The 57671-nt window shown below is 45.1% G+C and carries 54 protein-coding genes and 1 pseudogene (2 of these 55 cut by a window edge); 22 read left to right on the top strand and 33 right to left on the bottom strand.

The annotated features are described in order from the left end of the window. Window positions 1-123, bottom strand: partial view of a GGDEF domain-containing protein gene (locus OH459_RS00495; protein ID WP_005447275.1) — the 5' end (the start) only. 969 nt of this gene lie to the left of the window's left edge; 123 of the gene's 1092 nt are visible here — the first part of the coding sequence; it begins with the start codon at window positions 121-123; the stop codon falls past the left edge of the window. Window positions 124-125: 2 nt separating this feature from the next. After that, window positions 126-587 (bottom strand): hypothetical protein, encoded by a 462-nt coding sequence (locus OH459_RS00490; RefSeq protein WP_005447276.1) that lies wholly within the window; start codon window positions 585-587, stop codon window positions 126-128. A 276-nt stretch (window positions 588-863) separates the two neighbouring features. On the opposite strand from OH459_RS00490, the gene OH459_RS00485 reads away from it, so the two are divergent. Continuing rightward, window positions 864-1232 carry a DUF805 domain-containing protein gene (locus tag OH459_RS00485; RefSeq protein ID WP_017189737.1) on the top strand — a complete coding sequence of 123 codons (369 nt, stop codon included), beginning with the start codon at window positions 864-866 and terminating at the stop codon, window positions 1230-1232. A gap of 49 nt (window positions 1233-1281) precedes the next feature. On the opposite strand, the gene OH459_RS00480 is transcribed toward OH459_RS00485, so the two are convergent. The 3 genes from OH459_RS00480 to OH459_RS00470 form a co-directional block, all read right to left on the bottom strand. Continuing rightward, window positions 1282-2472, bottom strand: a complete 1191-nt coding sequence (locus tag OH459_RS00480; protein ID WP_269984630.1) for a BamA/TamA family outer membrane protein — start codon at window positions 2470-2472, stop codon at window positions 1282-1284. 200 nt (window positions 2473-2672) lie between these two features. After that, window positions 2673-3512 carry an S-formylglutathione hydrolase gene (gene fghA / locus OH459_RS00475; RefSeq protein WP_009701302.1) on the bottom strand — a complete coding sequence of 280 codons (840 nt, stop codon included), beginning with the start codon at window positions 3510-3512 and terminating at the stop codon, window positions 2673-2675. Window positions 3513-3700: 188 nt separating this feature from the next. Then, entirely contained in the window at window positions 3701-4849 is a 1149-nt protein-coding gene (locus tag OH459_RS00470; RefSeq protein ID WP_005447284.1) for an S-(hydroxymethyl)glutathione dehydrogenase/class III alcohol dehydrogenase, read from the bottom strand. 291 nt (window positions 4850-5140) lie between these two features. Here OH459_RS00470 and OH459_RS00465 point away from each other — a divergent pair, with 291 nt between their 5' ends. The 3 genes from OH459_RS00465 to OH459_RS00455 all read left to right on the top strand — a co-directional run bounded on the left by OH459_RS00465 (window position 5141) and on the right by OH459_RS00455 (window position 7577). Continuing rightward, entirely contained in the window at window positions 5141-5938 is a 798-nt protein-coding gene (locus tag OH459_RS00465) for an arylamine N-acetyltransferase family protein (RefSeq protein ID WP_269984629.1), read from the top strand. Window positions 5939-6126: 188 nt separating this feature from the next. Beyond that, window positions 6127-6639, top strand: coding sequence for a GNAT family N-acetyltransferase (locus tag OH459_RS00460; RefSeq protein ID WP_005447287.1), 513 nt, complete (start codon window positions 6127-6129; stop codon window positions 6637-6639). A gap of 68 nt (window positions 6640-6707) precedes the next feature. After that, window positions 6708-7577, top strand: a complete 870-nt coding sequence (locus OH459_RS00455; protein WP_050925373.1) for a LysR family transcriptional regulator — start codon at window positions 6708-6710, stop codon at window positions 7575-7577. 69 nt (window positions 7578-7646) lie between these two features. Here the strand turns inward: OH459_RS00455 and OH459_RS00450 are convergent, their stop codons facing one another. From OH459_RS00450 to OH459_RS00440, 3 genes are all read right to left on the bottom strand, one after another. Beyond that, the gene (locus OH459_RS00450; RefSeq protein WP_269984628.1) at window positions 7647-8420 is read right to left on the bottom strand and encodes a siderophore-interacting protein; all 774 of its coding nucleotides are present in this window, start codon (window positions 8418-8420) and stop codon (window positions 7647-7649) included. A 234-nt stretch (window positions 8421-8654) separates the two neighbouring features. Beyond that, window positions 8655-10577 carry a S9 family peptidase gene (locus OH459_RS00445; protein WP_269984627.1) on the bottom strand — a complete coding sequence of 641 codons (1923 nt, stop codon included), beginning with the start codon at window positions 10575-10577 and terminating at the stop codon, window positions 8655-8657. A gap of 280 nt (window positions 10578-10857) precedes the next feature. Further along, window positions 10858-11442 carry a LysE family translocator gene (locus OH459_RS00440; RefSeq protein WP_009702356.1) on the bottom strand — a complete coding sequence of 195 codons (585 nt, stop codon included), beginning with the start codon at window positions 11440-11442 and terminating at the stop codon, window positions 10858-10860. A gap of 147 nt (window positions 11443-11589) precedes the next feature. On the opposite strand from OH459_RS00440, the gene OH459_RS00435 reads away from it, so the two are divergent. Next, window positions 11590-12030 carry an Lrp/AsnC family transcriptional regulator gene (locus OH459_RS00435; RefSeq protein ID WP_009695964.1) on the top strand — a complete coding sequence of 147 codons (441 nt, stop codon included), beginning with the start codon at window positions 11590-11592 and terminating at the stop codon, window positions 12028-12030. A 215-nt stretch (window positions 12031-12245) separates the two neighbouring features. After that, window positions 12246-13424, top strand: coding sequence for a lytic polysaccharide monooxygenase (locus OH459_RS00430; protein WP_269984948.1), 1179 nt, complete (start codon window positions 12246-12248; stop codon window positions 13422-13424). A 56-nt stretch (window positions 13425-13480) separates the two neighbouring features. On the opposite strand, the gene OH459_RS00425 is transcribed toward OH459_RS00430, so the two are convergent. After that, entirely contained in the window at window positions 13481-14110 is a 630-nt protein-coding gene (locus tag OH459_RS00425) for an HAD-IB family hydrolase (protein ID WP_050925370.1), read from the bottom strand. Window positions 14111-14126: 16 nt separating this feature from the next. Continuing rightward, complete coding sequence (locus OH459_RS00420) at window positions 14127-14456, bottom strand: DMT family transporter (protein ID WP_005428450.1); 330 nt, start codon at window positions 14454-14456, stop codon at window positions 14127-14129. A gap of 187 nt (window positions 14457-14643) precedes the next feature. Here OH459_RS00420 and OH459_RS00415 point away from each other — a divergent pair, with 187 nt between their 5' ends. Next, window positions 14644-15390, top strand: coding sequence for a hypothetical protein (locus tag OH459_RS00415; protein ID WP_269984626.1), 747 nt, complete (start codon window positions 14644-14646; stop codon window positions 15388-15390). Between the two features lie 240 nt (window positions 15391-15630). On the opposite strand, the gene OH459_RS00410 is transcribed toward OH459_RS00415, so the two are convergent. From OH459_RS00410 to OH459_RS00395, 4 genes are all read right to left on the bottom strand, one after another. Next, the gene (locus OH459_RS00410; protein ID WP_269984625.1) at window positions 15631-16323 is read right to left on the bottom strand and encodes a helix-turn-helix transcriptional regulator; all 693 of its coding nucleotides are present in this window, start codon (window positions 16321-16323) and stop codon (window positions 15631-15633) included. A gap of 142 nt (window positions 16324-16465) precedes the next feature. After that, window positions 16466-17251: an EAL domain-containing protein gene (locus OH459_RS00405; protein WP_009695967.1), complete on the bottom strand. Its 786-nt coding sequence runs from the start codon at window positions 17249-17251 to the stop codon at window positions 16466-16468. A 331-nt stretch (window positions 17252-17582) separates the two neighbouring features. Next, on the bottom strand, window positions 17583-17894 hold the full coding sequence (locus tag OH459_RS00400; RefSeq protein ID WP_005447308.1) for a cupin domain-containing protein: 312 nt from the start codon (window positions 17892-17894) through the stop codon (window positions 17583-17585). Between the two features lie 8 nt (window positions 17895-17902). Continuing rightward, the gene (locus tag OH459_RS00395; RefSeq protein ID WP_269984624.1) at window positions 17903-18553 is read right to left on the bottom strand and encodes a Qnr family pentapeptide repeat protein; all 651 of its coding nucleotides are present in this window, start codon (window positions 18551-18553) and stop codon (window positions 17903-17905) included. A 506-nt stretch (window positions 18554-19059) separates the two neighbouring features. On the opposite strand from OH459_RS00395, the gene ompW reads away from it, so the two are divergent. The 5 genes from ompW (at window position 19060) to OH459_RS00370 (ending at window position 26577) form a co-directional block, all read left to right on the top strand. Then, entirely contained in the window at window positions 19060-19704 is a 645-nt protein-coding gene (gene ompW, locus OH459_RS00390; RefSeq protein ID WP_005447312.1) for an outer membrane protein OmpW, read from the top strand. Window positions 19705-20159: 455 nt separating this feature from the next. Continuing rightward, window positions 20160-21131: a TAXI family TRAP transporter solute-binding subunit gene (locus OH459_RS00385; RefSeq protein ID WP_269984623.1), complete on the top strand. Its 972-nt coding sequence runs from the start codon at window positions 20160-20162 to the stop codon at window positions 21129-21131. A gap of 77 nt (window positions 21132-21208) precedes the next feature. Then, window positions 21209-23809 carry a TRAP transporter permease gene (locus tag OH459_RS00380; RefSeq protein WP_269984622.1) on the top strand — a complete coding sequence of 867 codons (2601 nt, stop codon included), beginning with the start codon at window positions 21209-21211 and terminating at the stop codon, window positions 23807-23809. Window positions 23810-24067: 258 nt separating this feature from the next. Beyond that, window positions 24068-25093, top strand: coding sequence for an HlyD family secretion protein (locus tag OH459_RS00375; RefSeq protein WP_005447317.1), 1026 nt, complete (start codon window positions 24068-24070; stop codon window positions 25091-25093). Then, the gene (locus OH459_RS00370; protein ID WP_017818366.1) at window positions 25090-26577 is read left to right on the top strand and encodes an MDR family MFS transporter; all 1488 of its coding nucleotides are present in this window, start codon (window positions 25090-25092) and stop codon (window positions 26575-26577) included. The genes OH459_RS00375 and OH459_RS00370 overlap by 4 nt, the downstream gene beginning before the upstream one ends. 95 nt (window positions 26578-26672) lie before the next feature. Here OH459_RS00370 and OH459_RS00365 read toward each other — a convergent pair whose 3' ends face one another. Then, on the bottom strand, window positions 26673-26918 hold the full coding sequence (locus OH459_RS00365; RefSeq protein WP_269984621.1) for a Rho-binding antiterminator: 246 nt from the start codon (window positions 26916-26918) through the stop codon (window positions 26673-26675). Window positions 26919-27075: 157 nt separating this feature from the next. Here OH459_RS00365 and OH459_RS00360 point away from each other — a divergent pair, with 157 nt between their 5' ends. From OH459_RS00360 to OH459_RS00345, 4 genes are all read left to right on the top strand, one after another. Continuing rightward, complete coding sequence (locus OH459_RS00360; RefSeq protein ID WP_017189726.1) at window positions 27076-28209, top strand: MBL fold metallo-hydrolase; 1134 nt, start codon at window positions 27076-27078, stop codon at window positions 28207-28209. A gap of 456 nt (window positions 28210-28665) precedes the next feature. Then, complete coding sequence (locus tag OH459_RS00355) at window positions 28666-29433, top strand: hypothetical protein (RefSeq protein ID WP_005447325.1); 768 nt, start codon at window positions 28666-28668, stop codon at window positions 29431-29433. A gap of 525 nt (window positions 29434-29958) precedes the next feature. After that, on the top strand, window positions 29959-32649 hold the full coding sequence (gene ygjK / locus OH459_RS00350; RefSeq protein WP_256901785.1) for an alpha-glucosidase: 2691 nt from the start codon (window positions 29959-29961) through the stop codon (window positions 32647-32649). Between the two features lie 516 nt (window positions 32650-33165). Next, window positions 33166-33891, top strand: coding sequence for a hypothetical protein (locus OH459_RS00345; protein WP_005447330.1), 726 nt, complete (start codon window positions 33166-33168; stop codon window positions 33889-33891). A gap of 29 nt (window positions 33892-33920) precedes the next feature. Here OH459_RS00345 and OH459_RS00340 read toward each other — a convergent pair whose 3' ends face one another. The 3 genes from OH459_RS00340 to OH459_RS00330 all read right to left on the bottom strand — a co-directional run bounded on the left by OH459_RS00340 (window position 33921) and on the right by OH459_RS00330 (window position 35331). Further along, window positions 33921-34172: a TIGR03643 family protein gene (locus OH459_RS00340; protein ID WP_005447331.1), complete on the bottom strand. Its 252-nt coding sequence runs from the start codon at window positions 34170-34172 to the stop codon at window positions 33921-33923. Between the two features lie 103 nt (window positions 34173-34275). Continuing rightward, on the bottom strand, window positions 34276-34695 hold the full coding sequence (locus OH459_RS00335; protein ID WP_188014483.1) for a VOC family protein: 420 nt from the start codon (window positions 34693-34695) through the stop codon (window positions 34276-34278). 39 nt (window positions 34696-34734) lie between these two features. Further along, window positions 34735-35331, bottom strand: a complete 597-nt coding sequence (locus OH459_RS00330; RefSeq protein WP_009701836.1) for a LysE/ArgO family amino acid transporter — start codon at window positions 35329-35331, stop codon at window positions 34735-34737. A gap of 210 nt (window positions 35332-35541) precedes the next feature. On the opposite strand from OH459_RS00330, the gene OH459_RS00325 reads away from it, so the two are divergent. After that, window positions 35542-36003, top strand: coding sequence for an ecotin family protein (locus OH459_RS00325; RefSeq protein WP_256901787.1), 462 nt, complete (start codon window positions 35542-35544; stop codon window positions 36001-36003). A 236-nt stretch (window positions 36004-36239) separates the two neighbouring features. Here the strand turns inward: OH459_RS00325 and OH459_RS00320 are convergent, their stop codons facing one another. From OH459_RS00320 to OH459_RS00295, 6 genes are all read right to left on the bottom strand, one after another. Further along, a complete protein-coding gene (locus OH459_RS00320; RefSeq protein WP_009695980.1) occupies window positions 36240-37106 on the bottom strand; it encodes a helix-turn-helix transcriptional regulator in 867 nt (288 codons plus the stop codon). A gap of 153 nt (window positions 37107-37259) precedes the next feature. Next, the gene (locus tag OH459_RS00315; RefSeq protein ID WP_050932809.1) at window positions 37260-38507 is read right to left on the bottom strand and encodes an MFS transporter; all 1248 of its coding nucleotides are present in this window, start codon (window positions 38505-38507) and stop codon (window positions 37260-37262) included. Next, on the bottom strand, window positions 38507-40480 hold the full coding sequence (locus OH459_RS00310; RefSeq protein WP_269984620.1) for a TonB-dependent receptor: 1974 nt from the start codon (window positions 40478-40480) through the stop codon (window positions 38507-38509). Before OH459_RS00310 ends, OH459_RS00315 begins: the two co-directional genes overlap by 1 nt. Window positions 40481-40531: 51 nt before the next feature. Continuing rightward, entirely contained in the window at window positions 40532-42220 is a 1689-nt protein-coding gene (locus tag OH459_RS00305) for an ABC transporter ATP-binding protein (RefSeq protein ID WP_269984619.1), read from the bottom strand. Beyond that, window positions 42213-43883 carry an ATP-binding cassette domain-containing protein gene (locus tag OH459_RS00300; protein ID WP_269984618.1) on the bottom strand — a complete coding sequence of 557 codons (1671 nt, stop codon included), beginning with the start codon at window positions 43881-43883 and terminating at the stop codon, window positions 42213-42215. The genes OH459_RS00305 and OH459_RS00300 overlap by 8 nt, the downstream gene beginning before the upstream one ends. 218 nt (window positions 43884-44101) lie before the next feature. Beyond that, on the bottom strand, window positions 44102-44593 hold the full coding sequence (locus tag OH459_RS00295; RefSeq protein WP_005428296.1) for a VOC family protein: 492 nt from the start codon (window positions 44591-44593) through the stop codon (window positions 44102-44104). A 363-nt stretch (window positions 44594-44956) separates the two neighbouring features. Here OH459_RS00295 and OH459_RS00290 point away from each other — a divergent pair, with 363 nt between their 5' ends. Next, window positions 44957-45403 carry a hypothetical protein gene (locus tag OH459_RS00290; protein ID WP_005447343.1) on the top strand — a complete coding sequence of 149 codons (447 nt, stop codon included), beginning with the start codon at window positions 44957-44959 and terminating at the stop codon, window positions 45401-45403. A gap of 35 nt (window positions 45404-45438) precedes the next feature. Here OH459_RS00290 and OH459_RS00285 read toward each other — a convergent pair whose 3' ends face one another. From OH459_RS00285 to OH459_RS00250, 8 genes are all read right to left on the bottom strand, one after another. Beyond that, window positions 45439-46377 (bottom strand): LysR family transcriptional regulator, encoded by a 939-nt coding sequence (locus OH459_RS00285; protein WP_269984617.1) that lies wholly within the window; start codon window positions 46375-46377, stop codon window positions 45439-45441. 94 nt (window positions 46378-46471) lie between these two features. After that, complete coding sequence (locus OH459_RS00280; protein WP_269984616.1) at window positions 46472-47722, bottom strand: hypothetical protein; 1251 nt, start codon at window positions 47720-47722, stop codon at window positions 46472-46474. A 62-nt stretch (window positions 47723-47784) separates the two neighbouring features. Further along, window positions 47785-48513: a class I SAM-dependent methyltransferase gene (locus OH459_RS00275; protein WP_152163924.1), complete on the bottom strand. Its 729-nt coding sequence runs from the start codon at window positions 48511-48513 to the stop codon at window positions 47785-47787. Between the two features lie 139 nt (window positions 48514-48652). Next, entirely contained in the window at window positions 48653-48970 is a 318-nt protein-coding gene (locus tag OH459_RS00270; RefSeq protein WP_110414962.1) for a DUF4144 family protein, read from the bottom strand. Between the two features lie 155 nt (window positions 48971-49125). After that, on the bottom strand, window positions 49126-49836 hold the full coding sequence (locus OH459_RS00265) for an HAD family hydrolase (RefSeq protein WP_269984615.1): 711 nt from the start codon (window positions 49834-49836) through the stop codon (window positions 49126-49128). A gap of 204 nt (window positions 49837-50040) precedes the next feature. Next, a complete protein-coding gene (locus tag OH459_RS00260) occupies window positions 50041-50331 on the bottom strand; it encodes a putative quinol monooxygenase (protein ID WP_009695991.1) in 291 nt (96 codons plus the stop codon). A gap of 143 nt (window positions 50332-50474) precedes the next feature. Beyond that, complete coding sequence (locus tag OH459_RS00255) at window positions 50475-51011, bottom strand: DUF924 family protein (RefSeq protein WP_009695992.1); 537 nt, start codon at window positions 51009-51011, stop codon at window positions 50475-50477. Window positions 51012-51066: 55 nt separating this feature from the next. Continuing rightward, a complete protein-coding gene (locus OH459_RS00250; protein ID WP_269984614.1) occupies window positions 51067-52914 on the bottom strand; it encodes a M3 family metallopeptidase in 1848 nt (615 codons plus the stop codon). A 242-nt stretch (window positions 52915-53156) separates the two neighbouring features. On the opposite strand from OH459_RS00250, the gene OH459_RS00245 reads away from it, so the two are divergent. Further along, window positions 53157-53528: a hypothetical protein gene (locus OH459_RS00245; RefSeq protein WP_269984613.1), complete on the top strand. Its 372-nt coding sequence runs from the start codon at window positions 53157-53159 to the stop codon at window positions 53526-53528. A 79-nt stretch (window positions 53529-53607) separates the two neighbouring features. Then, window positions 53608-55296: an amidohydrolase gene (locus OH459_RS00240; protein WP_269984612.1), complete on the top strand. Its 1689-nt coding sequence runs from the start codon at window positions 53608-53610 to the stop codon at window positions 55294-55296. A 38-nt stretch (window positions 55297-55334) separates the two neighbouring features. Here the strand turns inward: OH459_RS00240 and OH459_RS00235 are convergent, their stop codons facing one another. Next, a complete protein-coding gene (locus tag OH459_RS00235) occupies window positions 55335-55508 on the bottom strand; it encodes a hypothetical protein (RefSeq protein ID WP_005428284.1) in 174 nt (57 codons plus the stop codon). A 532-nt stretch (window positions 55509-56040) separates the two neighbouring features. Here OH459_RS00235 and OH459_RS00230 point away from each other — a divergent pair. Then, window positions 56041-57177, top strand: a complete 1137-nt coding sequence (locus tag OH459_RS00230; protein ID WP_005447364.1) for a sugar diacid recognition domain-containing protein — start codon at window positions 56041-56043, stop codon at window positions 57175-57177. Between the two features lie 149 nt (window positions 57178-57326). Beyond that, window positions 57327-57671: pseudogene (locus tag OH459_RS00225) on the top strand (glycerate kinase) (it continues 788 nt past the right edge of the window).

The following is a 57671-nucleotide window of genomic DNA, read 5'->3' as shown; positions in this document are numbered from 1 at the left end:
TGCTCGGGTTTCTTTCAATAATACGATGTTGGCGAGCAGCAATGTCGATGAAAAAATCAACAATAATAACTTACTCTTAGTCGAAAATGGACCTTGTTTTGTAGGATGGGGTTTCGCCTTCATTGTTATTCTTCTTTCACGCTGATCCTGTTGATTTGCCAGACCATTTGCGAATGGTATGGGGCAATGTCTAGTTCTGGGTATTTATTTATAGAATAGATCAACCAGTAGGGACCTTTGTTTCGGATCTTGATGTATTTATGATTTTGTTTGTACGCCACGATAGGCTGGTAACGAAGGATATCTTCACGAGATAAATCGGAGTGGTAGTCATTCAATGCACGTACTTCAACGCGCTGGGGTACTTGTCCAAATGCATTTTGTAATAGGATGCTTAACTTAACACCTTCAAACTCGGCTGGCGTTTCGAGCCAAGGTAGTTTGGTGGTGTAGGTAGTTTGAGGCAATGACTCTAGGTCTTTTAATGCCACAACAACATCGGATTTCTCAGGACTGCTAAACTGTATCGTGTTTGCAAAAAGTGTCGGTGCAAACAAAAGCAAAGCGAGTGCCACTGTTTTTCTCATCTTGTGCCCTTTGATTTATTGCCCTTGTTTCGGCGGGATAGCGTCACTACACCGATCCGCAGAAATTTCGGTTATTTATTAATAATAGAGCCAACTTGATGGATTTATATAATACGTTATGGGTGAAAAGTAACCGTTGGTGGAATATACGTCAAGGTTAATGACATAGTTAAAAATAGAACTATTGGATGAATACATTATTTAGTCTATTTTGTGTGCAGTTTGCCTCACGTTGTCTAACTTTCGCGACACTTTCATCTCATTAGGAGAAGCGATATGTTTGATTGGTACTACAGGGTCATCCTCAATTACTCCAACTTTAGTGGTAGGGCTAGACGCCAAGAGTATTGGTACTTTACGTTAGTGAATGTGTTGGTCAATTTAGTGATGGGCATCATCGATCGAGTGATCGGCAGTGTGATGCAAATGGACAATTTTGGCTTCTTTGGTGTGATTTATGCCCTGTTCATTATGATCCCATCGATTGCGGTTACCGTGCGGCGTTTACACGACTCAGGACGAACTGGGTGGTGGGCGTTGATCGCTTTTGTGCCCATCATTGGTGTCTTAGTGCTGCTGTACTTTCTCATCCAAGACAGTGAAGAAGGCTCGAACCAATATGGTGCGAACCCGAAGCATGAGTAGAGATTTGGCTCTGAATCCAGCATCTTGAAGTTACTGGGTATAAGTGGGTTTAGATGCCTGAGCCCACTTGGAAATACACTGCACTGTCTTCATCGCTAAAGGCGAAGTCCATGCCTGCTTGCAGACCATAACGACGAGCGATGAGGTAACGAAAGCCCATGCCGTAAGCGTATTCGGCGTTGTTTTCGAATAGTGATGCTTCGGTTGAAGCGTAGCCAAAGCCGCCGAAAACATTCGTCGACCAGCGCGTGTTCCACTGATAGGTCAGTTGTGATTCGACTGACAGTGTCTCGTCCCCTTGATAACGATTTCTCGCAACGCCACGCAGTTCAATGTCTGGATAGGACGCTGGTGGTAAAAAGCGTTCGTCAGTGTAAAGAGATTTGTATTGACCACGTAGCGCTAGCGACCATCGATCCGCTAACTCCCAATAGTTAATGCCTTCCACATCCAGTTGTTCGTATTCGTAATCACTGCCAATCGCGTCGTTGTACCAAAGGTATTCGGCTTTGTAGTTGTAGCCTTGCGTCGGACTAAAGAAGTTGTTTCTGCTGTCCCATTCCAGTGTCAGACCCAATCCAGAGGTAGTCGGAGAGGTATTGGTCAGGGTTTGCAATAACTTATCGGCAACAGGGGAGTTGGTGATTTTCTGATCGGTGACGAAATAGAGCTGTTTCACACCGATAAACAGCGGAGCATCAATAATGCGGTATTGAAGATGGTTGAGCATGCCACCGCCAGTTATTTCAAAATCCAACCCTTTGCCGTTAAAGACGCTATCTAAGCCTGGCAAGGTGGATTGCGGATAGAAGGTCATATTGAAGTCGCCATAACCCACTCCACCTAGGTAACGCACCGTGTCTTGCGCCCACGTCCGGCGGTGCCCTAAGAAGCCCATCCAAGTGCCGTTTTCGGTGGCAAAACCACCGATTGCAGTAATGGCTGGTGTTAGTAGCTGCGCACCACCATCGAGAGAGGTTTCTGCCAGTTTGCGCCTTTTCTCCCGTTGCTCATCGGATTCATGCAAAAACACGCCAGTGAAGCCCAAGCCATAGCCCACGGCGGGCTCGGTAATCACTATCGGGACGGGCAGAAATCCATAAGCGTTTTCAGCCAGATATTCTCCCATGTCCAATTGCCCATCAATGGGATCAAAAAAGTTGATTGCCTGAGCCATTGGAGAGGCGAGCAAAAAGCTGAAACAGGTGGTACTAATGATAACTGACGATGGTTTTTTCATAGGGTCCTATTCGGGTCTATGGACCCTAGTAAGCGAATAGCGTTCCCTTACAAGTTAGACACCAATCAGAGCAATTGCAATGGTGGTTTTGTAAAGAGAAGGTGAGTGTTTTTAAAACGCAAAAAGCCACCCAATAAGTGGGTGGCTTTGTATATTTAACCATTCAGTTTTTTATCGTTTTTCTAATGTCACAACCAAGGTTAAGCAAATAAGTACTTAGCGTGGAAGTTCAAGTGTTCAGCGATAAAGCTAGAGATAAAGAAGTAGCTGTGGTCGTAACCTGGCTGCATGCGCAGTTCAACTTCAGAATCATGAGCTTTTGCTGCCGCCAGTAACGCATCAGGCTTCAATTGCTCAGCAAGGAAGTTATCAGCATCACCTTGGTCTACCAAGATTGGCAATGGTGATTTCGCTTGTTTGAGTAATTCACTTGCGTCGTATTGTTTCCAGCTTTCAATATCGGTGCCTAGGTAAGCGGTAAACGCTTTCTGACCCCAAGGGCATTGCATTGGGTTACTGATTGGGCTGAAAGCAGAAATTGAGCGGTACTGATCTGAATTCTTCAAACCAATGGTAATTGCACCATGACCACCCATGCTATGACCCGAAATCGACTTCACGTCAGAGACAGGGAAGTTGCTTTCAATGATCGCAGGTAGCTCTTGGGTGATGTAATCGTACATGTGGTAGTGACGCGACCACGGCTCTTGAGTGGCGTTTAGGTAGAAACCCGCGCCTTTCCCCAAATCGTAGTTCTCGTCGTCTGCAACGTCGTCACCACGTGGGCTAGTATCCGGTGCCACAATGGCGATACCTAACTCAGCAGCCATGCGAAACGCACCGGCTTTCTGCATGAAGTTCTCATCAGTACACGTCAAACCAGACAACCAGTAAACCACAGGCACTGGGTTTGATTTGGTTGCATTTGGCGGCAAGAAGATCGCAAAGCGCATGTTGCAATTTAAAGCGCGAGATTCGTGTGTGTATTGTTTATGCCAACCACCGAATACTTTGGCTTGGCTTAGGCTTTCAATGGTCATGGATAATCTCTCGATAAAACAATGTTTGTTTGAAACTGTGAGTATTTAAAACAATGATTTTTAACGGTGGACAAGACCGTTAAAGACAGCGGATAGCTCTCTTCCCAAAAGAAAACGTGTCCAAGAGAGAAGAGAGCCTGTTTCAAATTTTCAAATATCAGTCACATTACGTGAACCGTTACCTTGGATTATTTATCCATGTGAAGAACGGTACGGATAGATTCACCTTTGTGCATCAGTTCGAACGCTTCGTTCACGTCTTGTAGACCCATAGTGTGCGTGATGAATTCTTGTAGACCGAACTCGCCAGCCATGTAACGGTTTACGATTTCTGGAAGCTCAGAGCGACCTTTAACGCCACCGAAAGCAGAACCGCGCCATACGCGACCAGTTACCAGTTGGAATGGACGAGTTGAGATCTCTTGACCTGCACCAGCAACACCAATGATTACTGACTCACCCCAACCTTTGTGACAACACTCAAGTGCTTGACGCATCACGTTTACGTTACCGATACATTCGAATGAGTAATCAACACCACCGTCTGTCATCTCAACGATAACGTCTTGGATTGGCTTGTCGAACTTCATTGGGTTGATGACGTCTGTAGCACCAAGTTGTTTCGCTAGGTCGAATTTACTTTCGTTGATGTCGACACCGATGATGCGGCTTGCTCCAGCCATACGAGCACCGATGATTGCAGAAAGACCGATACCGCCTAGACCGAATACAGCAACTGTGTCGCCTTTTTCAACTTTAGCTGTGTTTAGTACCGCACCCATACCAGTGGTTACGCCACAACCTAGAAGACAAACTTCTTCAAGTGGTGCTTCTTTGTTTACTTTCGCTAGTGAGATTTCTGGAAGAACCGTGTACTCAGAGAAAGTAGAACAACCCATGTAGTGGAAAATAGTCTCACCGTTGATAGAGAAACGGCTTGTGCCATCTGGCATTAGACCTTTACCTTGAGTTTCACGAACTGCCTGACATAGGTTAGTTTTGCCAGATTTACAGAACTTACACTCACCACATTCAGCGGTGTAAAGTGGGATAACGTGGTCGCCAACTTCAACGCTTGTTACGCCTTCGCCAACCATTTCAACGATACCGCCACCTTCGTGACCAAGGATTGAAGGGAAGATACCTTCTGGATCGTCACCTGATAGTGTGAATGCGTCAGTGTGACAAACACCAGTTGCTACGATGCGTACTAGCACTTCGCCCGCTTTTGGAAGTTGTACATCAACTTCTTCCATTTTAAGTGGCTCGCCAGCAGCCCATGCAACCATTGCTTTTGATTTAATGTGAGTTTGACCAGGTTTGATTTCAAGCGACATTGGATGTTTCCTTTATATTCTCAGTATATGGAGTGACGTCATAAGCGTAGTTGAGGTTTGTTCACTGCGCTGCGTCGTTTTGTTGGTGCCCATTTTAGGTGTTTCATGAAAAATGATAATCCGGCTAAATTGAAAATGATTTTTACGTATGTGTAATAATTAGTTCGATAACGTCATTGTTAGTGCGAGTGAGGTTAAGAAGAATGACAAAAATCGCATTGGTGTTTGACCTCAAGTGCAGTTGAGGGTTTAGTGTTGTTGCCACCGTAAAAACGTTGAATTGGAATGGGTATGAACCAAACAGATCTTCAAGCCTACTTAAAGAAAGTGGGTATCTCTCAATCGCTGAATATCAATACTGATACTTTGTTATTACTACACAATGCTCAGCATCGTCGTTTGCCTTTTGAGAACTTTGATATTGCGCTTGGGCGTGGCATTTCAGTTGCTGAACAAGACATTATTAACAAACTGATTTATCGCGAGCGTGGTGGCTATTGCTATGAATTGAATGCATTACTTTTGAATGTACTGAAAACCATCGGCTTTGATGCACGACCGTTGTTGGGGCGCGTTCATTTGTCTGGCACACCATCAGGTCGAACGCATCAATTCACTTTGGTGACCATGGGGGAAGATAAGTGGATCGTTGATGTGGGGTTCGGTTCTAACACGCCACGCGCACCACTACCCTTTGTACTCAACCAAGATATTCACACTGATCTTCAAACATTCAGATTTATCGAACATGAGTTAGTTGGCTATATGTTGCAAGTTCAATCCTATGATGACCCTGAGCAATGGATTGATTTGTATAGTTTAGACTTTGAACACGTATTTGACGGTGACATCGTATGCGGCAATCACTACACATCGACTTCACCAAATTCCCATTTCACTTCGAGTCGAGTTGCGGCGTTGGCGACAGATAGCGGCATCATTACTTTGTTCAATCGCAGTTTAAAGTACCGAGCAAATGGTGAGGTCGTTGAGATTGAGCTGGAAGCGGGAGAAACGTATCTATCTGCGCTTAAAACCCATTTTGGTATCGCTCTTGATGCTGATTACTCATCTTTAAAGCCAGTGTAAGAGTCGTAACTGAGGGGGAATCGTGCTCGAAATGAGACTTCAAGCATCGCGTTACGCTTAATTTCCTTACTTATCGGCTCAAAAATGGAAAGCGCAGCTCAACCTGCGCTTTTTTTATTTGCGCTATATCTCAGTAAGTGAGTTTTCAAAGGTTTACTTTTAACCTTGAAGAATAAATGAGGTAAATCATGCGCTTTGAATACTTGCTTGATGATGAGGTCACCCAAGAACTCGATGCTAAGTTAAGAGCTTTGCTGTCCACTTGCTTCACCAAGGAGCAAGACAAAATCTTTCAAACTCAACGTTATTTCAATGAAATACCTCGTCACCGCTATCTAATTTGGGATGGCGATAAACTCGCTGCCCATGTTGCCGTACACGAAAAACAAGTCATGATTGATGATCAATCTTTTCCCATTAGTGGTATTGCAGAAGTCTGTGTTGACCCCGGTTCTCGCGGGTTAGGGCTGGTGAAAATCTTGTTGGAAGCGGTTCATCAGGATGCATTGGAGCGAGGCGACGCATTTTCTGTTTTATTTGGTCGCACGCCAGTTTATCGATCCAGTGGTTATACGCCCATCAATAATTTGAAGATAAAAGTTGCCCCAAATCATTGGGTCAGTACTGATGACACCATGGTATGCTCTCTGAAAATTATTTGGCCGCAACAGACGGTTCATTTAGTCGGCTATCCTTTTTAAACGGGTTTTCTCCGCGATTAACTTTGTGTGAGAATACGTAATAAATTGAATTCCATAGGATCAAAATCATGGCGAATTGGGAAGGCGTCAGCGAATTTGTCGCCGTCGCAGAAACCAACAGCTTTACCGGCGCAGCCAATAAGCTCAAAACATCGGTCGCGCAAATCAGCCGTCGTGTATCAGCGTTAGAAGAACGCTTAGCAGTGAAATTGCTTCATCGTACTACGCGTAAAGTGTCGTTAACTGAAGCTGGTCAACTTTATTACCAACAGTGTAAGCACCTTGTGGAAGGGTTAGAGTTAGCTGAGTTGGCGGTAACTCAGATGCAAGCCGAACCGAAAGGTGTGCTCAAAGTGACTGCGCCCGTGACCTATGGGGAAATGAATCTTGCTCCGCTGCTGCACCAGTTTTTAGAAAAGTACCCGCAAGTAAATCTCGATCTGATTCTTACTAACCAAAAGCTCGATTTGATTGAGCAAGGTGTCGATGTGGCGATTCGTTTGGGACGCTTGCAAGACTCGAGCTTGATCGCTAAACGCCTTTCATCGCGTCAGCTGTATGTGTGTGCTAGTCCCGCTTACTTAGAGCGCTCTGGTGAGCCGCATACCTTGTCTGAACTGAGTCATCACCAATGCTTGGTGGGTACCGCTGACTATTGGCACTTCAAAGAGCAAAAACGTGAGAAGTCTCTGCGTGTCTCTGGTCGTATTAAGTGCAACAGTGGTTTTGCCTTGGTGGATGCAGCGAAACGAGGCTTAGGCTTGGTACAACTGCCAGACTATTACGTGCAAGAGGCGTTAGACAATGGCGAGCTGGTGGAAGTGTTAACCGATTACCGAGACGATCGCGAAGGTATTTGGGCGCTCTATCCGCAAAACCGTAACCTCTCACCTAAAGTTCGTCTGCTGATTGATTTCTTGGCTGAGAGCCTAAGTTAGAAATAGGTATTTATGTGTTTAAAAGCTAAGTAGCAAATCTTGTTACTTAGCTTTTTTTGCGCTCTGAAATCACAGTTCGTTTAGCTCGGCATCTTCGCGTTTGATGACCTTATGACCATCTTCTGATACGCCTTGTTTCCAGTAACTGCTGAGGTAAAGGTTTTCGCGCTCCACTTCTTTTTCGTTACGGAAGTATTGGCGTAGCGCGCGCATTGAGTCGAACTCACAAGCACACCACACTGCTGCTTCACCCGTTTTCCATTCTAGTGCGCGGACTTTATCTTCGAGTGATTGCTCGGTGACCCAATGGATTTCCACACCTGCTGGTGCTTCGAGAGCTTGGATATCCGCTTCAGAAATCACGCTGATCACGGCATAGCCTTTTGCGTCTTCTGGCAGAGTGCGAATCTTCGCTGATAGCGCTGGCAACGCTGTCATATCCGCAGCCATAAAGAACCAGTCGGCTTCAGTGTTTAGGTTCGAGATACTGCCAGGACCGGCGATGTTGATGGTGTCGCCTTCTTTAGCGGACATCGCCCAGCGCGCTGCAAATCCACATTGTAGGTCTTTAGTAATATGGCGAACGAAGTCGACTTCAATCGTGCATGCTTGTGGAGCGAAGCGACGAATGGTGTAGGTACGCATAACTGGACGGTTTTCTTCAGAAAAGCCTTGGATGTCAGTACCGCCTGTTTCGTTGAACAGCAGCTTGATGTAGCTGCCTTCGCAATCTTGTGGAAAGTTGCCTAGTGCTTCGCCTTGCAGGGTAATACGCTGCATGTTGGGCGTTACTGTTTGTGTGTTGATAACAACGAGGCTTTTTGGTTGTGGTTTCTTTTTCATTTTAATTCACATTTCACTACGTTTGATAACTATTCTCTTTCTCATCTAAGATTAACAGTATCTTAGTAAGGCAGATAGCGTCTTTATCTAAATTTACACTCTGATGTGAAAATCGGCGATTTAATTCCGACAGACCTCGCCCGAATGAACACTTCGTCATCCATGTTTATAAGATTTGGGTTTAAAGAATAAAAAAGGGCACCGAAGTGCCCTTGGTAGAATGAGAGAGGTTGCTTATTGCGTTTGCTCTAACAAATGTGTCTTCAAGAATCGATCCATCGCTTGGTAACCATCGAGGCGATTTTCAAGAGAGCGGAAGCCATGACCTTCATTCTCTTTCACGATGTATTCTACTTCGACGCCACGTTCACGAAGAGCATTGACGATTTGGTCAGATTCGCTTTTCACTACACGTGGGTCTTTCGCGCCTTGTAGAACCAATAATGGAGCTTTGATTTGGTCAACATGGAATACTGGTGAGTATGCTTTCATCATCTTCGCATCTTCTGGGTTATTCGGATCGCCAACTTGCTCATGCAGCATAGCTAGGAATGGTGCCCAGTATGGTGGAATGGAATCCATGAAAGTAAAGAGGTTGGACACACCAACGTAGTCGATACCACACTTATATAGGTCTGGCGTGAACGTCACACCTGCTAATGTGGCGTAACCACCGTAGGATGCGCCGTAGATACATACTTCACCATCTTGTGCGTAGCCTTGGTCAATCGCCCATTTAACGCCGTCAGTGATGTCATCCTGCATCGACTGACCCCATTGCTTAAATGACTTCTCCCAGAATTCACGACCATAACCTGTTGAACCACGGAAGTTCATCTGTAGAACGGCAATACCACGGTTTGCAAACAACTGAACTTCTGGTTGGAAGCCCCAGTGATCGCGAGCCCAAGGACCACCGTGCGGCAGAACAAGCAGTGGCAAGTCTTTCGCTTCACGGCCTTTTGGTAACGTTAAGTAGCCATGGATGGTTTCACCATCACGAGCGGTATATGTGATTGGCTTCATCTCCGCCATGTCTTCAGGCTTATGCCAAGGTGCGTTTGCAGCTAACTTCTCAAGTTGGTCTGAATCGCGATCGTAGTAGTAGTAATTAGGACGGTCGGTGTCGCTGTAGGTCACGACGATCATTTTTCTCTCGTCGCGAGTGGTGTTGTTCACCGAGATTTCAACTCCCGGTAGCTTTTCTTGCAGACGCTCAAAAGTCTCTTCATAACCTTTATCAAGGAAATGGTACTGACGTTTGTCTGTCACATAAGAGATCGTTGTGAGCTTGTTGAGTGCATTTGAGTAACTTGCACTGGTGACGTCCACTTCTGGGTGAGAGAAGATCTCGCGCACTTCTTTATTAGCCTTCACATCATATTCGATGATCGCTGATTTATCGCGAGTGATACGTGAGGCAACGTACAGGTTCTTGTTATCTGGTGTAAATGAGATTGGAGAGAAGTCTTCTTTGAAGGTGAGGTTCTTTAATGGACGGAACTCTTCATCCACGGTATCACGGTACAGAACCGCTGTATTTACGCCGTCTGAAGTTGAAATCACGCGGATGTTCCCATCGTGGTCTGTACCCCAGTAACGCACATTCCCTGGGTTTTGAGCCACAAGCGTGTTCTTACCCGTTTTTAAGTTATGACGATAAACATCAAACACTTGCGGGTTACGTTCGTTGGTCGTGATAAGAATGTCATCTGGTTGGCTTTCTAAAGTGTCGATCACATAAGCCACTACGCCAGATGTAGGTGTGATGGTTTGCTCTTCACCCGTTTTGACATTGACCGTTACGAGATAGAAGTTTTCATCACCGCCCGTATCGCGAGAGTAAATAATGGTGTCATCACCAACCCAGTAGTAGTAAGCGATGTCACGACCAGTAATTGACGTAATACGTTTCACATCCTCTGACTTACCAACTGGATGAACAAATACGTTTTTACGGTCTTGCCACGGTTTCATCATTGAAATGTAATCTCCAGCAGGGGAGATTTGGTAGCTAGAGACTTCAGCATTACGGAAGAAGTAATCTACGGGATATTCCGGTGGGATAACTTCGGCAGTCGTCGTGGTTGAAGTTTGGCTACAACCCGCGAGTAGTAGACCAAAAGCGGCAGCAAGAATAAGCTTGCGAGTACGCATTGTATAACGCTCCTTGTGTGACGGACCTGTCAGCATCGTGCTTGTCGGTCAGAATGAATCGATAGTCGCTATTCAAGAACAAAAGCGACAAAGCAGTGAAAGAAAAGCCAAAATCGAATATATCGATAGGGCTTATGTTTGAGGGTTTTTAATATTCTTGTCACTGCTGTTGCTACTATGACCCAATCCATCCTTGGAAGTGGCGATTTTTTGTACTTACCGAACAAGGGACTAGTCGAAATTTGGCATAAGTCACACTTATCTTTCGCTGTTTTGTCATTTATATCATTGGGATAGTCGACAAAAGCAAAAGTGCTGCCATGCCATAGTTGAATCCTTTCACTCGTTTGGAGGTAGTAAGCCAGCGCTGAAGCTGGATACCAGCAGCGGTCCAAAAGGTCACGGAAGGCAGATTCGCGAGGCAAAAAATACCCGCGATGAATGCCAGTTCTAGCCAAGAGCCACCACTGCTGTATACCGTGATTGCGGTTAATGCCATTGACCAACCTTTCGGGTTGACCCATTGAAATGCTACTGCACCTAAAAAGCTCATTGGGCGGTAATCATCGTTGACTTCCGTTTTACTGCTGGTGGCAATTTTATATGTTAGGTACAGCAAGTAAGTCAGACTCAATACCTTAAGAATGCTATGCGTGATCGGGTAAGCATGGAACAAGCTCATCAAGCCAATGCCAACTAAGATCAGCATTGCGCCAAAGCCGAGGGTAATCCCCAGCATATGGGGGATAGTGCGTTTAAAGCCGACATTGGCGCCAGATGTCATGAGCATGATGTTGTTTGGACCCGGAGTGAAGGTCGAGACAAACGCAAACAGCGCGAGTGCACCAAGTTGAGAGTATTCCATAGTGTGTTCCTACAAATATGTTTGCCACAAAGTGATGGGCAAGGGGTTACGTTTTCTGACCGGTCAAACACAATGATAGGTAGAAGTGTCATCAATTTTGTGCTTTTATTTGATGAAAATGCTTCGCTTAAACAACAAAAGAACATTATGGATAGATTTGACGAAAGAATATTGCAAGCACTGAAATCGGACGGAAGAATCTCCAATGTAGAGCTGTCTGAGCGCGTTGGATTGTCGCCGTCTGCTACTTTGCGCCGCGTACAAGACCTCGAACGCAAAGGAACTATCAAAGGCTATCGCGCAGTGTTGGACAATCAGCAAATGGGCGTTGGTTTTGTCGCTTATGTGTCGATAGGTTTAGCGTCGCACTCAAAGCAAGCGCAGCTCGGTTTTGAAGATCATGTACGTTTTGTTGATGAGGTGGTGGAATGCCATAACATCACAGGGGCAAATGAATATTTGTTGCGTGTCGAAACTCAAGACCTTGCGGCATACAAAGCGTTTCATGCAGACGTGCTTGGTGAATGCGAACATGTCAAAGCAATCACGACCATGGTGGTGATGGACACACCAAAAGATGAACGATAACCGCTATAGGGAACATTGTGTTGTAGCACATCAATTTGAAGTGACTCGAAAGAGTGAGTCGAGTATGACTGCAGTCCACATAAAATGCTGGAAAGCAGGCTACAATCTGACAATTCCAGCATTTATTCTCACCTTCTAAATAATCGCATCCTGCTAGTTTTTCTACGTCGTTGCTTGGTTCGCGAGCAGCGTGATAGAAAATTTAAGGATGAATGATGAAATCATACGTAACCCTTCCCCTAGTGAGCTTGGGCGCGATTGCAGCGTTAAGCTCATTTAATGTTAATGCCCACGGCTGGGTCGAGTTTCCAAGCGCACGTCAAAATACCTGTTATTTAGACGGTGGCTTTTGGACCAATGAAATTCCAAACCAAGCGTGTCAGGCTGCTTATGACGAGTCGGGGGCATACCCATTTGTTCAGCGCAGTGAAGTGGCGGCTAACGTGCCAAATTATCGTGATATGGCACATGTACAAGCAATCGTTCGTGATGGAGAGCTGTGTTCTGCAGGCGATGCGGCGAAAAAAGGTTTAAACATTCCATCGCCAAATTGGCAGCGTACCAATGTTACCCCAGACGCCAACAACCAAATTGAATTGGTGTTCTATGGCAAAGCTCCACATAACCCTTCTTATTGGGAGTTCTACCTTTCCAAGCCAACTTATGACGACACGCAACCTCTTACTTGGGACGATTTAGAACTGATCGATACGGCTGGTGACGTTTATGTTGATGCAGAAAAACGCTACCGCATGCAAGTGACCTTCCCTGCTGATCGTTCGGGTGATGCGATCCTTTACACTCGCTGGCAGCGTATTGATGTAGCGGGTGAAGGTTTCTACAACTGTAGTGATATTACGTTGAATGGTAATGGCACCACACCACCAACTGACCCTGTCGAACCCACCGATCCGGGTAATAACCTCACGTCACTTGGCTATTTTGTTCCACAAGGGTTTGGTCCTGTCGAGGCGGGTGATACCGTGCGCTTTCGTACGTTTAATGAAACAGGTACTGAGATCGTCGACCTTTCACTCCCTATTAATGCCAATAACACGACGACATGGGCAGCAGAACTGGCAGATCAATTTAACTCACAGCAAACCGGTGATTGGTATGTAGGTATTTGGCATGAAGCGATGAATCACTACATGTTCGATACGAACAATGTTTATGCGAACCAAGTATTGGCTCCGAGTGCCAATTTTAGTTACGCATTATCGTTGATTAAAGGCGATACTCAACCACCAGTCGAGCCAACCAATCTTTGGAGCAAAGACGCGGTGTACAACCAAGGCGATGTCGTAACGCACAATGGTCGTGAGTGGACCGCACAATGGTGGACTCGTGGCGAAGAACCTGGAACAACAGGTGAATGGGGTGTTTGGCGCTAGCATTCTTTCTTCCCAAATAAATAAAACCCTTCTCGATTGAGAAGGGTTTCTTGTTTTTAACTGTCGGAACGACTAGCAGACCAAGGTTGCCAATTCATCGTGGCATGCTTTGCCAATTTGAGCATGGGGATGTCTTCATGTGTATCGCCATACGCGTAGATTGCTTGATATTGACTAACGTCGAACTTTGCTTGAACGCGTTCGACTTTCCTTTCCAAACTGCAGTCTTTACTGTGATAGAGCCCGCTAATGCGTTTGCTGTTCCCAAGGAGTTCACTGCACAGCAAGTGGTAACCTTGAGTGTCGCACCAAGGTTTTAAGTAGGCGTTAAGTGACGCGGAAACGACTACGATGGTATCTCCTTGAGCATGATGCCAATCTAATCGTGTTTTAGCTTCAGGGCGGATGTGTTGCACGATGATCTCTTGAGCAAACCGTGCTCCCAGTGTTTTCACTTCGTCGGTTTGTCGACCTGCAAAGGCAACAAAACTGGCGATTGGACGCATTCGTCTAGCAGGGAGGAACCCAGCTTTGTACATCGCATAAAATGGCAAGATGATAATGTTGCCTAGCCACTTGCGTGGACCCGTCACCGAGTAGTGAAGGAACAGGCTAAACATGTCCTCATCGGTGATGGTGCCATCAAAATCAAACAGTGCTAAAGCGGGCTTTCGAGAATCTGACAATCTACTGCCTTAAGGGTTAATGTGCGTGTCCGTGGGAGAAGTTTATCACCATCACGCCTGCAGCGATAAGTGCCATACCAATCCAAAGGCTGGTATCCATATGCTGGCGATACACTAGTTGAGAAATTAAGGTAACAGATACGATAGCTAAGCCAGCCCAAAGTGCGTGAACGATACCCACAGGCATACCGCCTTTCATTGCTTGTGCTAAGCAGACAAATGCTGCCAAGTGACCCAGCAAAACTAGTGTTGCTGGCAGTGGCTTGCTAAAACCGTCAGTCGCTTTAAGTGCAACATGTGAAAGGGCTTCTGCGCCCACGCCTAAAAGTAAGAAAAACCAGCTCATTGTTATCATTCGTCTTCAGTTGTTGTGGAGTGCGCTTAGTATATTGATGTCGAATAAAATGATAATCCTGCAAAAAATCAAATAACTTTTACTTAAATGTAATAATAGTGGCGTCTTACATACGCTTACACCAAGTCTTGGTTGTAGTCGTTACACTGCCGCCGTCTTTAGAGAGGAGCGTGTATTGATGCATAAAGCGATAGCGGCGACTGCGGTGATATTGGCATTGAGTGGGTGTGGCGGTGAAGGGATGTCAACGGATTCAATTCCCAAGCTCAAAGACCCTAGAGCAAGCTATCAAGTGGATGGGATCGATTTGCTCCATCACTCTATTACTGATGCAATCAGCGATGATTTACTTGGTTTTGAAGCAGAAAACTTATCGCGCAAAGTCACCTATACCCTAGACAGACTTTCTTTGGGTTTACTGTGGGAGTTTAACGTGAGCACTTTAGAAGAGCTGCAAGCGCTAGTGCCCAATGTCGGTGACAGCAAAACCTCTTCATTCTGGAAATACCATCTCATGCGTCTTTCGCCTGATATGGTAATGGTGAGCACACCAGAGGAAATTGCGCACTTCTATTATGAACAAGAAATCATTGAAACACGCTTTGGTATCTCTACCTACAAGTTCAGTGAAAAACCAACACGTATCACCATGGTGGTCTACCCTGAAGGCATCAGTATTGAAGCATTCAATGAAGACTATCAGGCAGAATATGACGAGAGTAAAGACACTTACACAGTGCGACTGCAATATGAAGACGCAAATCAAAGCAGTCATTACGAAAAGCTGATTGTCGAGCTGAACGGTGATCAAGTTCGACTTGAGAAGGGCACAAGTACGATGGAAGGTCTGGAAGTAAAAGACCACGCTAAGCAGAGCCATCGCTTCGAATATAATCGCAAACAAAACACACTCTCTATCCAATAACGATTTATTGAATATTGAAGTGGTGACTAGGTTCATTTCTGAGTAACGGTTGGGAGACTGGCTCGGAGGTCATGACTTCAATTCTATTTGCGCTTTACCAAGACCCTTTGCGCATTGGGGGGAAGAGATATTTCTTCCCCCCGTTTTTCTTGTGACTAACAGCGCCAATTAACTGCGATTTTCGCTTCTAGAAGGGGGAATAAAAGTGTGGTCTTGGACGCAATAGATGACGTTGGATGATTACAGCTTGGCTTTGATGAAGTCCAAACCATCAGTATCAACAAAACCGGACGACTTGATCAGTCGACTCGGTTGAACCCCATAACGTCTCTTAAACACCCGACTAAAGTAATTAGGGCACCCAAACCCACTTTTGATCGCTGCTTGCTTGATCGACATACCTGACATAATGAGCGAAACTGACTTTTTTAACCTGATATTATGGGTTAACTGGGTAAAGGTAATGTTCGAGTTTTTGAGCTCAGTTAATAAGTAACTCTTGCTGATCCCTGTTTTTATCGAAACATTCTCCAACGTCCATGGGTACTCAGTGTCTGCTTGAATACAGTTAGTCATCTTATTTATGAGCTTTACAGACGATAAAATGTTCGCTTTATCGAACTCACTACAATTGCTTAAAAAAGACGTAAGTGCGAAGACGCTGATTGAGTGAACCATACATGACGAAACGTCAGATAAACAATATTCAATCGAAGAGTCGAAGTAGTCATTTGTATTAAATAACTTCTCTTGATCATCTCCCGTTCCAAAATCGAAGAAGTAATAATTATCTACAATGACTCTTAGCATTTCTTCTGTGTAAGTGAAGCGTTCAACTTCTATTTCTTTTTCCTTATTGATTGGTCTAAGTGAGACCCAACATTTAGAGTGCGCGGGAACATAAATAATGTCCCTTCCTTTAATCTGTATCATTCGACCACTCACACTAACAAAGCCTATCGCATTGGACACTCTGACTAATAAATGCCGAGAGACGTATGCTTCTATTAATAACTGTGGACTTTGATATTTGAGCGCTTTAAATGTAACTTTTTTCATAGGAATATAAACAAGTCTACGCGGACAAAACTGTTTCGAATCGAGGTGTTTCCTTTATCTCTCTAAAGTTCAATAAATCGAGAGTTTCAGAGAGTGAGAGCGGGTAATAATAATTGTAACCTTGATGAAAGACCTCAGGATGAAGAAATGCGACTCGTTGAGAGGATGTTTCTACACCTTCTACAATGATCTTCTTGCTATGGAATTTAAGTAAAGGAATCAGCATTCCGATCATGGTTAAGCCATCTTGGTATAGCAAGTAACTCTTATCGAGTTTTATTGCATCCCAATCAATGCATTGCAACGCAGAGGTTTTGAGCTTCTCATCATGATGATAGTCGTCCAACCAGAATTGGTGTCCTTGTTTTTTGAGCTTAACGATGTTTCTTTTGGCAGCGTTGACCTCTTTAATACTTTCTATCTTCGTCACTTCGATGATGATGGGATTTTCAGTATTTTCTATGACTTCATCAACGAAGGATGAATCAAGTAAACAACTAAGAGGTAGGTTGAGTGATATATTTAGGTTAAACTGAGATAAATTGTCATTTAAGAATCTGATTTGACATAGAAAAATCTTTTTTATGAACTCATCATTGATATATTCAAAAAACTCCTCGCTATTCAACCTCTCTCCACTTGAATTAACTAAATGAGACAGCACTTCATAACCGTGAATCTTATAGTTCTTTGGATCTACGATTGGCTGAAGCTTGAACTCAAGGCTGACAAAATTTTGATTATTCCAGAAAACACTAACAATATTATTGTCAATTGATATTTCTTCTATTTTTATAGTCATCTGTTTTTATTCCTTAGGCAAACGTTTTTATAAAATACTAGATGACAGAATCACGTCAAAGAAATTATTTTAAAGATCCCAATAATATCTTTTTAAGATATTTTGTCAGAATTATGACGCCATCTCTATAGCGTCAGTGAAATCTAATTACCCACTAATATATATAATACTAATATTTTCATCTAACTCTTAATGGGCATGGTTTTTTATGCGGATTTTAATGGTTGGCTTTATTATTAAATAATAAAGCCAATTGCTTGAAGTGATAGAAGTGTCAATAAGTGAGCTTTTAACGAAAGTTTAAAAGGGAGGGAATAGGCGGTGAACTATCTCATTGATAGAAGATCGCTAGCCATATTGTCTCTTGCTCTGGGTCGGTCCAACTTACTCGATGCTTCGTGTGCGCTGGAATGTTGACGTGATCGCCCGCTTCCAAACGCTTCTTCGTGCCGTCCTCATAAGTCAGTTCGCCTACGCCTTTTAGCACCAATACCCACTCATGGTCTTCTTGATCGTACCATTCGCCTTCTGGCGTCGTTTGCCCCTTCGATACAATACGCTCGATTCGGAGCTGTCTGTGTGTGAGTAAATCTTCAAATACCTCTTCACTCAAATCACAAGGTAGGTCTTTTAAAAGGTTCATAATGTTTCCTAAATAACGATCAGGCCAAATGGCGAGAGCAATTGTTCTTGTTGCCAGTCGCAAATCTTAACACCGTATAAAGAGACGCGGCGGATGTCCAAACCCTCTAAATCAACATGGGTCAGGTCGCTTTCTTCTATATTAAAGCTGCCCCATTGTTCAGGGCTGAATTCTCCACGTGATAGATCCGCACCTTTAAAGCTTGCACCCATCAAGTTGGCACCATTCCATCGGTTCTCAAATAGATCGCATTTCTCTAGCAGTGCGCGCTCAAAATTAGTGTAAGCCAAGTTGCAACCCGTAATGTAGGCGATACAAAAGAACACAGTATTGCTGACGCGATTAGCGAAATTAGCACTTTGAAAGTTTGCACCCTTCAAATCGCATTTACGTAACTCAATGCCGACGCAGTCTGCGCCATTAAACTGAGACATCGCTAACATGCAGTTGCTAAAACTGGCATCTTTAAGTTTGGCATAGCGAAAGGTACAGCCTTCAATGTCGCTTGGTTGGATAAAGCGGCAATCAATAAACTTCACATCACTGAGATCGGCGTGGTCAAAGTTGCATTGATAAAAGCGGCAATTTTGAAAAGTGGTGTTTTGCAAATCGTGATGCGAAAAGTCTTCCTGTTCGAAAGTGAGATCGGTCTCAATCATGGCTTTTTATCTTTTCCTTGCTTGGTTAGATGCAGACTATCACTCTAAGTAACTGATTTTCCAGAAATATAACTTCTTGTATTTCAGTGGTTTACAGACCCCGAAAATCGCCAATTTAAGCGGTCAAACGGGCTGTTTAAAGTCGATGTTTTGTAAAAATAATCCGAGCATATCGAGAAAAAAGTTTTGTTGAGCACAGAGGCTTACAGAAGAATTGAAATGAGAACTGCGACGTACTCTTCTCACACGCACAGTTTGCATTACAGAATTGTATCCGATTTGCATAATTTGTTGATCAAATTGGCGTTTTTGTGTGCGGAAAAGCTATATTTTTCACAAATTGATTTCCATCAAAATAGTAGGGTTTCTATATGCTATTTTGCGCGCAGCTCAAGAAAATAGTGATACTCGCGTGCTTCAAGGTTTTGGATTGATAACAGAACCGTCCGAAAAAGAAGAGCATAGCGGAGTACAAAAGAAACAAAGCCCTACAAAAGGAAATAACAATGAAAAAAACAATCTGCAGTTTAGCAGTGGTTGCTGCGTTAGTGTCTCCAAGTGTTTTTGCTCACAGTGAAGGTGACTTCATTCTACGTGTTGGTGCGGCATCGGTTGTACCAAACGACAGCAGTGACAAGATCCTAGGTTCTCAAGAAGAGTTAAAAGTAGATTCAAACACTCAACTGGGTTTGACGTTTGGTTACATGTTTACTGACAACATCAGCCTGGAGATTCTAGCGGCAACACCATTTAGTCACGATATCTCGACTGATCTTCTTGGTCTTGGTGATATCGCAGATACTAAACACCTACCACCAACAGTGATGCTGCAATACTACTTTGGTGATTCGCAAAGCAAGTTCCGCCCATACGTAGGTGCGGGTTTAAACTACACCATGTTCTTTGATGAGGGCTTTAACGGTAAAGCCAAAGATGTAGGTCTTACTGATCTAAAATTGGATGACTCATTTGGCCTGGCTGCCAATGTAGGTGTCGATTACATGATCAATGAAAGCTGGTTCCTAAACGCATCCGCTTGGTATGCAAATATCGAGACCGAAGCGACTTATAAATTTAATGGCGCAGCACAAAAGACTGACGTAAAGATCAACCCTTGGGTATTCATGATCAGCGGTGGTTACAAGTTCTAAGAAAAAGCAGTAGCAAAAGAACAATAAGATTATTGGCATGACTTTTAGGGGCAGTTGCGGGGATTGCCCCTCTTTTTTATCTATTCTTTCTGGTTTTCTTTTCCTTCCCTATACCTCTTCTCTCTCCCCATATGACTACGATAGTGGTGCACTACTTTGGTATTTGTAAACACGTGACCAAAAAGATGAATTTTCTGTTAATTCTCGGTTGCTGAGAAAAGCGCAAAATTACCATAGCTAGGTTTTGAAATTGTTCTGATAAATTCGATTGGAAGTGTTCGGTTAATTATTAATCGAACGCTGAAATAAAAATTACAAAATGAAGCTAAGGACTGGCTGACTAAGGAAAATTACTCATGAAGTGCGAAATTTTCACACGAGTATTTTCCGGTTTTGCTGTCTTTAGCTGAGAAAAATGTCTTTATTTTTCAATCGATAGACAGGAAGAACCTAAAATGAAAGGAACCACACTCATTGCAGTATTTGCTTCGGCAGTCTCGCTGTTCTCATACAGTGAGAAAATAAGTGCGGCAGAGAAATTTATTACTATCGGCACCGGTGGTCAAACGGGCGTTTATTACGTTGCTGGACAGTCGATCTGTCGTTTCGTAAACCGTGGCGCAGCAGACCACAGCATTAAGTGTAATGCTCCAGCCAGTGGGGGTGGCGTGGCAAACGTAAATGGTTTGCGCAGTGGTGAATACAACTTCGGTATCATGCAGTCAGACCATCAATACAAAGCCTTAGAAGGCGTGGCTCCTTTCCAAAATAACCAACCAATGACGGATATTCGTGCCGTTTTCTCCCTACAAAGTGAAGTGTTCACGATTCTTGCGCGCAAAGACGCGGGCATCACCAGTTTCGACGATTTGAAAGGCAAGCGCGTCAATATCGGTAACCCTGGTTCTGGTCAACGCGATACGTTTGAACAAGTGATGCAAGCAAAAGGCTGGTCACAAGATGTGTTCAGTTTGGTATCGGATCTGAAGCCAGCAGAACAAGCTTCCGCAATGAGTGACAATAACATCGATGCAATGAGCTACTTCGTCGGTCACCCAAACGGCGCGATTCAGGAAGCATCAACCACCACCGATGCTGTGCTAGTACCAGTGACTGGTCCTGAAATCGACAAGCTACTTGCTGAGCGTGCGTACTTCACCAAAGCAACCATTCCGGGCGGAATGTACCGTGACAACCCGAACGATACTCAATCTATCGGCGGTAAAGCGGTACTTTCAACCACAGCAGAGACGGACCCTGAGTTAGTGTATCAACTGACGAAATCTGTGTTCGATAACCTAGACCGCTTCAAACGCCTGCACCCAGCATTTAAAGACCTGAAAGAATCAGAAATGATTGAGGTGGGTCTGTCTGCGCCACTGCATGAAGGTGCGGTTCGCTACTACAAAGAGCGCGGCTGGTTGTAACTCTTAACACCTTCGATTTTTAGCAAGCGCTGCGATGGATTCTCAGCGCTTGCTTCTCTGTTGTTTGTGAGAAAATTATGGATAAGACGATCTCCACGTCCCATGCTGACATGCATCCGAATGAGCTGTCGGCAGAAGAACTGATTGCCCAAGATGTGGGTGCTCGCCTGCCAACCGGAATCATGGAAAAGCTGATTGCGGGTTTGGCGTTACTGTGGTCTTTGTTTCAACTTTGGATAGCGTCTCCGCTCCCATTTATTGTCGGTTTCGGCGTGATGAACGACACCGAAACGCGCGCCATTCACCTTGGTTTTGCCCTGGTGCTTGCCTTCCTCGTTTTCCCCGCTTTTAAGCGCTCTCCACGCGATCGTGTTCCTGCCTTCGACATCATGTTGGGTTTGATTGCTTGTGCCTCTTCGCTGTACTTATTTGTTATGTACGAAGCACTAGCACAACGTCCGGGCAGCTTAACCACTGAAGACTTTATTACCGCATTGATCGGCTTGCCTTTGCTTTTAGAAGCCGCGCGTCGAGTGCTTGGTCCTGCTTTGCCGGTGATTGCGTTGGTGTTTATCGGCTACAGCTTAGCTGGTCCATATATGCCGGGTTTATTGTCCCATCGCGGTGTTCAGTTGGATGCGCTGGCTAACCACCAGTGGATCACCACGGAGGGTGTGTTTGGTATTGCGCTTGGCGTATCGACCAGCTTTGTCTTCTTGTTTGTTCTGTTTGGTGCGTTATTGGAACGCGCTGGAGCAGGGCACTACTTCATTCAATTGGCATTTAGCATGTTGGGGCACCTGCGTGGTGGTCCTGCAAAAGCAGCCGTCGTTGCTTCGGGCTTAACGGGTTTGATTTCGGGATCGTCGATCGCCAACGTGGTAACCACGGGGACGTTCACTATTCCTATGATGCGCAAAGTTGGCTTCTCTCCTGAGAAAGCGGGAGCAGTCGAAGTGGCATCATCGGTGAACGGGCAAATCATGCCTCCTGTTATGGGAGCCGCAGCGTTTTTGATGGTGGAATACGTCGGCATTCCTTATGTTGAGATCATCAAACATGCCTTCTTACCTGCCGCAATTTCTTACATCGCACTGCTTTATATTGTCCATCTAGAAGCGCTCAAGTTGGGCATGCAGCCAATTGATGCCGCACGCTCAAAACCTTGGCTAGCGAGACTCACGGGATTTGCATTTGGCGCGGCGTTGATTTCTGGATTGTCGATGGCAGTCTACTACGGTTTAGGATGGTTGAAGCCAGTATTGGGTGACTTTGTATTACCTGGGATGGCGTTAATTCTGGCTACGGTTTACTTGGCACTGCTAAAAGTCGCCGCAAGTAATGAGCCGCTACCAGAAGAAGACCCAGATGCTCCACTAGAACAGTTACCAAATACGCGCGCAGTCTTACTCTCTGGCTTGCATTACCTACTGCCTGTGGTGGTTTTGGTGTGGTGTTTGATGGTCGAGCGTTTGTCTCCGGGGTTGTCTGCTTTTTGGGGGAGTGTGATTCTGGTGGTGATCGTTTTGACTCAGCGTCCTCTGTTGAGTTGGATGCGTAAATATGGCAAACACGATTATGGCAACTTCAAAGACGGCTGTATCGACTTGCGTGAAGGCTTGATTGCTGGTGCGCGCAATATGATCGGCATTGGCATCGCGACCGCCACCGCAGGCGTAATTGTTGGTGCGGTATCGCAAACGGGGGTTGGCTTAGTATTGGCTGATTTGGTTGAGATGCTGTCTATGGGTAACTTGCTGTTAATGCTGATGCTCACGGCGGTATTGAGCCTGATTCTAGGCATGGGCTTGCCAACGACGGCGAACTACATCGTGGTATCGAGCTTGTTGGCGCCTGTTATCGTTACGCTGGGTCAACAACACGGCTTGATAGTGCCGTTGATTGCGGTGCACTTGTTCGTGTTCTACTTCGGCATCATGGCGGACGTAACACCGCCAGTAGGTCTGGCGTCTTTTGCTGCAGCTGCGGTGTCGAAAGGCGATCCGATCAAGACGGGCTTAACCGCGTTTTACTACAGTTTAAGAACCGCGGCTTTGCCGTTCTTGTTTATCTTCAATACGGATTTGTTGTTGATTGACGTGGATTGGGCGCACGGTATCGCCATCTTTGTTATCTCTACTATTGCGATGTTGATATTCGCTGCTGCGACGCAAGGTTGGTTCCTGACTCGTAATCGTTGGTACGAAGGCGTGTTGTTGTTGCTCGTAGCATTTACCTTGTTCCGTCCAGGGTTCTGGATCGACATGGTGGTGGATCCGTACCAATCGAGCAATCCTGCCCAACTGGCACAAACGCTTGAACCGCTTGAAGAGGGCGGTGTACTCAGAATGCGAATCAGCGGTGAAGATGCGGTAGGTAAGATGCGTGAATTCTCGGTGCTGCTTTCGGTTCCTGAAGGGGAAACCGGACAAGATAAGCTGGATGCACTTGGCATAGCGACTTATCAGCAAGATGAACAAACTCTGATTGATATCGTTAGTTTTGCTAGCCCAGCAGAGGCGGCAGGATTGCAGTTCGACCAACAGATTGTCGATGTGCGTGTGCCAGTTGAGCGTTATCGCAAAGAGTGGATGTGGATTCCAGCAATGTTCTTGTTTGGTGTTGTGATTTGGCTACAACGTCGACGTGTGGCAATGCAGAACGACACAGCATGTTGATAGTTAAAGAAAAATAACCTAACAGCCCCGTTGGAGCCAAGACTGACGGGGCTTTTTTCTGTCTGAAATATTCATCATTTCTATTTTCAATGTCGCGGAATTATTAGCGCATTCTATACTTTATGTTTGATTACTTTGCGCATCATTTGAACAAATGATCAACGCTCAAAATCGGATCTTAACCTTTCAGATCATCTTGTTGTTCGAAAGCGGAAAAATCCTACACTGATCACATAATTGAACACTTGGACAATATAAATGAGCGACGATATCGCGAAGAAATCCTCTTCGAAATCTAAAATGACCAAAATCCTTTTCCTACTCGTTTGTGCAATCGCCTTTGGTGCGATGTACTGGTCTTGGCAATATTCCGACAGTCACCCGAGTACGGAAGATGCGTATGTAAGAGCTAAAATCCTATCTGTCGCTCCACAGGTTCAGGGTCAGGTGGTATCAGTAGAAGCGAAAGATTTCCAAGTCATCAACAAAGGTGACTTACTGCTTAAGATTGATTCTCGCCCTTACTTATTGGCAGTGAAACAAGCGAAAGCCGCTTATCAGTTGGCCGTTCAACAACACGATGTGGCAGACAAACAAGTGACCGAAGCCGTGGCTGGTTTGGATGCGGCGCGTTCTAACTTGACTGAAGCGCAAGTGGAGTACAAACGTACCGATTCTCTTGTGAAACGTAAGTTAGCGTCTGACCAAGACCTTGATACGGCGAAAAACAAACTCGCTAACGCGCAAGCTGGTCTAGAGCAAGCGCGAGCAACAGTTGAAAAAGCAATCGCAAACCGTGGTGAAGAAGGTGCAGAGGCGGCGGTTGTTCAACAAGCAGCAGCGCAACTTGCACAAGCTGAATTGAACCTGAGCTACACCGACATCACTTCTCCAGTCGATGGCATTGCAGGTGAAATCAACACTCATACGGGTTCGGTTGTCAGTATCGGTCAAACACTATTCCCTGTGATCATCAAAGACAGCTACTGGGTGCGCGCGAATTTCAAAGAGACTGACCTAACTCACATCAAAGCAGGTATGCACGCTGAAGTCGTGATCGACATGTACCCAGATGTGGTTTGGGATGCAAAAGTGGAGCAGTTATCGCCTGCAAGTGGTACCTCTTTCTCATTGATGCCACCAGAAAACGCAACCGGTAACTGGGTGAAAATTAAACAACGCTTCCCTGTGCGTTTAACTTTAGAGGTACCTGAAGGTGCGCCACAGTTGCGTGTGGGGGCGAGTTCTGAAGTCACTGTTGATCTAAAAAGTAACGCACAATGAGTAACGAAATTACGGCAGATAAACGGGGTATCGCCACCGTCGCCGTGATGCTTTCTGCCATCATGGTGCTGATAGATATGACCGTTGCCAACGTGTCGCTTTCGCACATGATGGGCGCACTAGGCGCAACGGCAGACCAAATCACTTGGGTGCTGACTGGCTACAGCATGGCAGAAGCGATCTTCATTCCGATGACCAGTTTTTGGGTATCGCGCTTTGGTGAACGCAAAGTCATGCTGGTGGCGGTGATTGGTTTTGTCATTGCGAGTGCCTTCTGTGGACAAGCCAGCTCGCTCGAAGAGATGGTGGTATTTCGTATCATTCAAGGTGCGTTTGGTGCTTCGGTTATTCCACTGGCGCAATCCACATTGGTTCAGATTTACCCTTCTGAGCAAAAAGGCAAGGCGATGGCGATCTTCTCTATCGGTATCTTGCTAGGTCCTATCTTAGGTCCGGTGGTGGGCGGTGTGATTACCGATAACATCAATTGGCGTTGGATTTTCTACGTTAATTTACCATTTGGCTTGGTGTGTACCGCGCTGATTTATCGCTACATCCACATCAGCAACAAGTCGAAACCAAACTTCGACTGGTGGATCATTGGCTATATGGCGCTCGGTGTTGGTGCGTTGCAGTTCGTGCTCGATAAGGGGAACGATGAAGACTGGTTTAACTCACGCATCATTCAAACCGCTGCACTGCTAGCGATAATGGGCTTAGTCATGTGGATCTACCGCAGCTGGAAGACTAAGAGTCCAATAGCGCCGCTGTGGCTCCTCAAAGACAGAAACCTCATGGTCTCGTCTTTGATGATAGCGGTCGTTTCGATGGCGATGTTTGGCTTGACCACTCAACAGCCTATGCTGCTTGAGAGCTTGTTGAACTATCCAGTATCGACCACAGGTATGTTGATGGCACCACGAGGGTTAGCGTCCGCCTGTATGTTAATTTTGGTCATCATCATCAACCCGCAATTTGATCCAAGGTTGAAGATTGTATTTGGTTTAACCTGTATTGGTATTGGCAGTTATTTGATGACCCTATACTCGACAGAAATTGACACTTTCTGGATCGTGATGCCAAGTATGATTCAAGGTATGGGCTTAGGTTTGACTTTCTCGACTTTGTCGACGCTGGCTTACATGACGCTACCAAAAGAACAGTCAGTAGCAGGGGCGAGTATTTTTAACTTGTTCCGAACCATTGGTAGCTCATTTGGTATTTCTATCGCTACCACATACCAGTACCGTGATGGACAACAGCAATGGCACGCTTTGGGTGAAGGTTTCAATCCTTACAATCCTGTGTTGCATGATTGGGCTGCTAAGCAAGGATTGTCGATTACTGATCCTGCTGCATTGGAGCAGTACCAAAGCATGCTCCATCAGCAATCGCAAATGGTCGCGTTTGTGCACACCTTCCAGTTGGTCGGGGTGATGTTCGTGATCATGATGCCGATGCTGGTATTTATCCGTTCAAAGTAAACCTCTAAACATAAACTAAAGCGCCCTTAACTCAGCCAGTTAAGGGCGCTTTTTTACATCTGATTCTTAGGTGCTTAGGAGTTGATATCGAACAATCAACCGAAGGTGACTTCACTGAAATGCGGATTGCCTTTGAGTGCTTTCATCGCGACTAACTGTTCGGTTGGAAACGAAATGCGTTCACCTTCAATATCCAAAAATAAGCATTCTTGGCGTTCCATATCGTAACCAGTATCGAACGCGCTACCTTGGTGCTTCTCACCGTTCTTGAGCGTAATTTCTACGGGTAGCTTAAACATACAGGCGATTTCAATAAAATCGTATTGGCTGCAGGTCACCATAATTTTTCTCCTTTTCTGTTCTTTATCAAGACCGACTAAGAACAGGAATCCTTCTCTGAAACCTAATCTTCATCTTACGCCCTATTTTGGTCATGAAAAAGACACACAAGCAGGCTTAACTAAAACCATAGTTTAGTGAACAAGACGTAGATAGGACATGTCTGAAACGACACTTAAAAACACGTACTTGGCTCGTGAGCGCGCAACGCAATCACTGATTACTCCTCATACTTACTACGCACAGTTGGCGCATCGCATCAACCACTCAGCTCAATTTGAAAATGGACGCGTCAAAGATAAGATGCCAAACGTGCCAAGCCCTCAGTCATTTTGGCAAGTGTGTTGGGCTTACATGGGCGGGCGTTCGCCGCTCAGTCCTGATAAGCAACTGCCTTATTCAGCGATAGAGCCCACGCGGTTTTTAGAGCGACAACAAGCGATGCGAGTCACTTGGCTGGGGCATTCCACTTTGATGATTGAGACCGATGGTGTGCGCATCCTGACTGACCCTGTGTTCGACTACGCGTCGCCGTTGATTGCGAAGGCGTGGTTTGAGCGCAATATTCCCAATACATCAGTTCGCGACAGCTTGCCGACTCCCGATGTCATCCTGATCTCTCATGATCATTACGATCACCTCGAAGCATCGACTATACGTTATTACTCTGATAGATCTGTAACATTTTACGTGCCACTAGGTGTCGGTAAGCATTTGATTCGTTGGGGCGTTAGACCAGATAACGTAGTGGAATTCGATTGGTGGGAGAGCGTTCAGTACGCCAACGTCGAGTTGATTTGCACGCCCGCTAACCATAATTCAGGTAGAACTTATCTGGATAAGAATGCCACTTTGTGGGCGTCTTGGGTGGTGAAAGGACAACAAGAGACGCTTTATTTCAGCGGGGACACTGCTTACGACAATCACTTTGTACAAATCGCTCAGCGCTGCGGACCGATAGACATTGCTTGTCTGGAAGTCGCGGCAGATGTGAAAGGCAATCAAGGTTATCCGGTAGAGAATTGGGGGCACATGCAAGCCCATCACACAGTGCAAGCTTTTAAAGATCTGCAAGCAAAGAAGCTGTTGCCAGTACACTGGGCAACGTATGAGTTGTTTACTCATAAATGGGATGAGCCGATTGAGGATTTGATAGCACATTGCCAAGTGGATCACATTGAGTTACTTACCCCTATGGCAGGCGAGAGTTTTTATGTCGCGCAACAATATAAAAACAACGCATGGTGGCAGGTGGAAAAATTATGTGAGCAAGCTAGAAAAATAAGGGTATAATATGATGACGCTTCAATAATATCCCTACCAATTTAACCAACTTTCTTGGTCCTTATAACAAGCTTTTTACTGGTCATCGAATCAATAAATTACCAGCAAGTCACCGTTTTTCTGTGATCTCTCACGTGACTAATTTTCTAAGTGCAATTTTTTGATACTCACCACCTAAAAATTTAATCTTTAAAAAGAAAACTTTTACTAAAAAACTAGGTGAACTTAATTTTACGCATCAAAACAATTATACTCATCGCATACTGATAAGGCTTGCAATAACTGGTTAAAGCTTAATCTTGGTGGGTAAAAATTGATCGGTTAATGCTTGGTAAAAAGTCTCATCATTGAAACATATTTAATAGATAGAAATTGCTGGAAATATTTGGAACCGGCATCACAAGAGTAGGGATTTCTTGAATATATCATCAGGGATGCTGACAAAAATAAAATAGGCATTGTTCGATGAATAATTCTGCAACGTATTTACTTGCTGCTTTGCGAGAAAAAATTAAAGAGAAGGGTATTTGTTATTCTGACCTCTCTATTGGAATGGGAATTCCTCTATCAACGATTAAAAGGCAGTTGCATAACACGTCTTTAGGGTTGGATAAAATACTCTCGTATGCCACTCATTTAGATACCGACTTAGTCGAATTGTCCATGCGTGGTAAACAGCTGCAACAAGAAAACGAGCAATTTATCACCGACACTAACAGCGAAATATTTCACCAGTATCCGTACCTATTTGATTTTTTGTATTTATTACGTCGGAAGGAATGGTCTCCGCAAGATATTGCGAGCAAATACCAATTGACCCATACCTCGATCACGCTTTATTTCCGTGCGTTGGAAATGATGGATTACATCGAGCTAAAAGGTGATGACCAATACCGTTTTAAAGACCAAGGTCGTTTTATTTTCGAAGAAGGTTCTAAGCTCGATACTTTGTTTGCTAAGCGCTTTCGAGATGAAGTGTTTAGCCATGATGTGCGACCACCGATTTGCATGGGACGCATTGCTATCACTGAAGAACAGGAAGAGAAACTGGCGAACGAGGTGTACAACAAACTGATAGAATTTGATGTGCAAAACAAGAGCGGAGAAGGCAGTAAGCGACTCCGAAACGTCTTGATGACTTACACTCCGGGCAATCAGATATTCCTTTCGGATACGATTCCGAATATTGACGGTGAATTATTAAAAGCCATCTCAATGGCGAATGAAAAATAGTGACTATTTAATCATAAAATAAAGAATTTATATTAAGTGGATGTGTTTGATAATGAATGCATCAAAGACCCACTATTATCCAAAATTAATGACCTGTTATACCCAAGTAACCTCGAGATGCTAGGTTCAGCGAGAATGACTTGGTTTGTAGACGCGGCGACGATTTAAAGATCTAGTCACTCTAAATCAAGAATCGGCAACAAAGTATACAAGCCAAGACAACTCGCCCTTCGGGAGCGTGTCATTGCCTCGATTTCTGCGTCAAACAACTTGGAAAGAGCTGGCTATTACGCGGTGTTGTTTTCCTTGAACTCGAATCAATGACAACGCTCTGAATCCTGCATCTTGAAGTCACTTGGGTATATTTAAATAGGTCAAACGAAGAAGAGACAAATTAACCGATCTCTTCTCAAATCCAAAAGTGAAATAAATAAGGCTGAATCTTCATCATCGAAACTCGGCAGGGCATGTCTCGACCTTTTTTCGCCTGATCAGGACCAAAAGCCAATAAATGAGGGATATAACATGCACTTTAAGACTTCTTTATGTGCGATTGCTGTCGGGGTTGCTCTAACACTAAGTGGATGCAACAGTAGTGATAATGACTCTAACGTGGATGCGCCATTGAAAGCGGCTGAATTCCATAACACCATCAACCGTGCAGGTGTGCCAGTGGCACTGCGCGATTTGCATGGTGGTCACCTTCGCTACATTCCTATGTTTGATAATGGTTCGTGGCATGGTCACACGCTAGACACCAAAGGTGGTGAGATCACGTTAGGTGGTACCGCGTTGCTAACCGAAGAGTATGTGTCATTCATGGCGGCGCGTTTCGACCGTTTGGCGTTAACGGTTGATGGTAAACCGATGCCGCTTAAGCTGACAGAAGCATACTCGCAGCCAGGCGCGCTGATCCAAACATACACGGGTGATGATGGTGTCGAAGCGAAGCTGGAAATGCGCTTTGTCACCGACCGTACTTCTTTGGTTAAAACGACAATCAAAAACCCAAATAAACTGGCTATTCAAGGCGAATGGGATGGCGAGTTAATGCAAGATTATCGCGCGGATGATGGTCAGCTATACAAGAACGATGACAGCACAGTTCGCAGCGTTGAAGAAGCTTACCCTACCTATTCTCGTGCTATCACAGCCACCGATAACGGTGTAGAAGTATCTTTTGGTGCAGTTCGTGACTCATGGTCTCTACTGACTTCGGGTGATTCGAAATTCGAAGTGACACGCTCTATCAAGCCAGAAACCTCAACCATCAGTGATGACAAAAAAGGTTTTGTACAAACCGCGTCCTTAGGTAACGGCGAAGAAATCACACTGTACACGGCTTACACTCACGTGCAAAACACCAAAGAGCAAGCTTCTGAGTTTGCTAAATTGGACGATGTGATGGCAGACCCGAACGGTTACATGCACAAATCGGCAATGCGCTGGGAAGAATACCTAGAAAAAGGTCTAACGAATGACGCGGCTTCTAAAGAGCATGAATTCGTTGCAGTAAAAGCGATGGAAACGCTCAGTGCGAACTGGCGTGGTGCTGCTGGCGCGATTGACCACGACACCGTAACGCCTTCTGTTACCGCGCCGTACTTCTCTGGCAACATGACTTGGCCGTGGGATACGTGGAAACAAGCGTACGCGATGTCTCATTTCAACCCAGACGTTGCGATGGAAAACATTCGCACGGTATTCCAATACCAAGTTAAGTCTGACGACCCTGTGCGTCCATGGGATGAAGGCTACTTGCTTGATGTGGTGACATACAACTTACCGGCTGAACGTTGGCAAGGTATGTCTGCGGAATACAAAAAAGTCTTCCCACTGGCAACAGACGGTTTGAACTGGAACGAACGTAACACCAAACCATCTCTTGCGGCATGGGCAGTATGGGAAGTGTATACCGCACTAAAAGACGAACATAATCGTCCGGAAGAAGCGAAACAGTGGTTAGAAGAGATGTATCCGAAGCTCGTTGCATTCCACGATTGGTGGTTACGTGCTCGCGATACCAACAAGAACGGCATTCCGGAATACGGTGCAGCGAAAGACCCAATTCACACCGTATTTGAAGATGACGTGAATGATGGATCTTGGGGACCAGATGCGTCTGTAGACGACATGAAATTCCAGTACAAAGACGAAGCAAATGGTGACAAGTGGATCAAAGAGACTGGAATCGAGAAATACAATGAGTTGCTGACTTCTGGTGATTACACGGCGATGAGCATTCCGGCAAAAGTGGCTGCTGGTTGGGAATCAGGACGCGATAACGCGGGTGTGTTTGGCTTTATCGATACCATCGATGACTTGCAAGGTAAGTCTGATCTACCAACGCAAGAAGAAGCAGAAGTGATTGACCAAATGGGGCGCTATGCTCACAACACCAATGGTTTCGACAACACGTACGATATGGTGATGGGTGCACAAGGCTCGGAGATCACTTACCGCGATACTTCAGCTGCGAACTTGGACAAACTGGCTCAGGCGAAGAAAGACTGGGAAGTGAAGTTCAACGAGAACACCAATGACGAGAACAAGTTGTCAGGTTACTCGCTCATGCAAGAGTCGGTAGACCAAGCCTCTTACTGGTACTCAGATAACCTGTACCTATCGCAAATTGCAGAGGTTCTGGGTAAAGCGGAGAAAGCTGCTGAGTTTAAAGCGAAAGCGGATGACACCAAAGAGTACATCAACCGTTGTATGTTCGATGAAGCGACAGGGTTCTACTACGATATCGAAGTGGTACCTGGAGGTTTGAGTAACCAATGTGCGGGTCCAACTCTAGTCAAACGCGGCATGGGTCCTGAAGGTTGGTCACCATTGTTCAACAACGCGGCGACACAAGAGCATGCTGATAAAGTGGTGAAGAACATGCTTGATACCAGCAAGTTTAACTCGCCGAAGATCCCGTTAGGTACCGCATCAATGGATAACCCAGCTTACGGTCCAGACATTTACTGGCGTGGTCGTGTGTGGCTCGATCAGTTCTACTTCGGTGTTCGTGGTATGGACAACTACGGCTACGGCGTGGAAGCTCGTCTGATGGTCGATAAGTTATTCAAGAACGCTCAAGGTCTAACGGAAGCAACGCCAATTCAGGAAAACTACAACCCAGAAACTGGTGCAGTACAAGGTGCAAATAACTTCTCATGGAGTGCTGCCCACCTCTACATGTTGTACAACGGTTTTGTGGGCAAATAAGTTTTGCGCCCCTGACAACGTAAAGCATTAAGCGTTGTAGATGACCCCCTAGCATCTACAACCGCTTAACCCCTTCAAATTAGGCTCAATAAGATCAAACCGGACAGTGAAAGCTGTCCGGTTTTTGTAGAGCTAAAACACTAATTTTCCGCTGTTTTTGAAAAGTTGTTTGCCATAGAAATTGCGCTACAGAGAGATTTTTCTTTAAATATTGGTAAGTTAGTTGTCCGCATTTCATTCTGTCGATTTGCAATAGATAACATTTATAAAATGATCGTTTAACCATGCTGTAACAATGCATATGCTGCAAGTATTAGTGAGGTCATTTACATTCATGCAAAAGCATTAGAGTAACCCCAAATCTCGCCGCTGTTCAGCCGCTCCGAGCCAAAATCATTCCAACACTCTACTCTGCCGCCTGAATTTTCCTCACCTTGAAGAGCGTATTGATAAATACCTCACTTTCTACGTTGTCAGCATGACGTGTTGCGTTGCAACACCATCAAGGAAGGTGACATGAATTGTTTACAGACCAGCCTTTATAACTTGTTAGAAGATAATAACTTTGTGCCCTCTAATGAGTACAAAGCCTCTATTGCAAGCTACCTTTATTCGGATTCTTCCCTTACACCAAAAGCGATGAATGAGCTCACTCAAGAGATTTTTCAGAGCAAGCAAACCATGGCGTATTACCTGTTGCACAACGCCATCAATGAGGAAGAGGGTGCAGAGCGGCTCAAGATGATTGCCAATCGTTATGCGCAAGGGGAAATGAAGCAGCAAATCATGCACCATTGTCAAAACGACTTAAATCACTCCGCTATGTATGCCAGCTTAATCCCGTTGACGGGATACCAAACTGAGGTATACCAAGAAGCCAAGTCTAGTGATTTCAATTTTAACAACGTTAGCAACTTCTACGACGATATTAAAATTCACCTTTTCCGCGCGCATTCTGTTGAAATCCGTTCATGGTGTTTGCTGGTCGCGCAGCTTAGTTTTATTGATCAATCTGATGTCCCTTACCTGAAAGAGATGCGCCCAACCATTCAAAAAATACTGGATGATGAGGTCAAGCAGGTCTCTTATACGGCTCAGCATGTCAGCCAGTGGTTGGAAGAGGACCCGTCTTTGTGTCAGGTGTTCACCCAATGTATGAACCACACTTACCGAGAGACATGGGACTATCTAGCCTCAATGGCTGAGTTCATGCGCGATAGTGCGCCGTATTTTATGGTTTAAGCATATAGCATTAGAAATTTAAGAGAGACTCAACGTTGTTTGTACTGTGTTGGGCAATAGCCACGCTTCACTTCTGGAGAGCGCAGTTTTAGGTGTTTGGTTTTCCTGCCGGAGACTCGGTGTCGCCAAAGCTTAAAACTGCTCGGTTGTAAGTGGTGGCGCATTAAGTTAATAACCCCTTTCTCGTCCAAACCAAATTGATGTTGGATGGCTTCAAACGGGGTTCTATCTTCCCATGCCATTTCAATAATTCTTGATAGCATGTCATCGCTAAAGGTCATTCGTTAATCCTGTTCTGCTGTTGGATACACACATACGTAACGCGCAGCGATTGGGATTCATTTAGGGATGTTTCTGGTCGAAAATGGGTGGTTTTCTGGTGCATTATTTCTGTGGTTTCAGCTCGACCACATTGCCTTCTGGATCTTCCAAGTAGACAGAGCGCCCGAAGCCTTGGGCACCATATCTTTCAGCAAACTCTGCAACATGCACATTGTTTTGGCGTAAGTAAGACAGCAGTTCTTTTTCCTCGAAAGGGGCAATTTGCACGCAAAAGTGGTCAAGGTTACGACCGTTTTGATTGGGCGATTTTCCACCTAGCTTTCCGAGTTCGCTATCGACCGTCACCAAATCAATGATCGCCATTCCTGCACGAAGCTGAGTTAACCCCAAGTCTGGTAATTCACGCTCTATTGGGCATCCTAATATATCTCGGTAAAAGTGCAGCATCGCGCCGAGATTGTCTGTTCTTAGTACCACGTGGTCGAGCGCTTTTACTTCAATCGGATTTCTCGGATTTGCCATGACGTTGCCCTTTTTTCCATGATGAGAAAAGTATACGCACTAAACCAGCAAGCTGATCGCCAGAGCCAGCATGACAAAGCCAATGATGAATTCCAAAATCTGCCAAGAACGCGCATGTTTGAAGATCGGGATAAGCAGTTTTGCGCCATAGCCTAGGCTGAAAAAGAATACGAAAGAGGCGCAAACAGCGCCTATCGCAAACTGCCATTTATGTGGTTCATATTGAGTGGAAATAGAGCCCAGCAACACCACTGTATCAAGATAAACATGCGGGTTTAACCATGTGAATGCCAAGCAAATCAGTGCTGTCTGCCATGCACTTTTTGAGGCATCACCTTCAGGGTTCATTATGTGTTTTTGTGTGAATGCAGAGCGTAGGCTACTGATGCCGTACCAAGTTAAGAATGCTGCGCCAGCGTAACGTGCAATTGTCTCGATCAAAGGAAACTGAGTTACCAAGTAACCGAAACCCGCGACACCAAGAGAAATTAAAATGGCATCAGACAAGGCGCATAAGAAGCACACTAAGAATACATGATGCTGTTTGATGCCTTGTTTTAAAACGAAGGCATTTTGCGCCCCAATAGCCAGAATTAAGGAAATGCCCAGCGTAAAACCAGCAAGATAGGTGGTCATTTTCTCTTCCTTGAATTGTGACCAAATCAGGTTTTAAACCATAACCTTGTCGCCAAATCGCTGCAAGGTCCAGATTAGAGACTTGCCAGAACTGTTCGATAGGGGGATACGTCGTAATTGTGAGAGCCGTGAGCAATTTGCATCGCATATTTACACTAATTTGGTGTTCCCAGTTACAATATGCATGTCCATATGAAAAAGGAAAAAACGATGAAAGCAGTTTGGTTAGCTGCCGGTGCTATGGCACTGAGCGGATGTTCTGCAATGAATTCAGCAAATGATGTATCTCGCCCATCAGCAGAGATGTTTCCAGAAATGGAGAGCATGACAAAACATGTTTTCTATGTAGACCCAGCAAACAACGAAGCAGATAAGCGTGTAGAGTTGGTGGTTGGTAAAATGATGGAAACAGATTGTAACCGCGTATCTTTAGGCGGCTCTGTGACGGAGCATACATTGGAAGGTTGGGGTTATACCTACTATCAAGTTGATTCTTCAGCGGGTGGTGTTATCTCAACGTTAATGGCTTGTCCTGAAGATATGGAGAAGGTCGAAACGTTCGTGCAAATGCCGACTCGTGATTTGTACCGTTACAACAGCAAGCTACCAGTCGTGGTTTACGCTCCCGCTGATTTGGATGTCGATATCCGCGTATGGGCTCCTGAAGAGTGATCTTGAAGCCTAGCAAAGCCGCTCTGACTTATAGTGGCTTGTTAGGATTAGCGGGTTGTTCGTCGTCTGCACTTTGCGCCTGAATATTCATATCAAAGGTGATGAAGCCATCTTGGCTGTCAAAGAGGTATCTCAAAGCGCACCCCGCCTCAACAAGTCATTTAATAAGTGAAAGGCTTGGTTCAGTACCAAGCCTTTTTTCTATATCACGCTTTTTCGTCGCTGTGCGACACCGATTACTGTTTTGGAGAGCGGCTGCGAAATGTTTTGGGCGTAAGTCCGGTGTGCTGTTTGAATACCTTCGAAAAATAGCTACCACTTTGATAGCCTAAGTCTAAGGCGATTTTGGTGATGGACTCATTAGGGTTGGCTAAACGTTCTTTGGCAAGGCTGATGCGATAAGCTTGGATCCAGCTTGCGACGCCCATATTGAACTGCTCTCTAAAGGATTGCTTTAGATAACATTCATTAGTTGCGAGTTCTTTAGATAAGCCCGGTATGTTCCAATCAATATGGGGCTGCGTTGCAATGAGGTCGCACGCTTGCTCGGCGAGAGACTTAGGCTCTTTGTGCACCATGAGTAACGCAAGCAGCTCTAAGATTTTTCCTCTTAGCCATACAGTTCGGGCTATACCTTGGAAGTCATTGTTCCAAATCGATTTGGCAACGTTAAGAATCTCTCCTGTAAGTGGCATTTGCCAACCTGTTTCATAAAGATCGAAAGGCTTAAATGATGAGCCCCTATTTTGAGGAAGAAGATTTTTAGTCAAGCTATGGTGTAATGGGAAATGAATTCGAATGTTCTCAATTCGACCTCCTTCTCCTAGCTCAATAGGGTTTACAGGTTCAGGCTTCGGCAAAAGGGATGCTATGCATCGAGAAGCAAAAGATGCTGCAGGGTAATCAGGGTATTTTGGGCTGTAGGCGTGGTTAATACCAGCAAAGCTGATATAGAACCCCGCGTCTGCCGGATCATTGAACTGAATGTCCGTTGTTGCTGTACAGTTAACGATGTAGGCATTCACACCATCATCGAGAGCAACAACATCAAACGTTCCATCTACGCCGCCTACTAAGTTTAAGCTCTTCACGATATTACTCATTGTTTCAGCCTTCGTCGTTTTCTCGTGAGCATCTCCCTGAGCAATTAATATAAATGATAATAGATATCATTTGTAGAGATTGTTGAACTAAGTCGAGTTCACAGAGAAAGAAGCTCTGGATATACCTAGAGCTTCTTTAACGACAGGGCTTGGTTAGGTTTGTGAGATGAGGTTCGCCTTCTCATTTGGTTTTAAGACTGGGATTATGAAGATAGCGACGAGGCTAAAAGCGATCATTAACATAAAATGTACTGAATACCCGAAAGCGCCGATCAGTGCCCCGCAAATGATAGCCATCACGATTGCAATGAACATATCCATCGATTGGAAAAGAGAGAAGTTCACACCTGACTGATGTCCGGAGGCAAACCCCATCATTAGAGTATAAAGCGCAACAAATTTAGCCGACGTAATGATGCCATTAACGACAAAGATACCCGCGATTAACCATCCCTGCTCAGCAATATTTAAGTCGTATGCTAAATAGAAGCTAAAAAACACAACTTCAAAGACCATCATTAGTAGTAACACATTGAGTGATCGACTTTTTTTGATTAACCAGCCACCTAGCACTACGCCAATTAAACCGGTAATCACTCCCCCTCCGGCAACCAAAAGACCCAAGTTTTCTAGCTGTATACCGCTGTCGACTAAGAAAGGCATCATCATTGATAATGCCCCTCTCGTTCCGAGTTGCGATACGGTCACAAGGAGCAGTCCAATCCTTACTTCAGGGTTAGAAAATGCAGCTTTAAGGGAGGGAGTACGAGCTGTTGGCACGCTTTTCTGATTGGCGCCGTGATTCCAGAATAAACAAAGCGTTGGCATACTGAATAATAAAGTCAGAAGAGCCAGACCGAATAATGCGGTTTGCCAATCGAGCAATGAAGTCGCATAGATAAATAATCCACCGCCAAAAACAGCCCCTAGATACGAACCACCAACTTGCATGACGTTGCCTAGGTATCTTCTTTTTGCCTCCAACTGGTCAATCGCCAGACCGTCTGTAGCGATATCAGCGAAGCTGGAAAATAAGCTGATAACCAAAACACCAGCAAACAGGGTCATTCGATTCTCGATCGTTCCAATGACGCAAAGCGCAACGAGTATGGCAATTAAAACTAGCTGAGAACCAAAAATAATGATGGCGTGATTTTGTAAACTCGCTCCCTTTTTGCGTTGCCGTTCGATCCAAGGTGACCACAAAAATTTAGCGACCCAAGGAAGCATTGCAAGGTAGAACAACCCTATTTGGGAGGTATCTATGCCCTCATGTCGCATTATCGCTGGCAAGCCTTGAAGTGTGAACATACTGACTAAGCTTTGGATGGTATAAACGCTCGCCAGAACGGCGAGCAATGGTTTGAGTTTGATTCCTTGAGCGCTAACCATAGGTTTCATTACCACTCGTACTTCGCTTTCACACCAACTTCTCTACCTGTACCGTAATTGCTGTATGTCTGACCATAAGAGAATGCGTAAGTGGTGTAGTCTTTGTCAGTAATATTGTTGCTAAAGAGCGAGATAGATAGAGCTTCGCTGTAGTCGTAGTTAATGGATAGATCGACGAGAGTGTACGCACTTTGTGATAGTGAGTTAGCTTCGTTAAAGTAGATTTTAGAGTTATAACGAGCTTGAGAGTTGATCGAAATGTCGCCTTTGATTCCTGTTACTGGTAGGTAATAGTTAAAGCCCAACGTTGCCGTGGTGTCTGGCGCGTAAGGCAGTCGATTCCCTTCAAAGGTGCTGTTGTTTGATTCAAATGTTGAACGTCCAAAAGTCCCGGCAGCAGTGATGGTCAGATCATCGGTTGGGTAGAAAGCGAACTCAGCTTCGATACCTTTACTCAGAGCCTCACCCATATTTTTAAGAGTTTGATGCCCTGGAGTACCGGTATATAGTTGAATATCATCCGTTTTAATCCAGTACAATGCGCCACTAAAATCGATTTTTTGATTCGCAAAGTTTGTGCGCCAGCCTAGCTCGCCATTCAGTGATTTTTCCGCGTCATAACCGCTTGCATCTGCATTGCTCAGAGGAACAATGTTGTAGCCTCCCGGTCGGTAACCGCTGGTTATGGAAGCGTAAAGTCGAGTGTCTTCATTTGCTTGCCAACCAATTGCAGCTTTTGGTGAAACCGTCGATTCTGTCTGTTCCTTGTTATAAGGATTGATAAACCATGCCGGGTTACCGTTGAAGTCAGAGTTTACTTTTAGGTATGAAGCTCGGACGCCAAGAGTGACATCCCATTGTGGTGCAAACTGGTAGTTTGCCTGCCCAAACAATGCGTACGTGTCATAGTCCAATTTATTTCGTGCGTTGTTGGCTGAAACGTCCAAACGGCGATATTCCAAGTAGCCGCCAACTACGTAGCTAAAACGATCGTTGTATTGTTGGTTTAGACGTAGCTCTTGGCTGAACTTGTTTTGATCTTCTTGGTAGTAGCCATAGACATATTCGCGGTCTATCTCGCGTGTTTGATAAGCGGTGATACTTGTGATTTGAGAGGAATCTAAATCGTAACCAAGATTCAGCGCGAAAGTATTAACGTCTCGCTTAAGTTTGGGGATTGGTGCGTCTTTTACACCAGAGTCATGTTCACTCTCAGTGAGGTACCACTCCTCATGGCTGTCGAGCTTATCTGCGGCGACTGATAGGGTTGCGCTAAGTTTTGAGTCATTTGGTAAGTAGTGAAAGCGAACTTTTAATGCTTGCTCATCTGCATCGTTTGCGTCTTTTTTCCCGCTGGTGGCGTGTTTAATATCACCTTCATCGTAGACATATCTAGCTGCAATATCCGCTGAAATGGAGTCAGATAAACGGGTAGCGGCGACAGCATCAACTTGCTGACTCAAATTAGAATATAAAGCAGAAGCTTTAACTTCGGTGGCGTCAGTTTCACGACGAGTCACGATGTTAATGACACCTCCTTGCGCGTTCCCACCGTAAAGTGTGCCTTGCGGACCGCGCAGCAATTCGATTTTTTCCACGTTAATCAGTGGTTGAGTGACAAAAGCGTTATCTTGCAGGACGCCATCAACATAAATGCTCACGGTTGGCGAATAGTAGTCAGGTGAACTAATCCCACGAACAGTGGTGTTGGCGTAAGTTCGGTTCCCGCGAGTTTGTATAAGCAGTCCAGGGAATACCATCTCCAGATCTTTGACCTGATAAATGCCTGCTTTTTCGAGTTCTTCTCCCGTTTTGACCACAACTGAATTGTTCACTTGCGATAAAGGAGTATCGAACTTGGTTGCTTCAACGATAACCACTTCCATTGCTGGTGGTGTCTCTTCGGCATAGGAGTATGAAGTACCCAAAATTGTGAAGATAGCGCTCGCAATGACGGTGCGCGGCGAAGAAATCTTGTACATACTGTTTTCCTTGAATCTGAATAAGTTAGCACTACTCACAGCGCTGAATTTTTAATTGTTATGTTGAGCTTCCCACAGAGACTGGTAGTGGGAAGAGGTTGCGATTAATTGGTCGTGCGATCCAAAATCCTCAATGCGACCGTGGTTCATCAAATAGATGCAATCTGCATCAGCAATGGTGTCCAATCGATGCGCTACTGTGATCATGGTTTTAGAGGCAAAACACTCGGTAATGCTATGCAGTATTTCCCGTTGTTTGGGTTGGTCGAGTGCGGATGTAAACTCATCAAGCAGCACAATGGGCGCATCATGAAGCAACGCTCTTGCGAGGGACAAGCGTTGACGTTCTCCACCCGATAAATCCTTGCCATTCTCGTTTATTTCTGTGTTTAGTCCTTGTGGCAAGCGAGCGATCAGCTCATCAAGTCCTGCGGTAGTGATTGCAGTTTCTAACTCTTCGGTGCTCGCGTCTTTTTTGGCGATGAGCAAGTTTTCTTTTAGCGTCCCAGCGAACAATTGCACATTTTGGGTCACGTAGGAGATGTGCTGGTACCAGTGCATTGTCCCTGTTGCTTCTACCGTGCAACCACCAATTTTTACCGCTCCATGAGTGGGGATGTGGAATGCAGCAAGTAAATCTAACAAGGTGGTTTTTCCCGCTCCACTGGTACCGATGAGCGCGATATGTTGCCCATATGGAACCTGCAAATTGATGTCTTTAAGAATGGTGTTGCCATCCAGAGTTAACTCAACCGCTTTGAATTCGATATCGTGTTGATGTGCTTGAACACCATGCACAGGTTGTTGCGGCTCTTGGCTTAGGGCATATAGACGATCGGCAGATTTAGCCATGTATCTGAGTAACGTAGAGAACATAGTCATGCGTACAAATGGTCGGATACAAGCGACGGCAGCAATGATTGAAACTAACCACTCCCCGAGCGTAAGGCTGCCCAAGCTCGTTAAGTAAGCGCCGAGCGCCGCAACCATCGGAATAGAAAGCTCAAGTAACAAGCTTGCTAAAATGACGCCAATTCCACCAGCCCATTCAACCCCTAACCCTGTTTTGCGCAAGTCTACTAATTCTTGATTAAGTGGAGTCGCTAATACTTCACTGCGACCAAAGCGTTTTAGCGTTGGTAAACAAGCTATGTATTCGAGCAGTTTGTTGGTGCAAGAAGCGTTTTTATCGACATGGCGTTGTGCTTGTTTGGAAAAGTTATCTTCGAATTTCCACAGCAATAAGCTCGCGATCACCATAACAATCAGCATAAGTGAGGCTAGGTAAGGTGAGCAAAATAGCAGTACACAAAGCATCGCGAACGGAACCACCAAAGCTGCGATCAAGTCAGCAATTAGGTGACTAAAAATGTCTTCGAATGCTTTTAAATCACGAGTGATTAGCTTAATGCGCTCTCCCAGACCTTGCCCTGTGATCTTGGAAAACGGTTGGCTACGAATGTCATGTAGTAGCACTTTTCTCAGTTGGTGAGTAATGTCATAAGCGCCTAAGAAGCTCTGTTTGGCGGATTGTCCTAACCGCCACTGAACGACAACCGTGATAAGTGAAACTGCGAATAGGGCTTCAAGAGAAAGTAACCATGTTTGGGTAAGGGCTCCGAATATCAGCAGCCAACAAAATAATGGCAGAATCTCACTGAACACTTTGCCAGCGATGCCAACCAAAAACGTTTTTGGATTGATATCGGCGTGATCGAGTAGCTTGAGAATGTTACGCACAGACGGTCTCCTCAAGATGAATTTGTTTAAGCTGCCCGTGTGATAATGAAAACGCTCGGTTAGCGATAGTTAATGCTTGTGAGCCATGACTGATGACCAATTGGATTTGCTGCGGTGCATGTTGACGTATTGCTTCTAGAACACGATTTTCCGTTACCTTATCTAGATGAAAAGTCGCTTCATCTAAAACCAGAATGGCAGGGCGTACTAGCATGGCGCGAGCGATGGCTAACCGCTGTAGTTCCCCTCCACTAAAATTGCGTTCGGTTTCATCCATACTGGAATACAAACCATTCGGAAGCTGTTCGATAAGTGCAGAAAGTCCAAGCATATCTAGGAGTTTGATAATCACGGAGTCGTGTATCAATCGATCTCCTAAGACTAAGTTTTCGCGTATTGATGCGCTGAAGAAAACAGGGTGTTGGTCGACAACTGAGATAAATTGGCTTCGTTCTCTATCGGACATCGAAGACACGGCTTTTTGGTTAATAAACCAATCGCCTTCGTATGTTGCTAATTCTCCGTAGAGCGTTGCCAGTAGACTACTTTTCCCTGAGCCTGATGCGCCTTGAATTACGATGCACTCGCCATGAGATAACTGAAGGTTCAGTCCACTGACGATATTGAGTGAGTCACGTTTGACTGCTAAGTTTTCACAACAAAGCTCGACATAAGGCGTTGCAATGGATTTGAAATGTTGCTCCGATGTTGCTGAGAACAGAGGTAGTATTCGCTCTAGAGAAGAAAAGGACTGCTGCACTTGCCCAAATATCTGTGTTAGATCCAACCATGGTTTAAGGATGCCGGCACAAAGAATCACGATCATCGCGAGCTCGACCGGACTTAATGAACCTTGGGTCAATTTGACGATGGCGAATGGAATAACAAGAACCAAAGACGCCTGAGCTAAGGTAGTAAAGGTGACCCATGCCCCAACCATTTGATTGGTATAAGCGTTAACCAGCTTGTGGTGCTTAGTCATGTTATTGCTTAACTGGCGGTAAGAGTCCGCGTCAACGCCGAATAGTTTCATCACGCCGATGCTACGCAAAAACTCTAGTTGCGCTTTGTGCATATTCGCAACGACTTGATTGTACTTTTTTTGTCTATCTGAAAAGCCACGCATCATGACTGTTTGGGCAATTACAGCGAGGGGGAGAGGACTTAATGCGATTAAGCCTAGTTGCCAGTCGATGCTGACCATAAAACCAAGCAAAACAAACGGAAGTAAAGTACCAGTAATAATATCGGTCGTATGATGAGCAATAAGAGGTTCAAGGCTTTGACAATCGTCGCTGAGTCGTTTTTCTATATCTCCACGATGGTATTGCATCAGTTTAGCGGTTGGCATTTCGGACAGAGCACGAACGAGCTTCTGCCTAATGGTCTGAATAATTTGATAAGCAGCAAGGTGCGCCTGCCATACCGAAATCGTATAGAAAAAATAGCGCACACAGACTGCAATAGTCATAAGGGCTAAGTAGAAATAGAGACTTTGGGTATTTAGGTATTTGCTCAATGCGGTGTATAAGCAAATCCAAGTGGCGAGTTCTGCGAACACACACAACACAGCGCTAACACCGGTATAAGTGATGCGTTTTTTTTCCGTTTTTAATAATGAGATGAGTGCTTGAGTGACGCTCATCTTGTCCGTTAGATGCATAGATGACTCCTTAATGGGAGGTATTCTCATCTAAGCGTTATTTTAACAATAGCAATATCGGGAAATAGAAAGCGAATATCGGGAATCTTTATGTGCTAGCAATATTAACGTGGGAGTTAAAAAAGAAGAAATATAGATTGGTTGAGCTTAATGAACTGATTTTATTGCAAAAAAAAGACTGGCTTAGTGCCAGTCCTTTTTCATTCTTAGACGTTTAATTATTCGTAATCAGACGCGTAAGTCTCTTCGTAAGTGTGTGAGTAAAGCTCGAACAAGTTACCAAACGGGTCTTCCATGTAGATCATTTGAGCTTGTTTGCTGTCGTCTTCTGGGTGGTAGCGCATGATGTCCATGCGAGCTTTACCACCAAACTCTTCAATACGTTTGATTGTTTGTGGGAACTGTTCTTTCGCTACTTGTAGACAGAAGTGGAAGATGCCTAGACGAGAGAAGTCTACTTCGTGACGCTCTTGACGCTCTTTCATTTCAAACAGCTCTACACCGATGCCGTCAGATGTCACTAGGTGAGCGATGTTGAAGCCTTTGAAGCCTTCACCGAATACGGCGATACACATACGACCGATTGCTGATTCGCGCTCTTCGATAACTTTTGTGTTGTTCATTACGATGCGAAGACCAAGCGCTTTAGTGTAGAACTCTACTGCTTTGTCCATATCGCCAACCATGATGCCTACGTGATTCATTTTCATAATTCTGCTCCAAAAAACTGTGATGATTAGTTCGTGTTTCGTTTCGATGGAGGAGAGTATATGGAGAATTTCTGATTACATGAAATTATCAATAATTTTTATAATAATAATTTTTTGTTATTGATGGGTAAAAAGAAGAATAAACAAATGTATTCCGCGAGCTTATCAAATAGTTATCTTATAAATTTCTTTACTTTTTAGGTTGTTTTATATCGATCGTGAATGGTTCTGTGAGGTAAACTTAAGGTCGAAATTGATGCTAATTATCTGTTTTTATTGATATTGACTGGTTGTTTTTGAACGTTGGTAGTTAGGGTTTTAGGGGAGCCTTTAATCTAAGCTTACATAAAAAGGAATAAGGATTTGTACATTTGGAAAACATCAAAGCTGTCTGAGGAGCTAAGAGACAACAAAGTGCCAGACAGTGATTGGATTAAATACGCTTTAATATTCTTAATCTTTTATACGGTAACCCCGTACTTGATGATCTTGGCACCGTATGCAAGCAATGAAGCTATGATAACCGAGGCTATCGGTATCTTAGTCGTGTCAATTTTGGGGGTAGGTGTCACGTATAGAACGAACAATAGAGATGGTAAAACCTACATTCTTCGCTCTATCGCTTTATCTATCCCTTTGTCTTTTAGGTTTGTCGCTTTATCTGTGCTTGTTGGGATGGCTATCGTGTCTTTTGATTTTGGCGATCAACATTATTTTATTATTGAATTACTTTCGACATTCTCTGTTATCGCTTTGCAAGCACTCTACTTTTGGCGCTTGAATGTTCATCTAAAGTACATCAACTCATAGCTTTGCATTTTCTACTTTGGTAACAGGCTCTGAGATTAAGCGTAAGACTGACTGACGATTAGCTCTCTTAACCATTTATGGCTTGGGTCGTTGTCGAGTTGCTTGTTCCAAAGTAGAAAGAACCCACCGGGCTCCATCTCTATCGGGAGCGGCTTGATCACAATGTCTGATTTACCTTCGAACTCGCGGATGCTTTTGTAGGGGTAGGTCAGTACCAAGTCGCTTTTTTCACACAGTTTTACCGCGCTGGAAATGTCGGACATGTTGACGGCGTTATCAATGCGCAGTCGTTTTGTGTCGAGCACCTCGTGCAATAGCCAGCTAGACACGCCTCCTGTGATGACTTGTATATGGCGGTACTTCAAGAAAGCGTCGAGGTTCCATTCTTCCTCTGATGCTGGGTGTCCTTTTCTTAATATACATGCCGAAGTATCGCGCATCAGTTCTGCGTAATTCAGTGTGTCAGGGATGGTGTCGACATGGGTTTTCGAACGATCATCAAACTCAAAGATACCCACACCAAAATCGATCTCTCTTCTCTGTAATCGAGTAATACTACTGTGGCTCCAATCGGCACTTTTGATGGTGATGTTCGGTGCACTGGATAACGCCTGAGGCAGAAAACGTGGGTAAATTGTGGAGTAAGCGGTTTCGATAAGATCGATACTAAAAACGCGAGTCGAGCGTTCTGGGTCAAATTCTTCTGGTTCACGAAGCTGATCAATTTGCATCAGGATTTGTTGCAGTTTGCTCTCCAATGCCAACGCTTTTGGGGTCGGCAATAAACCTTTGGATTCTCGCTCGAATAAGGGGTCATCAAACTCCTGGCGCAATTTAGTAAGTTGTTTACTGACGGCCGATTGAGATAAGAATAGCTTTTCTGCGGTTCTGCTCACGCTGCGTTCTTGCAGTAAAACGTACAGACAAATCAGCAGGTTCATATCATTTTTGATTAAGTGGGATAGATTTATCATGATATTCCTATCATTCAACTTACAAATTGAAGGGTATGAATAGAAACTATATCACTTAATTGAATTGAGCCAGAAATACTGACTCGTTGCCCATTTAATGAATCAAACTGTTGAGGTATTGACTGAGCTCTTTCCTAATCTCTAGCTCTGCTTCCGATAGGTATTTGGGTATGTGTTTATCAACCACTGCAATGTTTTGTTCGCGAACTTGATGGGTATCGCCGATGGCGTCAAATACGCAGCGCAGCAAGTTCATCGATTGTGACATCAAGGCTTCGCTTTCTTGTTGTGAGAGCAAAGGCTCTGCGTCAAAACCAAGCGCGCATAGGATGTCGTTAAAGTGCATTGCATAACCTGAGCCAGAAACATCAAATGTGGTGCTCTTGATGCCATTGGGGCTTCTCTCCCAAAGATAAGGAGGATGCTTGAGTGTGCCAAAGCCAATTGCGATGACGCGGTCTGTGTAGTGCAGTTCCAACCGTCTGTCCCAAATATCACCCGCTTTTCCTGCCTCAATCACGACTTCAATATTGCCCTCCGGAGACGTGAGTTCGCCTTCGATATAGAGATGGGTTTCAGCGCCTTGTGTGTACTCCAATTGCGATTCGTTAATACGTTCGGCACGGATCTGTTTTAGTTCAACTTGCGAGTCTCCTATGCCGGATTTATGCAGGTAGCGAACTAGCCCAGCAATCGCATGGATGCCCATATCAAAGCCATAACCTCCGCCGCCGCTGGTGGCTAAGTTAAGTAGCTTTCTGGTGTTGAGTAACGCAATTCGGTTTTCAAAACGAAAGTCTTGGATCGCTTCATCATTGTCGATAGGGTTGTCGGCTGCAATCGCGATGATCTTCCGCGGGGCAGAGCTAGGTAGCGCGATAGATGAATCGGCAAAGAGTGCTTCCAACGAAGGGGAAACCAAAGCGGTATCAATAAAGTAAAACTGTGCTCCGCGACGTTTAAGCTCAGGGATGACTTGGTTAAAGCCTGTGTCGATTTCAGCTAAAGAGAAGGACGGTTTCTCAACCACAAACAACAGGCTTTGAATGTCGAGGGCGTTACTCACTTGTTCAATGATGGAAAGATGTGTGCCGACCGGTGTTAGAACGAAGGTGGCAGCAACGTCAGTGTGTGAATGAGCTTGTAAAAACGCATCAAGATCGGCGTAGCGAGCGGAGTAAGGGAATTGAAACTGCGATGTACAGGACTTGGGATGTTGAACTGCAGGGTCAATGGCGACGACATCAAAGCGAGAACTTAAGGTGTGCAGAAGGTTCTTATACAAACCCACCACAGACGATTTGGCGCTCCCCAATCCACCAAATACCAATACGACCTTGTTCATAAGCGGCTTCACTATTCACACGTTTCATCGTGCCAGATTAACAAATTTTAATAGCGGATTAGCTACTTTTTACCAATCAATAATCCCACATTTTGTTTTCGCAAATGCAACGCTTTGGTCTTGAGACTACTCAAATTGCCAAAGGCATAGAAGGGAACGTGCAAGACGGTTTTAAAGCCCGCTTCAATGATCATATCGTGCCAAGTAGTACGACTATGGAAGCAGACACCAACGCCCGCAGTGTTCGCACCTAGTCGTTGAGTGAGTGGTGCTAGTAGCTTGGATGAGGTAGATCGATAAATCAGTGAACTGGGTAAATTGTTCACTAAAAGCCCTTCGTAGAAGTTTTCAAACATGACAATCAGCCCTCCTGGGGTTAAATGCCGGTAGGCACAATGAAGAGCCTCTTGCTGTACTTGCTTGGTGGACTGATAGGTGTCGGTAACAAAGTGATGCAAGACCCAGTTGAACTGGATGATATCAAAACTGCTTTCAAGCGCAGCATCTTGGAAAAGGTGGCAGACCAGATGTTTGTTTGGGTTGGGACGGTTTTTGGCGATGAGTGACGCTTCTGGCTCGATAAGCGTGACTTGAGCATTGGGATAATGATTCAAAATCTTATCTGCATACATTCCATTCCCGCCACCTACATCGAGTAGGTGAAAAGGTTGCTGGGTAGGATAGAGCATGTTGAGTTGTTTGGTTAGTACTTCAAACATGCCTTTATCGATGTATTCCGTGTCAAATGAGGTGGTTTGCTGCGCATCCAGTTGGCGAACTTTGTCTTGCATGTCATTTTCCTCAAAGCCAAAAGATTGATGTAGCAAGAATCACTCCGCTGTTTTTAGTGATTATGAGTCTCAAAATGAGAAAGTATCGAAATTCAGGTGCTTATGTTTTTATCTCAGCATAAAAACAAGGGCGTAATTGTTAATCAGCCAACGCTTCAATCGCTTGCTGGACCGACACAAAATGGATTTTGATGATGCAACGTTGTGCTTTGCTAAATTCGTGTTTTTGAATCAGCTCTGTCACTTGCTGCACATTCAGTGTTTGTGGCAAAAGGCTTAATTCTACCGAGTTGTCAAAGCCAGTTTGCAATGCGTAGCAATGACCTTGCGTATCAATCACTATGTCATCCTGACCCCAAATCAAGGCTTGGCATTCTGCATTTAGCTGCTTTGGTGAAGCCAAATACACCAGTTCATCGTCACCATCGAGTTTAAGTAAACAAGGCCATGTGATCATTGCGTTACCTTAGGTATTGAGTGTGAATGGTCTGAAGTTGTGCGTGAGCCAATTAAGCCAGCACAAGGCATGTACGATACACAAAGCCTTAAGAGAGCAAAAGGCTTTCTGTCTTCGAGATGGTTTTCGGGTTTTCAGTGTTGTGCATGTTGAGGCTAAGCGTACTTACCAATGATGTCGATTAAGTCGTCTACTTGATGTGCCACATAATCTGGCTGGGCGTTCCAGTGCTGCGGTTGAGCGCCACTGTACGCTGCTGCTACGGCAATCACTTTGCAGTTGCTACCTAAATGTTGCTCGATATTGCGTGCAAAAAGCGTGTCCGCTTCGTGGTCACCAATGTACATCAGCAACTGTTTATCCGTGTGCCCAAAGATGGATTCAATGCATTTGATGCCACCAAAAGGATCCGGCTTCTGATGTCCATTGGACACGTCATCGTAGCCCACGACGGCTTTAAACGGTGTATTGATTTGGTTGGCGCGAAGTACGTTACGAATGTTGGATTGCGAGTTCTGAGAGCAGACTCCGTGTGGCAGGTGCGCGAACGCATTCACCACATTGGCAATACCATTGAATAGATCCACTGGTGTTTGGTTTTGTTCTTGGTGCTCTGCCCACATGGTGCCGGCTATGAGCATTTCGTCTTGGGACATACCATAGTAGTTTACGTACAGTTCTTGCCAGTTTTTCGCTGCGTGATTGGCATGATGATAATCCGCTTCACTGCGTAGGTATTTCGGTAAGTTATCCCCGGTCAGGTGCGGCGCTACAACGGACAATATCGCTTTGGTGATGTCGATATTTTTCGGAACAGAATTTACTAGGGTGCCATCGTAATCCCACAATACAGCGTCTAACTTCATGCAAAACCTTTTGATACAGCAGAGGGTGAGTAGCTTTAAATCTTGCCAGTCTTAGGGGGGAGATAATCAGATCTTGCTCATGTTTTCATAAGCTTGCTTTGAATCGCTCGGAAAGGAGGGAAAAGAGACCGAAAGAAAGAAAAACAAAAAGCCAGCAAGGTGATGGTTGCTGGCTTTCTAGTGCATGCTGAGTTGTACAAAGCGTTAAGCGATGTGCGACATCTCGTTTAGAGTGAAGGTGTCTACCGCGCCTTCTGTTGCTTTCATGTATTGTGCTAGGTGCGCGTTGTCCATGTGCTTGCGCCATAGTTCGCGTGATTCCCAGTTTTCGTAGAAGGTGAAATGCGCTGGGTTTTCGTTATCTTGGTGAAGGTCGTAGTTGATGCAACCTTCCTCGGCACGAGTGACATCAATCAGTTTCAGTAGCTCAGCTTTTACCAATTCTACTTGGTCTGCTTTGGCAATGATGTTAGCGACGATGGTCAATTTAGCCATGGTGGAAATCCTCTGTTGATCGTGATGTATCGTGTTGACGAGGTAAAGATTAGTCGCGAATCACCAAATGATAAACAGCACAATGATTGATTTATTATCAAATATAAATTGATAATCCTGCTTCAATTTTGTGCTAGCTGTGTTTAAAAACTGGAACCAGGCTGCTGTAAGAATTCCACTTCTTCTGCGGTGCTATCACGGTCCAAAATCGCATTGCGGTGTGGGTAGCGACCAAAGCGATCAATGATCACCTTATGCTTTAGTTCGAACTCGTAGTTAGATTCTCGCCCAAGCGCTTTGAACAGCTTTTCTGCCTCTTCATGAATCCGCTTAGACTCACTGTGCATAAATGGCATATACAAAAAGCTGCGTTCAACGTCGGTCAATTCTTGGTCCAACCCTAAACGAATCGTCTCTTGCGCCAAGGCAAGTGCGAGGGCATCTTGAGCGAACGCTTTTGGCGTGTTGCGGTAAACATTGCGAGAGAATTGGTCGAGCACAATGATCTCTGCGAGGCGACCTTGTGCCGTCTCTCGCCAGTCAAACAATTCAGATTGAGCGGCTTGCTCTAAGGTGGTGAGAAAGCGCGTTTCGATCTGTTTATCGACGTCTGCATTACTCACAAACCAGTCTTTTGGTTCCAGTTCTTCAAACCAGAAAGTCAGGATATCTTGGTACATGGTTGCTTCCCTGATAGAAAAAGAGCTAGGAGTATACCCCAGCTCTTGGTTTCGCTTATCGACCGTAAGTCTCTTCGATGTAGTGCTCAAACTGCTCGCACATCTGCTCGTCTGAGATCGTATTGCTTGCAAGCTTTTTGCTGCCATCCACCACTTTGATGCTGGCATTTAAAGACGCTACCGGAGCTCGTTCACGAGTTTGCAGCGAAGCAATCTTCTGCTGCTGAACTTCCCATGCTTGTTCTGGAGATAGGTTACACATGTCTGCCAGATACTTAGCGTTAAAGCCTTCGCCCGTGAGACTAACGATAGTCTCGTTGTGCGATAGGTGGTTACCCGCATGCCAATAATGTTTCGCCAGTAGTGGACCAATCTCTGGGTTGTCAGTCAGGTAGCCAAACTTATCGAGGAAGTAAGCGCGAGTCTGGTAAACCGCCATATGTGCTAGCAAGTAACCGTGGTAGGCACACGCTGCTTCATCAGACAGAAGGTGTGGAATCGCCATCAATGGGCGTGGGCTGCACTCCAAACCAAGGATTTGCTTTTCGCAATCGCGTGCCAGCTTTGTGATGCGTTCTGGCGTCAGTTCTTCATCGCTTAATTGGTAAAGTGCGCGTTCAAAATACGGCACGACCAAAATGCTGCGCTCTTCGTACGCTTTGAATGGCTGACGGCTATTGATCATCGCTTGGATGATCTCATCCGGTACTGGGTTACCTTCTGCGTCCAACGCGTATTGTTTTAGCCAATCGGCATCGGTCAGCAGGCTGTCACAGAACATAGATTGTGTTTCTGCGTATGCCATGGAAGTTGGTGCGAACTCTTGAGAGAAACACGGCGCGTTCATCTTGACGTTAGCGAAATGCGCAGCGTGACCACCTTCATGGAACAGAGTATTGATGCCATCATAGCCGCTGCCCACTTGGTCTGGCTTCGCGTTACTGGTGAAGTTCACCTGCGCGGCAACCCATTCGCCTTGGTTGTAGAACGATGGGATAGGGCCATGACAGAAACCGTTCGGGTATTTGCCTTTACGATCAAGCAGGTCTAGCGTCAGCTCTGCGCCTGAGTATTCGATATTTAGGCGACCGAATGATTCTACCCAGCGACGTAGTGATTTTGAAAACGGTACGTACGGGTCTAAGTCACGCATGACGTCACCGGCAAACGAGTACACAAAGTTGTAGCCAGTCAGTGCGCTTTGACCTTTTTGCTCTGCAAGGTTTGCCAAGCTGCTTAGGTGAGCATCGCGCGTGCGCAGTTCAAAGTCATCTAAGATGCTGAACAGTTGCTCAGAGCTCATCTTTTCCGTCTTCTTCACTGAGTAGTCAAAGAAGGTTTCGTAGCCCAAAGAACGTGCGAATTGGTTACGCAGTTTGATCAGCTCAATAAAGCCGTTTTGCAGCAACCATTGCTCAAGGTCGAGTAGCGTTTGATGTGCTGATTGACGCACTTCTTCGTGATTATTGGCGCGAATGGTCGAAGACAATACAGGCAAAGAGCCCTCGGTTTGTTCACCGTTTTCATTGGTAAACGTCAGGACGTGATTTTGCTTTTTCTCGAACAACTCGGCTTCAAATGCAATCAGAGCATTCTTTTGGGCTTGAGCTTGTTCGCCTTCAATCGCGTGCGATTCAAATGTTGCCAACCATCCTTGCAAACCAATTTGCGTTTGCTGTTTCTCTTGTGGATCAGCGATCGCTTCAGCCGATTCAAGTTGCGCTTTGATGGCTGAGATTTGTTCGGCGTTGCTCAAGAAATTGGTCCAAGCGGTTTGTGCTTTTGTCGAACCATCGTGGTCGTCGCTGATGCCCATGTAGGTTTCCCAAAAGAAGTCTTCTTTGGTGCGATGGATAGCGAGGTAACGTTGGTTGAGGTCGTTTAGGTATTCCGTTGCAGTCATTTTGATCCTTCAAATGTTTGCTTTATTGAGGTTTTTATCGTCGTTGATTATGGCACGTCTAAATAGCAGAAAGGAATGCGAAATCCATTTGTCTTCTTTATGGCTTGTAAACAGTAATTTACCGCACTTTTTACATGTGCAGACGTCAGTCACAAAGTTTTTCCGTTTTTGATTAGAAATCGTGGAGCGCAGTTTATAAAATTCGGTCTTTCGCAGTGGTGCTAAAGGTAAGGAAAACAATAATGAAAACAAGAATAACAATGGGTCTAATGGGTCTAACATTAGCAGGATGCTCAACGACGCTGCCAACCAATGACCGAGTTCAGGTCATCGAAAAAAACTGCGCTGTGATACTGAGTGAATCGGCAAACGCAGAACAGCGTCAGAGTGCCTACAACCAGTTAATCGAAAGCTATGGTGAGCGTTATGTGGATGCCAACAATCCAAAACAGTCGGCAAGTTGGAACTTGTTTCGCCAAAGCGTCATTCATGATGAAAGTGGTCAGTTAACGCGTGAATTTATCGAAGTGAGTGACTGGGGTTGTGCGAATGGCAACTATCTAGAAGAGGTGCGTCTGTTTGTAGAGGAAATCCAAGCAAGCGCACAGAAATAATGACGCCTAACCCGCACCGACAGCAAACTAAACCAGTTTGCATATACTCAATGTGTTAGCGAATACAACGGAAGGTGTCATGTTAACTCCTCATAGACGGATTCTTGGTGCTGTGTTGCTGTCTGCATTTAGCGCATGGGCGAATGCTGCTGAGCAAACGGCAGATATGGTGTACATCAACGCTGGTATTTATGGTCATCCGCAAGCCGATGCTGTCGCCGTGCGTGACGGGCGGATTGCTTTTATTGGCGATAAAGCCAAGGCACAAGCGTGGGTTGGTGATGGCACGGAAGTGGTGGATTTAAGCGATACCTATTTGTTACCGGGCTTTGTCGATAACCACAACCATGTGTTTGAGGCGGCTTCCGAAGCAGGCGGTACGTGCTTGTTGCAAGCTGGCGTAATGTTGGATGAGCAAATCCCACAACTGCAAGACTGCAAAGAGTTTGTCCAAGATGGCGAGTGGTTGATGGGCTACGGTTTTACGCTTGATGCTACTTTGTCGGAAGAAAACCAACGCACACCTCTCGAAGTGATCGATGAGGTGTTTCCTGATACGCCTGTGGTGTTAATGGAGCAAACCTCTCACTCGATGTGGGTTAACTCGGCTGCGCTGAAAGCGGCGAACATTGATAAAACCACGTCCGATCCGCAAGGCGGTCGCATTCTCAAAGATCCGGATACAGGCGAGTTGAATGGCATCTTGCTCGATAACGCGGGTGATTTAGTGATGGAGCTGGCTTGGAACAGCATGAGTGCGCAGTTTGCGGTGAGCTACCAAGGCTTGTTGACCGGATTAGAAGAAGCTGCGCTCTACGGCATTACCACAATTGGTGATGGACGAATGTACTGGAAGCGAGGTTGGTATGAAGTATGGAAAGAGAGCGAAAAACGAGGCGATTTGACCGCTCGTGTTTCTTTACGACCATGGATCTATCCGACCGACAGCATGGACTCTCAACTGACGTATTTGAAACGCATTCAGTCCGACGACACCTCTCGCTTGTTACTGGTAAACCAAGTCAAAATGTACAGCGATGGCATCTTTATAAATGGCACCGCAAAAACCCTTGCACCTTATCTTGATACTTACTTGCCTGATTCACCATATGGGGTGAATTACATCTCACCAAAAGTGATGCCAGAATGGCTAAACAAGCTCGATAAACTCGGTTACAGCGCGCACATTCATGCTATCGGAGATGGTGGCATTCGTGAATCACTCAATGCGATTGAAACAATGCGCAGCCAAGGTAACCAGCGTCGTTATACTTTGACGCATGTGGAACTGGTGAACAGCAAAGATGTACCAAGGTTTGCCAAGTTGGACGTTACGGCAGACTTTCAAGTCGGTTCCGATTATGTGGCGTATCACGAACATCAATGGGCAGAAGCCTTCTTAGGCGCTAAGCGAACTAGAGCCTTAATGAACCTGCGCGCGCTTTATAATACTAAAGCTAACGTGACGTTAAGCAGTGATTGGAATGTGCATGATTTGAACCCATTGGTTGGCATATCCAACAGCTTGGTGATGGGAGATACTGGCTTGCCAAACGTTACCGCTGCGATTGATGCATATACAATTCATCCGGCTTACAGCTTGGGTTTAGAGAAGGACATTGGCTCAATAGATGTTGGGAAATCGGCAGACTTTGCCGTATTGGATCAAGATATTACCCAATTGAAAGCACAAGACATAGCACAAGCGCGTGTCCTCATGACAGTGCTGCGCGGGGAAGTGGTGTATGAACAAATTGATGATGAATAAGCCGAGCGATGATTCACTCGGCTAAAAGGTTCTATAGATTATTCTTCAGGGTATTCACCCATACCTTGCGTTTGTCCTTCTGCTTTCCAATGTTCGCCTGGATCAAAGGCTTCATCGCATAGATCGACGGTGTAGCCCATTTCGGTTATTTCTTTCAAGGTGAGGTTGTCAGCAATTTTGGCAATGTCGCCCGCCTTGTTCCGCAGTTCCATAGTCTCCCTCCGGTCACTGTTTGGTTGTCGGTTCAAGTCGCGCCAAGTACAAAAACTTGGGTGGCTCGACTATAAGTATAAGCAGTGATGGCTGACTTTTTGGCTTAATAGCCGTAAATAATTTAAGGTTATACCCAAGTAACCTCAAGATGCTAGGTTCAGCGAGAATGACTTGGTTTGTAGACGCGGCGCCGATTTAAAGATCTAGTCATTCTAAATCAAGAATCGGCAACAAAGTATACAAGCCAAGGCCCTTACTATTTGCAAAGAGTGCCCTTTGGGAGCGTGTCTTTGACTCGCTTTTTTAGTCAAACAAATGGCTGCGACAAACAACTTGGAAAGAGCTAGCTATTACCAAGTTGTTTTCCTTACTCTCGAATCAATGACAACGCTCTGAATCCTGCATCTTGAAGTCACTTGGGTATAATTGGGTGATATTTCACTTTGGCGTTGATTCCAGTTCAATATCATGGCGATAGAAGACAAAGTGTGATTTATTGACGCCTCAATCGTTGAGATTTTAGGAACAGAAATGGTGATTCTCGACCACACACTCGCGCAGCAAATCGTCGATCGCACTATGTCGATCATTGGACACAACATCAATGTGATGAACGCGGCAGGCACTATTATTGGCAGTGGTGAAGCTGAGCGCATTGGTCAAAAGCACGATGGGGCGGTGCTAGCGCTCAACCACGGTGATTCGCTGGAGTTGGATGAGCAAAGTTGCCAATCCCTGCAAGGCGTGAAACCGGGCATCAATATGCTGCTGCACTTTAAAGGTGAAGTGGTTGGTGTGGTGGGCGTCACTGGCAAACCTGAGCAAATCCGAGCGTTTGCTCAGTTAGTTAAGGTGACAGCGGAACTGACCATTGAGCAAGCTTCGCTGGTGGAGCAGTTGCAATGGGATCGTCGCCACCAAGAAGAGTTTGTATCAGCATGGTTAAACCAACAACTCAATGATTCAGATCTGCACGATTGGGCTCAGCGTCTTTGCATCGATTTAGTAACACAAAGAGTTGCCGTGGTGATTGAGCTTATTGCAGATAATGCTCCTGTTAGTTTGAGCAAGGTACGTGAAGTGGTGGACGTACTGTATCGTTCTGAAGATAAACCGTTGGTGGCGATCATGTCGATGAACGAAATTGTCGTTCTGAAGTCTTTGCGTTCTTCCTCTACCTCGAACAGTGACCAAAGTATACTTGAGCGCATTCAGCGCCGATTAACGGCCAATCAAATTGACGATGTTCGCCTTGCGATTGGGCAATATTTTGATGGCGCAAAACAACTCCCTCTTTCCTACCAAAGTGCCAAGCAGGTGCTTGCCGTTGGTCGCCGTTCTCATCCAGAACAAATCACATTGAGCTTCTCTGAGTATCGCATACCTGTGTTACTCGCCCCGTTAGCCGACTCTTGGCAAGGTGAACAACTCGCTCAGGCGATGACTTCTCTTGCTTCAGCAGACAAATCTGGGCAGTTGGTGAAAACTTTAGAGGCGTATTTTCATGCCAATGGCAACGCTAATGATTGCGCTAATGCATTGTTTATTCATAGAAATACATTGAGGTACCGTCTAGATAAAATCAGTGAAGTGACGGGCATTTCAACGCATGATTTTACGGGGTTGGTTGAGCTTTATATTGCCAGTCATCTCAATAAGTTAAGTTGATTTATTGTGCAAGCGCACAAGATTTAAATAATTAAGCTCAGTGTAATTTGGTTGTTTGCCTAAAGAATGCGCCGAGTTTTTGAGTGAGAATAGCTACATTGATGAGTTGCGACTTGTTCCTCGCAGCGCGCTGTTTTCAGGAGAATGAAATGAAAGTTGTGATTGCCCCAGATTCGTTTAAAGAGAGCTTGACCGCTAAACAAGTAAGTGAGGCGATCAAAGTGGGTTTGTCTCGTGTTTGGCGAGACGCAGAGTTTGTCACGCTACCTGTTGCTGACGGCGGCGAAGGTACAGTTCAATCTTTGATTGATGCGACTGAGGGGGAGCAGGTTTTCGTGACTGTAAAAGGTCCGCTCGGTAATGATGTGAAGGCGTTTTACGGTATTCTGGGTGACGGCGAAACCGCAGTGATTGAGATGGCGAGGCAAGTGGTTTGCATCTTGTGCCAAGTGATCTTCGTGACCCGAAAAACACCAGCAGCTTTGGTACTGGTC

Origin of the sequence: Vibrio sp. MM46, assembly GCF_027587135.1 — a bacterium.
In the GTDB taxonomy this organism is placed as follows: domain Bacteria; phylum Pseudomonadota; class Gammaproteobacteria; order Enterobacterales; family Vibrionaceae; genus Vibrio; species Vibrio harveyi.
Note: the sequence above shows the minus strand (reverse complement) of the source record. Positions and strands in the feature narration are given on the sequence as shown.

Coding starts and splice junctions, on each gene's coding strand:
- OH459_RS00375 (WP_005447317.1), top strand. CDS start 24,068: ATGAGCGACGATATCGCGAAGAAATCCTCTTCGAAATCTAAAATGACC.
- OH459_RS00360 (WP_017189726.1), top strand. CDS start 27,076: ATGTCTGAAACGACACTTAAAAACACGTACTTGGCTCGTGAGCGCGCA.
- OH459_RS00400 (WP_005447308.1), bottom strand. CDS start 17,894: ATGAACCTTTTAAAAGACCTACCTTGTGATTTGAGTGAAGAGGTATTT.
- OH459_RS00485 (WP_017189737.1), top strand. CDS start 864: ATGTTTGATTGGTACTACAGGGTCATCCTCAATTACTCCAACTTTAGT.
- OH459_RS00430 (WP_269984948.1), top strand. CDS start 12,246: ATGAAATCATACGTAACCCTTCCCCTAGTGAGCTTGGGCGCGATTGCA.
- OH459_RS00265 (WP_269984615.1), bottom strand. CDS start 49,836: ATGAAGTTAGACGCTGTATTGTGGGATTACGATGGCACCCTAGTAAAT.
- OH459_RS00470 (WP_005447284.1), bottom strand. CDS start 4,849: ATGTCGCTTGAAATCAAACCTGGTCAAACTCACATTAAATCAAAAGCA.
- OH459_RS00465 (WP_269984629.1), top strand. CDS start 5,141: ATGAACCAAACAGATCTTCAAGCCTACTTAAAGAAAGTGGGTATCTCT.
- OH459_RS00270 (WP_110414962.1), bottom strand. CDS start 48,970: ATGATCACATGGCCTTGTTTACTTAAACTCGATGGTGACGATGAACTG.
- OH459_RS00235 (WP_005428284.1), bottom strand. CDS start 55,508: ATGGAACTGCGGAACAAGGCGGGCGACATTGCCAAAATTGCTGACAAC.
- OH459_RS00330 (WP_009701836.1), bottom strand. CDS start 35,331: ATGACCACCTATCTTGCTGGTTTTACGCTGGGCATTTCCTTAATTCTG.
- OH459_RS00280 (WP_269984616.1), bottom strand. CDS start 47,722: ATGAACAAGGTCGTATTGGTATTTGGTGGATTGGGGAGCGCCAAATCG.
- OH459_RS00245 (WP_269984613.1), top strand. CDS start 53,157: ATGAAAACAAGAATAACAATGGGTCTAATGGGTCTAACATTAGCAGGA.
- OH459_RS00385 (WP_269984623.1), top strand. CDS start 20,160: ATGAAAGGAACCACACTCATTGCAGTATTTGCTTCGGCAGTCTCGCTG.
- OH459_RS00445 (WP_269984627.1), bottom strand. CDS start 10,577: ATGCGTACTCGCAAGCTTATTCTTGCTGCCGCTTTTGGTCTACTACTC.
- OH459_RS00395 (WP_269984624.1), bottom strand. CDS start 18,553: ATGATTGAGACCGATCTCACTTTCGAACAGGAAGACTTTTCGCATCAC.
- OH459_RS00490 (WP_005447276.1), bottom strand. CDS start 587: ATGAGAAAAACAGTGGCACTCGCTTTGCTTTTGTTTGCACCGACACTT.
- OH459_RS00455 (WP_050925373.1), top strand. CDS start 6,708: ATGGCGAATTGGGAAGGCGTCAGCGAATTTGTCGCCGTCGCAGAAACC.
- ompW (WP_005447312.1), top strand. CDS start 19,060: ATGAAAAAAACAATCTGCAGTTTAGCAGTGGTTGCTGCGTTAGTGTCT.
- OH459_RS00370 (WP_017818366.1), top strand. CDS start 25,090: ATGAGTAACGAAATTACGGCAGATAAACGGGGTATCGCCACCGTCGCC.
- OH459_RS00450 (WP_269984628.1), bottom strand. CDS start 8,420: ATGAAAAAGAAACCACAACCAAAAAGCCTCGTTGTTATCAACACACAA.
- OH459_RS00275 (WP_152163924.1), bottom strand. CDS start 48,513: ATGCAAGACAAAGTTCGCCAACTGGATGCGCAGCAAACCACCTCATTT.
- OH459_RS00415 (WP_269984626.1), top strand. CDS start 14,644: ATGCATAAAGCGATAGCGGCGACTGCGGTGATATTGGCATTGAGTGGG.
- fghA (WP_009701302.1), bottom strand. CDS start 3,512: ATGACCATTGAAAGCCTAAGCCAAGCCAAAGTATTCGGTGGTTGGCAT.
- ygjK (WP_256901785.1), top strand. CDS start 29,959: ATGCACTTTAAGACTTCTTTATGTGCGATTGCTGTCGGGGTTGCTCTA.
- OH459_RS00420 (WP_005428450.1), bottom strand. CDS start 14,456: ATGAGCTGGTTTTTCTTACTTTTAGGCGTGGGCGCAGAAGCCCTTTCA.
- OH459_RS00255 (WP_009695992.1), bottom strand. CDS start 51,011: ATGTACCAAGATATCCTGACTTTCTGGTTTGAAGAACTGGAACCAAAA.
- OH459_RS00250 (WP_269984614.1), bottom strand. CDS start 52,914: ATGACTGCAACGGAATACCTAAACGACCTCAACCAACGTTACCTCGCT.
- OH459_RS00355 (WP_005447325.1), top strand. CDS start 28,666: ATGAATAATTCTGCAACGTATTTACTTGCTGCTTTGCGAGAAAAAATT.
- OH459_RS00310 (WP_269984620.1), bottom strand. CDS start 40,480: ATGTACAAGATTTCTTCGCCGCGCACCGTCATTGCGAGCGCTATCTTC.
- OH459_RS00460 (WP_005447287.1), top strand. CDS start 6,127: ATGCGCTTTGAATACTTGCTTGATGATGAGGTCACCCAAGAACTCGAT.
- OH459_RS00295 (WP_005428296.1), bottom strand. CDS start 44,593: ATGAAAATGAATCACGTAGGCATCATGGTTGGCGATATGGACAAAGCA.
- OH459_RS00260 (WP_009695991.1), bottom strand. CDS start 50,331: ATGGCTAAATTGACCATCGTCGCTAACATCATTGCCAAAGCAGACCAA.
- OH459_RS00365 (WP_269984621.1), bottom strand. CDS start 26,918: ATGGTGACCTGCAGCCAATACGATTTTATTGAAATCGCCTGTATGTTT.
- OH459_RS00380 (WP_269984622.1), top strand. CDS start 21,209: ATGGATAAGACGATCTCCACGTCCCATGCTGACATGCATCCGAATGAG.
- OH459_RS00345 (WP_005447330.1), top strand. CDS start 33,166: ATGAATTGTTTACAGACCAGCCTTTATAACTTGTTAGAAGATAATAAC.
- OH459_RS00300 (WP_269984618.1), bottom strand. CDS start 43,883: ATGCATCTAACGGACAAGATGAGCGTCACTCAAGCACTCATCTCATTA.
- OH459_RS00410 (WP_269984625.1), bottom strand. CDS start 16,323: ATGATACAGATTAAAGGAAGGGACATTATTTATGTTCCCGCGCACTCT.
- OH459_RS00405 (WP_009695967.1), bottom strand. CDS start 17,251: ATGACTATAAAAATAGAAGAAATATCAATTGACAATAATATTGTTAGT.
- OH459_RS00435 (WP_009695964.1), top strand. CDS start 11,590: ATGGATAGATTTGACGAAAGAATATTGCAAGCACTGAAATCGGACGGA.
- OH459_RS00230 (WP_005447364.1), top strand. CDS start 56,041: ATGGTGATTCTCGACCACACACTCGCGCAGCAAATCGTCGATCGCACT.
- OH459_RS00315 (WP_050932809.1), bottom strand. CDS start 38,507: ATGAAACCTATGGTTAGCGCTCAAGGAATCAAACTCAAACCATTGCTC.
- OH459_RS00320 (WP_009695980.1), bottom strand. CDS start 37,106: ATGAGTAATATCGTGAAGAGCTTAAACTTAGTAGGCGGCGTAGATGGA.
- OH459_RS00340 (WP_005447331.1), bottom strand. CDS start 34,172: ATGACCTTTAGCGATGACATGCTATCAAGAATTATTGAAATGGCATGG.
- OH459_RS00335 (WP_188014483.1), bottom strand. CDS start 34,695: ATGGCAAATCCGAGAAATCCGATTGAAGTAAAAGCGCTCGACCACGTG.
- OH459_RS00325 (WP_256901787.1), top strand. CDS start 35,542: ATGAAAGCAGTTTGGTTAGCTGCCGGTGCTATGGCACTGAGCGGATGT.
- OH459_RS00285 (WP_269984617.1), bottom strand. CDS start 46,377: ATGATAAATCTATCCCACTTAATCAAAAATGATATGAACCTGCTGATT.
- OH459_RS00240 (WP_269984612.1), top strand. CDS start 53,608: ATGTTAACTCCTCATAGACGGATTCTTGGTGCTGTGTTGCTGTCTGCA.
- OH459_RS00440 (WP_009702356.1), bottom strand. CDS start 11,442: ATGGAATACTCTCAACTTGGTGCACTCGCGCTGTTTGCGTTTGTCTCG.
- OH459_RS00480 (WP_269984630.1), bottom strand. CDS start 2,472: ATGAAAAAACCATCGTCAGTTATCATTAGTACCACCTGTTTCAGCTTT.